Origin of the sequence: Parvimonas pharyngis (genome assembly GCF_046569675.1) — a bacterium.
Classification (GTDB): domain Bacteria; phylum Bacillota; class Clostridia; order Tissierellales; family Peptoniphilaceae; genus Parvimonas.
In genome coordinates this window covers 287,570-334,489 of record NZ_JBKICJ010000002.1, presented here as the reverse complement: position 1 = coordinate 334,489, position 46,920 = coordinate 287,570, and the positions used below count along the sequence as shown (strand labels likewise).

The 46,920-nt window shown below is 28.1% G+C and carries 50 protein-coding genes (1 of these 50 running past the window's edge); 27 read left to right on the top strand and 23 right to left on the bottom strand.

Annotation, left to right across the window (positions count from 1 at the left end):
* Positions 1-36: 36 nt before the first annotated feature.
* The 10 genes from ACLGL0_RS03960 to ACLGL0_RS03915 form a co-directional block, all read right to left on the bottom strand.
* Positions 37-906 carry an IS3 family transposase gene (locus ACLGL0_RS03960; RefSeq protein ID WP_411013467.1) on the bottom strand — a complete coding sequence of 290 codons (870 nt, stop codon included), beginning with the start codon at positions 904-906 and terminating at the stop codon, positions 37-39.
* A complete protein-coding gene (locus ACLGL0_RS03955; RefSeq protein WP_411013180.1) occupies positions 906-1,448 on the bottom strand; it encodes a helix-turn-helix domain-containing protein in 543 nt (180 codons plus the stop codon). The genes ACLGL0_RS03960 and ACLGL0_RS03955 overlap by 1 nt, the downstream gene beginning before the upstream one ends.
* Positions 1,449-1,519: 71 nt before the next feature.
* A complete protein-coding gene (locus ACLGL0_RS03950; protein WP_233055845.1) occupies positions 1,520-2,359 on the bottom strand; it encodes a class C sortase in 840 nt (279 codons plus the stop codon).
* Between the two features lie 16 nt (positions 2,360-2,375).
* Positions 2,376-3,284 carry a class C sortase gene (locus tag ACLGL0_RS03945; protein WP_411013706.1) on the bottom strand — a complete coding sequence of 303 codons (909 nt, stop codon included), beginning with the start codon at positions 3,282-3,284 and terminating at the stop codon, positions 2,376-2,378.
* A gap of 8 nt (positions 3,285-3,292) precedes the next feature.
* On the bottom strand, positions 3,293-4,210 hold the full coding sequence (locus ACLGL0_RS03940) for a class C sortase (protein WP_411013705.1): 918 nt from the start codon (positions 4,208-4,210) through the stop codon (positions 3,293-3,295).
* A 1,185-nt stretch (positions 4,211-5,395) separates the two neighbouring features.
* Positions 5,396-6,943, bottom strand: a complete 1,548-nt coding sequence (locus ACLGL0_RS03935; protein ID WP_411013704.1) for an ABC-F family ATP-binding cassette domain-containing protein — start codon at positions 6,941-6,943, stop codon at positions 5,396-5,398.
* A gap of 73 nt (positions 6,944-7,016) precedes the next feature.
* Positions 7,017-7,805 (bottom strand): peptidoglycan amidohydrolase family protein, encoded by a 789-nt coding sequence (locus ACLGL0_RS03930; RefSeq protein WP_411013703.1) that lies wholly within the window; start codon positions 7,803-7,805, stop codon positions 7,017-7,019.
* A 7-nt stretch (positions 7,806-7,812) separates the two neighbouring features.
* A complete protein-coding gene (locus ACLGL0_RS03925; protein ID WP_004832412.1) occupies positions 7,813-7,947 on the bottom strand; it encodes a YvrJ family protein in 135 nt (44 codons plus the stop codon).
* A 53-nt stretch (positions 7,948-8,000) separates the two neighbouring features.
* Entirely contained in the window at positions 8,001-8,216 is a 216-nt protein-coding gene (locus ACLGL0_RS03920) for a hypothetical protein (protein ID WP_233055850.1), read from the bottom strand.
* Positions 8,217-8,226: 10 nt separating this feature from the next.
* Complete coding sequence (locus tag ACLGL0_RS03915; RefSeq protein WP_411010410.1) at positions 8,227-8,412, bottom strand: hypothetical protein; 186 nt, start codon at positions 8,410-8,412, stop codon at positions 8,227-8,229.
* A gap of 159 nt (positions 8,413-8,571) precedes the next feature.
* Here ACLGL0_RS03915 and ACLGL0_RS03910 point away from each other — a divergent pair, with 159 nt between their 5' ends.
* Entirely contained in the window at positions 8,572-9,258 is a 687-nt protein-coding gene (locus ACLGL0_RS03910) for a lysoplasmalogenase family protein (RefSeq protein WP_411013702.1), read from the top strand.
* Between the two features lie 841 nt (positions 9,259-10,099).
* The gene (locus tag ACLGL0_RS03905) at positions 10,100-11,257 is read left to right on the top strand and encodes a CD0519/CD1768 family membrane protein (RefSeq protein ID WP_411013701.1); all 1,158 of its coding nucleotides are present in this window, start codon (positions 10,100-10,102) and stop codon (positions 11,255-11,257) included.
* 38 nt (positions 11,258-11,295) lie between these two features.
* On the opposite strand, the gene ACLGL0_RS03900 is transcribed toward ACLGL0_RS03905, so the two are convergent.
* From ACLGL0_RS03900 to rpiB, 3 genes are read right to left on the bottom strand one after another with little or no spacing between them, the layout of a single operon-like run.
* On the bottom strand, positions 11,296-11,724 hold the full coding sequence (locus ACLGL0_RS03900; protein WP_411013700.1) for a hypothetical protein: 429 nt from the start codon (positions 11,722-11,724) through the stop codon (positions 11,296-11,298).
* A gap of 9 nt (positions 11,725-11,733) precedes the next feature.
* Complete coding sequence (locus tag ACLGL0_RS03895; protein ID WP_411013699.1) at positions 11,734-12,693, bottom strand: NAD(P)H-dependent glycerol-3-phosphate dehydrogenase; 960 nt, start codon at positions 12,691-12,693, stop codon at positions 11,734-11,736.
* Positions 12,694-12,701: 8 nt separating this feature from the next.
* Complete coding sequence (rpiB, locus tag ACLGL0_RS03890; RefSeq protein ID WP_233055856.1) at positions 12,702-13,133, bottom strand: ribose 5-phosphate isomerase B; 432 nt, start codon at positions 13,131-13,133, stop codon at positions 12,702-12,704.
* A gap of 218 nt (positions 13,134-13,351) precedes the next feature.
* Here rpiB and ACLGL0_RS03885 point away from each other — a divergent pair, with 218 nt between their 5' ends.
* The 3 genes from ACLGL0_RS03885 to rsmG all read left to right on the top strand — a co-directional run bounded on the left by ACLGL0_RS03885 (position 13,352) and on the right by rsmG (position 17,046).
* Positions 13,352-13,903, top strand: a complete 552-nt coding sequence (locus ACLGL0_RS03885) for a sigma-70 family RNA polymerase sigma factor (protein ID WP_411013698.1) — start codon at positions 13,352-13,354, stop codon at positions 13,901-13,903.
* Positions 13,904-14,453: 550 nt separating this feature from the next.
* Complete coding sequence (mnmG, locus tag ACLGL0_RS03880; protein ID WP_411013697.1) at positions 14,454-16,340, top strand: tRNA uridine-5-carboxymethylaminomethyl(34) synthesis enzyme MnmG; 1,887 nt, start codon at positions 14,454-14,456, stop codon at positions 16,338-16,340.
* Complete coding sequence (gene rsmG, locus ACLGL0_RS03875; protein WP_411013696.1) at positions 16,333-17,046, top strand: 16S rRNA (guanine(527)-N(7))-methyltransferase RsmG; 714 nt, start codon at positions 16,333-16,335, stop codon at positions 17,044-17,046. The genes mnmG and rsmG overlap by 8 nt, the downstream gene beginning before the upstream one ends.
* Positions 17,047-17,174: 128 nt before the next feature.
* Here rsmG and ACLGL0_RS03870 read toward each other — a convergent pair whose 3' ends face one another.
* The gene (locus ACLGL0_RS03870; RefSeq protein WP_411013695.1) at positions 17,175-18,515 is read right to left on the bottom strand and encodes a C40 family peptidase; all 1,341 of its coding nucleotides are present in this window, start codon (positions 18,513-18,515) and stop codon (positions 17,175-17,177) included.
* A gap of 359 nt (positions 18,516-18,874) precedes the next feature.
* Between ACLGL0_RS03870 and ACLGL0_RS03865 the strand changes: the two genes are divergently transcribed.
* From ACLGL0_RS03865 to ACLGL0_RS03835, 7 genes are all read left to right on the top strand, one after another.
* Positions 18,875-19,669 (top strand): ParA family protein, encoded by a 795-nt coding sequence (locus ACLGL0_RS03865; protein WP_411013694.1) that lies wholly within the window; start codon positions 18,875-18,877, stop codon positions 19,667-19,669.
* Positions 19,669-20,502, top strand: coding sequence for a ParB/RepB/Spo0J family partition protein (locus tag ACLGL0_RS03860; RefSeq protein WP_411013693.1), 834 nt, complete (start codon positions 19,669-19,671; stop codon positions 20,500-20,502). Before ACLGL0_RS03865 ends, ACLGL0_RS03860 begins: the two co-directional genes overlap by 1 nt.
* 1 nt (position 20,503) lies before the next feature.
* Positions 20,504-21,652, top strand: coding sequence for an aminotransferase class V-fold PLP-dependent enzyme (locus tag ACLGL0_RS03855; protein WP_411013692.1), 1,149 nt, complete (start codon positions 20,504-20,506; stop codon positions 21,650-21,652).
* Positions 21,652-22,149 (top strand): DUF4446 family protein, encoded by a 498-nt coding sequence (locus tag ACLGL0_RS03850; protein WP_411013691.1) that lies wholly within the window; start codon positions 21,652-21,654, stop codon positions 22,147-22,149. The genes ACLGL0_RS03855 and ACLGL0_RS03850 overlap by 1 nt, the downstream gene beginning before the upstream one ends.
* Positions 22,149-23,027 (top strand): diacylglycerol/lipid kinase family protein, encoded by an 879-nt coding sequence (locus ACLGL0_RS03845; protein ID WP_411013690.1) that lies wholly within the window; start codon positions 22,149-22,151, stop codon positions 23,025-23,027. Before ACLGL0_RS03850 ends, ACLGL0_RS03845 begins: the two co-directional genes overlap by 1 nt.
* 8 nt (positions 23,028-23,035) lie before the next feature.
* Complete coding sequence (gene pta / locus ACLGL0_RS03840; RefSeq protein ID WP_411013689.1) at positions 23,036-24,010, top strand: phosphate acetyltransferase; 975 nt, start codon at positions 23,036-23,038, stop codon at positions 24,008-24,010.
* Between the two features lie 684 nt (positions 24,011-24,694).
* Positions 24,695-25,141, top strand: a complete 447-nt coding sequence (locus ACLGL0_RS03835; protein WP_411013688.1) for a GNAT family N-acetyltransferase — start codon at positions 24,695-24,697, stop codon at positions 25,139-25,141.
* A 3-nt stretch (positions 25,142-25,144) separates the two neighbouring features.
* Here the strand turns inward: ACLGL0_RS03835 and ACLGL0_RS03830 are convergent, their stop codons facing one another.
* The gene (locus ACLGL0_RS03830) at positions 25,145-25,615 is read right to left on the bottom strand and encodes a hypothetical protein (RefSeq protein WP_411013687.1); all 471 of its coding nucleotides are present in this window, start codon (positions 25,613-25,615) and stop codon (positions 25,145-25,147) included.
* Positions 25,616-25,757: 142 nt separating this feature from the next.
* Between ACLGL0_RS03830 and ACLGL0_RS03825 the strand changes: the two genes are divergently transcribed.
* The 7 genes from ACLGL0_RS03825 (at position 25,758) to ACLGL0_RS03795 (ending at position 32,331) form a co-directional block, all read left to right on the top strand.
* On the top strand, positions 25,758-26,438 hold the full coding sequence (locus ACLGL0_RS03825) for a response regulator transcription factor (protein ID WP_313962227.1): 681 nt from the start codon (positions 25,758-25,760) through the stop codon (positions 26,436-26,438).
* 2 nt (positions 26,439-26,440) lie between these two features.
* Positions 26,441-27,343: a sensor histidine kinase gene (locus ACLGL0_RS03820; protein ID WP_411013686.1), complete on the top strand. Its 903-nt coding sequence runs from the start codon at positions 26,441-26,443 to the stop codon at positions 27,341-27,343.
* A 9-nt stretch (positions 27,344-27,352) separates the two neighbouring features.
* The gene (locus tag ACLGL0_RS03815) at positions 27,353-28,159 is read left to right on the top strand and encodes a Fic family protein (protein ID WP_411013685.1); all 807 of its coding nucleotides are present in this window, start codon (positions 27,353-27,355) and stop codon (positions 28,157-28,159) included.
* Positions 28,160-28,168: 9 nt separating this feature from the next.
* On the top strand, positions 28,169-28,774 hold the full coding sequence (locus ACLGL0_RS03810; RefSeq protein ID WP_411013684.1) for a hypothetical protein: 606 nt from the start codon (positions 28,169-28,171) through the stop codon (positions 28,772-28,774).
* Between the two features lie 9 nt (positions 28,775-28,783).
* Positions 28,784-29,443: an MmcQ/YjbR family DNA-binding protein gene (locus ACLGL0_RS03805; protein WP_411013683.1), complete on the top strand. Its 660-nt coding sequence runs from the start codon at positions 28,784-28,786 to the stop codon at positions 29,441-29,443.
* Positions 29,444-29,585: 142 nt separating this feature from the next.
* On the top strand, positions 29,586-30,350 hold the full coding sequence (locus tag ACLGL0_RS03800) for an ABC transporter ATP-binding protein (RefSeq protein ID WP_411010391.1): 765 nt from the start codon (positions 29,586-29,588) through the stop codon (positions 30,348-30,350).
* Positions 30,340-32,331 (top strand): ABC transporter permease, encoded by a 1,992-nt coding sequence (locus tag ACLGL0_RS03795; RefSeq protein WP_411013682.1) that lies wholly within the window; start codon positions 30,340-30,342, stop codon positions 32,329-32,331. Before ACLGL0_RS03800 ends, ACLGL0_RS03795 begins: the two co-directional genes overlap by 11 nt.
* Before the next feature lie 162 nt (positions 32,332-32,493).
* On the opposite strand, the gene ACLGL0_RS03790 is transcribed toward ACLGL0_RS03795, so the two are convergent.
* Positions 32,494-33,432 carry a phosphotransferase gene (locus ACLGL0_RS03790; protein WP_411013681.1) on the bottom strand — a complete coding sequence of 313 codons (939 nt, stop codon included), beginning with the start codon at positions 33,430-33,432 and terminating at the stop codon, positions 32,494-32,496.
* A 498-nt stretch (positions 33,433-33,930) separates the two neighbouring features.
* Between ACLGL0_RS03790 and ACLGL0_RS03785 the strand changes: the two genes are divergently transcribed.
* Genes ACLGL0_RS03785 through fni form a run of 3 tightly spaced genes read left to right on the top strand, consistent with a single transcriptional unit; the run spans position 33,931 to position 36,559 of the window.
* Positions 33,931-34,473: an isochorismatase family protein gene (locus ACLGL0_RS03785; RefSeq protein ID WP_411013680.1), complete on the top strand. Its 543-nt coding sequence runs from the start codon at positions 33,931-33,933 to the stop codon at positions 34,471-34,473.
* Positions 34,474-34,484: 11 nt separating this feature from the next.
* On the top strand, positions 34,485-35,537 hold the full coding sequence (locus ACLGL0_RS03780; RefSeq protein WP_411013679.1) for an LCP family protein: 1,053 nt from the start codon (positions 34,485-34,487) through the stop codon (positions 35,535-35,537).
* An 11-nt stretch (positions 35,538-35,548) separates the two neighbouring features.
* On the top strand, positions 35,549-36,559 hold the full coding sequence (gene fni / locus ACLGL0_RS03775) for a type 2 isopentenyl-diphosphate Delta-isomerase (protein WP_411013678.1): 1,011 nt from the start codon (positions 35,549-35,551) through the stop codon (positions 36,557-36,559).
* Positions 36,560-36,622: 63 nt separating this feature from the next.
* Here fni and ACLGL0_RS03770 read toward each other — a convergent pair whose 3' ends face one another.
* The 7 genes from ACLGL0_RS03770 to rpmH form a co-directional block, all read right to left on the bottom strand.
* Positions 36,623-37,867 carry an MFS transporter gene (locus ACLGL0_RS03770; RefSeq protein ID WP_411013677.1) on the bottom strand — a complete coding sequence of 415 codons (1,245 nt, stop codon included), beginning with the start codon at positions 37,865-37,867 and terminating at the stop codon, positions 36,623-36,625.
* Positions 37,868-38,378: 511 nt separating this feature from the next.
* The gene (mnmE, locus tag ACLGL0_RS03765; protein ID WP_411013676.1) at positions 38,379-39,749 is read right to left on the bottom strand and encodes a tRNA uridine-5-carboxymethylaminomethyl(34) synthesis GTPase MnmE; all 1,371 of its coding nucleotides are present in this window, start codon (positions 39,747-39,749) and stop codon (positions 38,379-38,381) included.
* Positions 39,750-39,811: 62 nt separating this feature from the next.
* On the bottom strand, positions 39,812-40,510 hold the full coding sequence (jag, locus tag ACLGL0_RS03760) for an RNA-binding cell elongation regulator Jag/EloR (protein WP_314557896.1): 699 nt from the start codon (positions 40,508-40,510) through the stop codon (positions 39,812-39,814).
* A gap of 16 nt (positions 40,511-40,526) precedes the next feature.
* Positions 40,527-41,225 (bottom strand): YidC/Oxa1 family membrane protein insertase, encoded by a 699-nt coding sequence (locus ACLGL0_RS03755; protein ID WP_411013675.1) that lies wholly within the window; start codon positions 41,223-41,225, stop codon positions 40,527-40,529.
* Between the two features lie 9 nt (positions 41,226-41,234).
* Positions 41,235-41,435 carry a membrane protein insertion efficiency factor YidD gene (yidD, locus tag ACLGL0_RS03750; RefSeq protein WP_411013710.1) on the bottom strand — a complete coding sequence of 67 codons (201 nt, stop codon included), beginning with the start codon at positions 41,433-41,435 and terminating at the stop codon, positions 41,235-41,237.
* 8 nt (positions 41,436-41,443) lie between these two features.
* Positions 41,444-41,785: a ribonuclease P protein component gene (gene rnpA / locus ACLGL0_RS03745; RefSeq protein ID WP_233055884.1), complete on the bottom strand. Its 342-nt coding sequence runs from the start codon at positions 41,783-41,785 to the stop codon at positions 41,444-41,446.
* Positions 41,786-41,899: 114 nt separating this feature from the next.
* Complete coding sequence (gene rpmH, locus ACLGL0_RS03740; protein WP_004832453.1) at positions 41,900-42,034, bottom strand: 50S ribosomal protein L34; 135 nt, start codon at positions 42,032-42,034, stop codon at positions 41,900-41,902.
* Between the two features lie 264 nt (positions 42,035-42,298).
* On the opposite strand from rpmH, the gene ACLGL0_RS03735 reads away from it, so the two are divergent.
* From ACLGL0_RS03735 to recF, 5 genes are all read left to right on the top strand, one after another.
* The gene (locus tag ACLGL0_RS03735; RefSeq protein ID WP_411013674.1) at positions 42,299-42,493 is read left to right on the top strand and encodes a hypothetical protein; all 195 of its coding nucleotides are present in this window, start codon (positions 42,299-42,301) and stop codon (positions 42,491-42,493) included.
* Positions 42,494-42,968: 475 nt separating this feature from the next.
* Positions 42,969-44,384, top strand: coding sequence for a chromosomal replication initiator protein DnaA (gene dnaA / locus ACLGL0_RS03730; RefSeq protein ID WP_411010383.1), 1,416 nt, complete (start codon positions 42,969-42,971; stop codon positions 44,382-44,384).
* A gap of 275 nt (positions 44,385-44,659) precedes the next feature.
* A complete protein-coding gene (gene dnaN, locus ACLGL0_RS03725; RefSeq protein WP_411013673.1) occupies positions 44,660-45,766 on the top strand; it encodes a DNA polymerase III subunit beta in 1,107 nt (368 codons plus the stop codon).
* 9 nt (positions 45,767-45,775) lie between these two features.
* Entirely contained in the window at positions 45,776-46,000 is a 225-nt protein-coding gene (locus ACLGL0_RS03720) for an RNA-binding S4 domain-containing protein (protein WP_313962291.1), read from the top strand.
* Between the two features lie 2 nt (positions 46,001-46,002).
* Positions 46,003-46,920, top strand: the 5' portion of a protein-coding gene (gene recF, locus ACLGL0_RS03715; RefSeq protein WP_411013672.1) for a DNA replication/repair protein RecF. The gene runs 183 nt beyond the window's last position; only the first 918 of its 1,101 coding nucleotides appear in the window; the start codon lies at positions 46,003-46,005; its stop codon lies off the right edge, out of view.

Genomic DNA, 46,920 nt, shown 5'->3' with positions numbered 1-46,920 from the left:
TTGAGCTGAACCCAAAAATACGGACAGTTAAATAAATTATTCAAAGGAATGTAATCTATAATCAATAGGAGACATTCCTTTTAAATTCTCCTTAATTCTTTTCGTATTGTACCATTTAATATACTCTTTTATATCTTCTATTAATTTTTCATAAGAAGAATAATTTTCTCCATAAAACATTTCTTGTTTCAATATTCCAAAAAAATTCTCCATTGGTGCATTATCTAAGCAGTTTCCTTTCCTAGACATACTTTGTCTTATATTGTTATTTTCTAATATTCTTACAAAACTACTATGTTGATAATGAAAGCCTTGATCTGTATGAATTGTTAAATCTTCTTTGTTTTTTATTCTTTTTAAAGCTTTTTCTAATGACTTATTTGTTAAAGTTACTGTAGGACTAAAACCTATTGAATATGATATTATTTCTCCATTAAAAGTATCTAAAATCGGTGATAAATATATCTTCTTTTCACTATTTCTTATTTTAAATTCTGTTATATCTGTTAGCCATAATTTATTTGGTTTATCAGCTTTAAAATTTCTATTAACAATATTATTTGCTATCTTTCCTACTGTTCCTTTATATGAATTATACTTTCTAACTCTATTTTTAAACTTTATACATAAAAGTTCATTTTCTTTCATTATTCTTAAAACTTTCTTGTGGTTTACAATAAGTCCATATTCTAATCTTAATACCTTACTTACTCTTCTATATCCATATCTTCCTTTAGATTCTTTTACTATATCTTTTATTTTTTCAATAATATAAATCTCTTTTGACTTTATCTGTTTATATAGTTTTTCTTTCCACTCATAAAAGGAACTTTTATTTAATTTAGCCACTTTTAACCATTGTAATATTGTAATTGATTTATATTCTTTTGCCTTGCTTAATTCAATTATCGCTTTTGCTTTTTCTTTGTTTTTAAGTCCTTTTCCATAAGCAAGGCTTGAAGTTTTTTTTCATAAGCTATAGCTGCCTTTAATAGGAGATTTTCTTCTCTTAGTCTTAAAAGTTCTTCTCTTTCGCTTTCTTGTAAATTTTTTTTTCTTTTTTGTTCTATTGGTATAGATTTTTTCATTTTAGGCTTTCTTCCTTTTGTTTTACTATTTAAACCTTCTAATCCATATTCATCATATTTCCTTTGCCAATTAACTATGATTGAATCATTTGTTATATCAAATTTAACAGCAGTTTCTCTGAAAGTTAGATTATTAGTTTTTTTATATTGTAATACAAACAGCTTAAAATTACTAGTATAACTTTTATTTTTTACTTTTTTACTTACGCCTTTAATACCATTATCCATATACCATTTTATCCAATTTTTGATTGTTGATAGTGGTATTTTATATTTTTTTGATAATTTACATTGACTAATATTATTTTTCTCATATTCTTTAATTACTTTTATTTTTAATTTTTTATCATATTTTGACATTCAAAAACCCCCAAATCCTTTGTCCGGATTTAGGGGTTCACATCATTTCAAGGTCTTTTCTTTTTATCTTTTTAATTCTTTTTGCTTATAAATCTTATGAATTTATATCCTGTAAATAAAAATACAATCCACAATAATCCTGTTCCGCCGTAGATAAACATAGATATTTGTTTTACATTTTTATTTACTTCTTCTTTTGTTTCACTTGTATTTGTTTTTTCCGTTTTTTCTTCAAGTCTATCACAATTTACAAGTAATCTATATGGACTTGGTGGCGTTGCTGGGTCACAAGTAAGTAATGTAAGCATATCACGATTAGCTATTGGAAATAACTTTTCACCTTCGTAAGGTTTAATAATTTCAGTATCAGAAACTACATAAGTTAAAGTTTTTCCTGCTCTTTCGATATATACTTTATCTCCTTTTTTCAAATCTCCTAGATTTAAAAACATTACGTCTTTATACCAACCTCTATGTCCAGCTATTACACTTCTATTTCCTACTCCACCTGTTGGTAGTGCAGTTCCGTCAATATGAGCTACACCCTTATCTAAATGTTCATAAGAAGCATCTAATCTAATCGGCTTATATACATTTATAGCTGGAATTCTAATATATGCAAATACTCCATGAGGATCGTCTTTTTTAAATTCATAAACAGTTTTATATTCATTATTGCTAAAAGGGTCAACAATTGTTGTATTTTTTAAATTTTTATTATAATTTTTAATTTCCTCTTCTAATTTATTAAGCTCTTCTTCACTAATATTTGATTGACTCTTTTTAAAATCTTCATACATTGATTTTGATTTATAGTCATTATATACAAGATTTGTAAAAGTGTATAAAGGAAGTGAGATTCCAATAAGCATAAATAAGTATCCAATTAGTCTTAATTTTCTATTTTTCATCAATTCTACTCCCTTTCTAATTTAAATTTTGTAATTTTTTTCTAACATCTAAATATTTTTTGAAATTGTAAAGGAAAATAATCAAAACAAGTAAGAAGAATAGTAAAAGCCAATAGAAATATTTTCTAAAGAATGATCTTCTCTTGCTTACAGTTCTTGATTTTTCAAGGGGCGTATATTCTACTCTATGTCCTCTTACCAAAAGTCTATGTGAGTTAATCATATATGGTGTACAAGTAAGAAGTGTTACATAATCTTCACCTGGTTGTACTAAAATTGGAGTAAAATCTGTCGGTTCAACAACTAAAATCTGATCAACTTCATAAGCTAAAACAGTTTGAATATTATGAACGAAGAAAATATCTCCCTTTTCCAATTTATCAAGTTTTGTAAAAAGTGCTGCTGTTGGTAGTCCTCTATGCGCAGTGATTACAGCATGTGTGCTTATACCACCAACAGGTAGAGATGACCCTTCCAAGTGGCCTGCTCCTTTTTGTAAAATGTCTTCAGATGTTCCTGCATAAATCGGTAAATTCTCGTCAATTTTTGGTATCTCAATATGTCCTATAAGCTCCCCAATTTGTAACATTCTCGCATACTCTGCAATTCCTTTCTCCTTTTCTTCATTTGAATAAGGGTCGGATAATTTTGAAGCATCAAGAGTAGAGTTATAGGCTTTTGCAAGATTGATTCTCTCTTCAATTTCTTCAGGAGATAATCTTTTGATTTCATCCTCGAATTTTTCAATTTTCTTTCCACTCTCAACTCTATAATACCATTGAGTAATAAAAGGATACATCAGAATACTAAATCCAATAAAGAAAATGAACATAAGTAAAATATTGCTTTTTCTGCTATTGCCTTTTTTACTTTTATTTTTCTTTTTTATTTTAATATCATCAATTTTATTTTCATTATTTTGCATAAAAACCTCTATTTAATATTGTCTACATTTGCATTTTTCAACTTTTTACTGATTTTTCTTCTCTTTCTAATATAATATAAAGTTGAAATAATTAAAACTACAAGTAAGAATAAAACAATGTAGAATAAATACATATACCAAATATTCTTTTTGCCTTCCAATAATTCTTTGTCAATAAGGTCTTTTACATACTCTACTCTATGTCCTCTAACCAAAAGTCTATGAGTATTAATCATATATGGTGTACAAGTTAATAAAGTTGCATAATCTTTGCCCTTTACTACAAGCAAGTCATCAAACTCAGAAGGTTCAATTACTTTAATTTGATCTACTTGATAAGCTAATGTTTCAGCAAAGTTATGAATATAAAATTTATCTCCAATTTGTAGTTTTGAAAGATGTGTAAATAATGTTGCAGTAGGAAGTCCACTGTGAGCAGTAATTACAGTGTGAGTATCAAGCCCACCAATAGGAAGTGATGTACCTTCTAAGTGGCCTGCTCCTTTTTGAAGAACATCTTCAGATGTTCCAGCATAGATTGGTATATCAACGTCAATCGCTGGAATTTGAACGTGTCCAATATATTCATGAATTTCTATCATTCTTGCATATTCAGCTCTACCCTCTTGCTTTTTCTCATCAGAATAGGGATCTTCTGTTACCTCATTGTGTAAGCTACTATTGTATGCCTTTGCAAGTTCCATTCTTCTCTTAACTTCTTCTTTTGATAACTTTTCCTTTTCACTATCAAAAGTAGCTATAACATTTTTTGATTCAACCCTATAATACCATCTTGTAATTATAGGATACATAAGTACACCAAAACCAAGTAAAAAAATTAAAATAAAAGGCAAATTGCTTTTCTTTTTTTTCTTGGTATTAGCTTTTCTTTTTATGCTAATTTGATCTATATCATTATTACTCATATACTCTCCTTAAATACTTATTATTTAATACTAACTGACTTTAAGCTCTAAAAACTTTCTGTCATTTATTAAATAATCAAAAATTCCCAACTTAAATTATATTATTTTTTAGCTAAAAAATCAATAGTTTTTCATATTTTAACGTAAAAATATATGTCAAATAATTTTAAAGTTAAAAGGGAGAAACCACCTTTTCACGATACTTTGCATCGGGTAGGTGCCCGGGAACCTTGTTGTTTCACAATAAAAATAAAAATATAAAAAAGCAAAGACAAAAATTATACTTTGTCTTTGCTCCGAAAAAATTTTTCTTATATTATTTTTTGTTTTCTACTTATTTAATAAATCTATTTTGATATTTATTTACCTTTAACGTCTAGCTATCAAACGAAGCTACTTCCTTTATACGTCATCTCGACTGTAGTTGAGCAAAGCGAAACGAAACGGAGAGATCTCATACTTTTGCTTTAGCAAAAGTAAATGTATCGTAGATACATAACTTCTTTATTTCTTTCAGAAATATTATTGTTTGTAAACAAACAATAATTGAGATCTTTCGACTACACTACGTTTCGCTCAAGATGACGTGTTGGGAGCTTTTCTTTCCAAAGTATCGTGACGTGAAACATTTCAATTAATAAAATATATAAATAAAATTTTTCTTATATTATTTTTTGTTTTATACTTATTTAAAATTATATTCGAAGCTTATTTACTTTTAACGTCTAGCTATCAAACAAAGGTACTTCCTTTATACGTCATCTCGACTGTAACGAAGCAAAGCTGAGTGTAATGGAGAGATCTCATACTTATTCTTGTTTACAAGAATAAGTAAATGTATCGAAGATACATAATTTCTTTATTTCTTTCAGAAATACTATTGCCTACCAGCAATAGTTGAGATTTCCAGAGCTATTGTATATAAATATACAATTGACTCGTCAGACCTACTTTTGTTTACAAGTAATCAAAGTTAGGGCTAGATTCATTTTGCTAACGCTTCAGTCGAAATGACGTGTTAGGGGTACTTCATTTTTAGTTTCAATGACGTGAATAATTTTGTTTTCTGTGATACATAAAAAAACAAAATGAAAACCCCACCCTCCCACTATATTTTGCATCGGGTGGCTCCCGAGAACCTTGTTGTTTCACAATAAAAAAGGCGATTTCTCGCCTTTAAATTTCTTATAATAGTGAAAAGTCTTCCATATTCCAAATTTCTGTTGCTATATCTGTATAAAAGTCCTTTTCGTGTGAGATTAAAAATATTCCACCCTTATATTCTCTTAATGCTCTTTTTAATTCCTCTTTTGATTCTGGATCAAGATGGTTTGTAGGTTCGTCAAGCATTAAAATATTTGTCTTTTCATTTAAAATCTTACAAAGTCTTACCTTTGCTTGTTCTCCACCACTTAGAACCTTCATTTGTGATTCAATATGAACTGTTGTTAGTGAACATTTTGCAAGGGCAGCACGAATTTTAAATTGTTCCCAACTTGGGAATTTTTCCCACATTTCATCAATTGGAGTATTATTGTTATCATAATTCTCTTCTTGTTTAAAATAACCTATTGCTAAATTCTGGCCAAAAGAAACAGAACCTGAAATAGCTTTAATATTTCCAAGAATTGTATTAATTAGAGTTGTCTTACCTAAACCATTTGCTCCGACAATTGCAATTCTATCTCCTCTTTCCATACGAAGATTTAATGGTTTACTAATCGGTTTATCATAACCAATTACTAAATTCTCAGTTTCAAAAATCAATCTGCTTGTAGAAGGTGCAGTTTCAAAATAGAATTCTGGTTTTGGTTTTTCTCTTACAAGCTCAATTTTTTCCATCTTATCAAGTTTTTTCTGTCTTGACATTGCCATATTTCTTGTAGCAACTCTCGCCTTATTTCTTTGAACGAAGTCTTCAAGCTCTTGAATTTCTTGTTGTTGTTTCTTATAGGCTGCTTCAATTTGTCTTTGTTTCAACTCTTTAAGTCTTAAAAACTCATCATAGTCTCCAACATATCTATTAACTTCACAATTTTCAACATGATAAATCAAGTTAATTACAGAATTTAAAAATGAAATATCATGAGAGATTAAAATAAAGGCATTTTCATAATTTTGTAGATATCTTCTAAGCCAATTAATATGTTCTTCGTCTAAATAGTTTGTAGGCTCGTCAAGAAGCAAAATATCTGGCTTTTCTAAAAGCAATTTTGCAAGTAAAATCTTTGAACGTTGTCCACCTGAAAGGTCAAAAGCAGGTCTATCAAGCCAATCTTTTATTCCCATATTATGAGAAATTTCATCAATCTTTGAATCAATCATATAGAAGTCGTGAGTTTCAAGTAATTCTTGAAGCTCCGCTGCATCAAGCATTATATCATCAAGTTCTTGACCACTTAATTCTCCCATTTTCATATATACATCATTTAATTCAGCTTCAATATCAAAAAGATATGAAAAAGCTGACTTTAAAACGTCACGAACAGTCATTTCCTTTCCGATTACAGCATGTTGATCAAGATAACCTATTCTAACACGTTTTGCCCATTCAATAGTTCCCTCTTCAGCCTCAAGTTTACCAGTAACTAAATTTAAAAAGGTACTCTTTCCTTCTCCGTTTGGACCAACAAGTCCTATATGTTCACCTTTTAAAAGTCTAAAATTTACATCTTTAAGTATTTGACGACCACCAAAACTATGGCTCAAATTTTTTACAGTTAAAATACTCATTTCTTCTCCTTCGTATGTTTTACCTCTACATATTTTACCATATTTTTTGATTTAAGTAAAAAAAAAAGCAGTTCTAACTGCTTTTTAATAATCTATTAACCTCTTTTTGTACTTCATAATAATTATATCCTGCATTTTCGAGTTTTGCCCTTCTTAATTCTCCATTGCCCCAATTTCCTTGAATTACTTCTTTAGCGACTTCTTTTATTGCCTTTTCATTTATAAAAGCTCTATAATCAACCCAACCTTTTAATTCTTTTACATAATAGTAACTTCCCCATTTTCGAGTTAAAGTTACCTCTTGTCCTTGATAATTTTGAGTTGTACCAATCATAGTTTTATCTTCGCAAAACCAAGGCAAACTATCGATTGAATAGTAGCCATCAACTTTACTTTTTATATTCAAAAGTTCCATATATTCTCCCTCATCTTGTGATACTTTTAATCTATATACAAAATAATGTGGCCTACCTGCATAAACCCACAATCTATCGTGATTATCAACAGAAATTCCATTGGCTGAATAATTACAGTGAATAATGTTGTTTTCATCAATAAAAATTCCTGTATGTCCATAACTTGAGGGAACACCCTCTTTTCTTCCCCAGATAAAAATATCTCCTCTTTTAGCATTCCAAGGAATATTATCAGTTATTTTTTCAAAGCCGTTCTTTGTAAGCCAATAATGTTCATGCAAGGTGTCAATCGTCCAGCCATTGCTCTTTGCTCCTGATGACATTAATGCATAGTATATGGAAGATGAACAGTCATAACTATTTGGACCATTTCTATTTTCCATAGAATATGAAACTTTTTCCTTTCTGTTTTCAAACCACTTTATAGCTTTTTCAATATCTATCATAAATCTCCTATTTAAGTTTAACAACCAATTCATTTATAGCCTTTGTAAGTTCGTCTATCTTTTTTTCAAATCTAAGTAATAAAAATACGGAAAGAACTACAGGAAATCCTACATTTGAGATACTTGAAATTATATTTTCCATTATTTCCTCCTAATTTTATATTTAGTAAAAAAAGACCAAAAGGTCTTTTTTCACTAGATTACTGTTACTTCTTCGTAGTTTGTTGAAATAATATTAGCCTTTTTAACTCCAGTAACTTTTAAGTCGTTTTTTGCTAAAACTGACTTATAATCAAAAGTTTTAATTATATCAGATGCCTCATCAGCTGTTATATTTTTAATATTTGAAATTGTAAATGCCATATTTTTTCCATCCTCTAATAATAGAGTTATACTTAATGATTTCTTCATACTTTTCCTCCTATTCTAATGTTGTTTCTACAACTTTAACTGTTTCTTTTCTTGTACCGTCAATAAATTTTTCAACGAATTCTCCTAATTTCTTTAAATTTTCATCAGTTGATTCACTTTGAACATTTTTTACAGTTACACTTCTCTTTTTAGAGTTAGCAAGGTCAAAACTAACCTTTAAATACTTTTTAGCCATATCTTTTCTCCTTTTTATATTTTTTTGTAAGCCTTACACTTATATAATAAAAATTTCTTAAAAAAAGGGGGGGATTAGGCTATTTTTATTAATCCTTTAACTTGTTTGAAGCGCTAATTTATGTTAAAATAATTGATACTAAGAGATTTTGGAGGAAATATGAATAACAATTTACTCAATATTTTTTCGTACATAGTTTTATTAATTTATGCAATATTTACCGTTGGTAATTTATATATGATTTTACAAAAAAAAGATCCAGAAAGAAGTTTTTTCAATATATTTTTAATGCCAATACTAGCATTATTCTATTTTTTAAGATTTAAACACCATAATGTTTTCGTGTATTTAGCAATACTTGCATTCTGGATTGGAGATGTTTTATGTACAAAAAGAAATAAAAAGAATATTTTAATGGGAATACCTCTATTTATATTAGGAATTGCCTTTTATGTAATAAAACTTTTAACATTAATAAAAATTTCAAATTTAAACTATTTGCTTGCCCTATTTATTATGGTAGCATATTTCGGATTAGTATTTTTCGAAGTAATCATATCCTATGAATACGCCAGTGAATACTTTAAAAGAGATATTATTTTCCTATATGCTTTTGCATTTTTAAACGCTTTGCTTTGTATCTTAGCAATCTTAAATGCAATTTCAACATACAAAACTGGAGTATGGTATTTGATTTTTGGAAGTAATTTATTCTTAATTTCAAGTTCACTTTTCCTATTTGTAGCATTTATAAAGAATAATAGATTTTTCAATATATTATTAACAATTACCTATTCAATAGCAAAACTGCTTATTATAATAGGTTTTGGATTATTTTTATCATAACGACTGGATTCAGTCGTTTTTTTATTTGTTTTATTAATAAAAATGTTTTACGTCACGATACTTTGCAAAGAAAAGCTCCTGACACGTCATCTCGACCGAAACGAAGCAAAGCTGAGTGTAGTGGAGAGATCTCAATTATTGTTTGGTTACAAACAATAATATTTCTGAAAGAAATAAAAAAATGATTTCTATATGTATCTTCGATACATTTACTTATTCTTGTAAACAAGAATAAGTATGAGATCTCTCCATTCCGCTTACGCTACAGTCGAGATGACGTATAAGTAAATAGCTTCGTTTAGTAGCCAGACGTTAAAAGTAAATAAACATCAAATTATTTTTATAAATGTAGTAGAAAAAATATAATAAAAAATTATATAATTTTATTTAAAAAGATAGGCAATAGAATAAAATAATTCACGTCATTGTACTTTGCAAAGAAAAGCTCTCAGCACGTCATCTCGACCGAAACGAAGCAAAGCTGAGTGTAGTGGAGAGATCTCATACATTTGCTTGTATTCAAGCAAATGTAAATGTATCGAAGATACATCAATTAAGGAAATATAAACAAGCAAAGTTAGTACTATATTCACTCCATTTACTTTTTTCGTTCTGGTCTAAATGACGTATAAGGAAAGTTCTCTCGTTTAGTAGCTTAACGTTAAAGGTAAATAAGCTATCAAAAAGTTTACTAATGACCTATATATAAATAAAAATAATAGATAAAAATATTTTTAATTAATTTTACTAATAAACTTATAAAAAACTGTTTTTTTCCATTGTTTTTTTATATCTTTTGTGATAAAATAAGCTCAGTATTATTGATCGGAGGTATATTGAATTGGAAGAAAAGAATATTGGAAGATTCAAAAAAGATATTGGATTGGAAAACTTCCTATGTATTGGTTTATTCTTAGCATTTTTCATCTCAATTGGTAGCAAAATGGGTGGAATAAACATGATTAAAACTATGATGAATACAGGTTTTGATCTACTTTTAAATGTATGTCTTTATTTAATGGCGATTGCCGTTTTAGCAGGAGCAATTTCAGGTTTATTCTCTGAATTCGGAGTAATAGCACTTGTAAATAAACTTTTATCAAAAGTTATGCATCCTATTTATGACTTACCAGGAGCATCTTCATTAGGTATGCTTAACTGCTACCTATCTGATAACCCAGCTATTTTAACATTAGCACATGATGATAACTTTAGACGTTATTTCAAAAAATATCAAATGCCAGCTCTTACAAACTTAGGAACTGCTTTTGGTATGGGACTTATTACTACAACTTCTATGATGGGACTTAATGTAGAAGGCGCTGTTACAAGTGCTTTAATTGGTAACTTAGGAGCTATTATTGGTAGTATCGTATCTGTTAGACTTATGATTCATGCAACTAAAAAAATGTATGGAACAACTGAATTTGTTGAAGTTAGATCAAAAGTTGAAATTCCAGAAAATTCTAGACCAGTTAGAGAAGGAAGCGCTGGAGGAAGATTTATTCAATCAATTCTTGACGGAGGAAAAGTTGGGGTTGATATGGGTCTTTCAATCATCCCAGGTGTTGTAATCATCTGTACATTAGTTATTATCCTTACAAATGGACCTGGAGCAAATGGATATACAGGAGCAGCTAACGAAGGTGTTGGCGTTCTTCCTTGGATAGGCGGAAAATTATCTTTCATCCTTAGCCCATTATTTGGTTTCAGCTCACCAGAAGCAATTGCAGTTCCTATAACAGCATTAGGTTCAACAGGAGCAGCAATCGGTACAGTTGCAAAAATGGCAGCAGCAGGAAAAGTTTCTGGAAATGACATAGCAGTATTTACTGCAATTTGTATGTGTTGGAGTGGATATATCTCAACTCATATCGCAATGATGGATGCACTTGGAACAAAAGAAGCAACTGGAAAAGCATTAATCAGCCACACAATTGGTGGATTAGTAGCAGGTGTTGCAGCTCACCTTTTATATATGTTATTCCATTTATTCTAATTAAAGAAAAAATTAAAGGAGTGAAATTCACTCCTTTTTTATTTTATCAATTTATTCTTTTTAGCAATTTTTTTGATTTGTTCTAAATCGCTTTTGTCGTATTCTTGTCTTAAATCTCTAAATATCTTAAAATTTATCATTACGGTATTTCCTTTATTTTCTATTGAGAAACTTCTTATTCTATCCCATTTGTAGAGTTTTCCAACTAATTGCCATGGATGAACTATTCCCATTTCACTTATTCCAGCACTCATAATACTTGTAAAGAATGCAAGCCACCAAGAAAGTGCTAAAAGGTAACCCGCAATATCATTTTTATATCTATATGCTACAAATAGCATAAATACTAATGCAAAAATTAGAGATATGAATGTGTATTTTGTAAACTTTACTTTTATTAAGCATGTAAGTCTTCTGTATATATTAAAGACACAAAAAAATAAAGGTAATAATATCAAAGGTAACATAGTCTCTCCTTAAAATTCCATTTTTATACTTCTTTTGAAAAGATTGTCCAAAATTTCTTTTGGATCTTTTTTATTATATGTTATTTCGTAAACTGCATTTGTGATCGGTAATTCTACATCGTATTTTTCGGATAAGTCCATTAATGCTTTTGTTGTATAATAACCCTCTGCTAGTTTTTCAAATTTTTCACCTTTTACGAATTTTTCTCCAAATTTCCTATTATTGCTAAATTCAGAAAATACTGTTGCTTCATAATCTCCAAGATGACAAAGTCCGTAAGCACAGCTTTTGTCTCCCCCCATTTTTTCAATAAGTCTTGCAATTTCTCTAGTTCCTCTTGACATCAAAGCTCCTTTTAATGAGCTTAAATTAAAGCCATCAAGCATACCAGCAGCAATTCCTATTACATTTTTTGAAGCTGCTCCAATTTCATTTCCTAAAAGATCTGTTCCATAGTAAAATCTAATTAAATTACTTGAAAAAGCATCAACTAATCTTTTTACTAATTCCCTATCATCAGAATCTATTACCATACAATTTGGTATTCCATTTGTAAAGTCTTGAACATGTCCTGGTCCAATCCAAGCACCACAAGAATAGCTTTCTCCTAGTATGTCTTTTACTATTTTCGTAGGTGTAAAGCCCGTCTTTATTTCTATTCCCTTCATACAAAGTATGATTGGAATATTTTTCTCTTTAAAAATTTCTTTATTTTCATTTAGTAATTCTCTTAAACTTTGAGTTCCAACTGAAATAATTATTAAATCTTTATTAAAAACATCATTTATATCAGTTGTTAAAGTAATGGACATAGGAAGTTCAAGAAAATCATTTTTTCTATTTGCTAAAAAACTTTTCATTTTTTCTGAAGCTTCTCTACCATATAAGGAAACTTCATTTCCTATCTTATCTAAATACCAAGCTATGAAACTACCCCATCTTCCACAACCTATAACAGCTATTTTCATAAAATCTCCTAATTTTCTTCCAACATATCAATTCTTTTTTGATGACGACCTCCTTCAAAGTCCTCTTCAATAAAAGTTTTTACAATATCTTTTGCAAGTTCAATTCCAGTAACTCTTGCTCCTAAACAAAGAACATTTGCATTATTATGTTTTCTTGTCATTCTAGCAGAAAAACTTTCGCTACATAGTCCTGCACGAATTCCTTTAACCTTATTACAAGCTATTGAAATTCCGATTCCAGTTCCACAGATTGCTATTCCCAAAGAGTTTTCGTTTTCTAAAACTTTTTTGCAAACAGCTTTTCCAAAAACTGGATAATCTACACTTGTAGTTTCATCTGTTCCTACATTTATAACTTCATGTCCCATTTCTTCTAAAAATTTTACAAGTTCATTTTTCATCTCAACAGCTGAGTGGTCATTCCCAATTATAATTTTCATAATAGTCTCCTTATTTGCTATTCAATATAACTAATAATAATATATTTCCAAAGTATAGTCAAGTAGTAACTTATAAAGATACTATATAAAAATTATATTAATTTATGTAACTTATTAATTGACTTGAAGTTAAAAAAGTAGTATAATGATATCACTAAATAAAAAACTTAACCCAACAACGCAAAATACCGTCATGTCTAGTCATATCAGGAGGAAAGATGTACGATAAGGAGAAAATCATAAAAAACTTTAGCCCTTTGATAAAATCGAGTATAAAAAAGTATTTCGCAAATTACATAAGCTATGAAGATGCGTATCAAGACGGAGTTGTTAAAATTTTAGAACTTTTAGAAAGCTATAAGGGTGGCGGAAAAGTTTCACTTGAATGTTATTTAAAATATCAACTAAAATATTTTTATATGCAAAAATTTTTTAAAAGAAAATTGGAGAACGAAAAAACATATACTAAAATTTATCAAACAAAAGATGATGAAACAATTGAAGTTTTAGAATTAATTGTTGATGAAAATACTGATATTCAAAAAGATATTGAAACAAATGAAATAAATAAAAAGGTAAGAGAAATTGTGTCCACTCTCCCCCAAAAGCAAAAAGAGGTTATAGAGTATAAATTTTATGAGAACTTAAAGAATAAAGAAATTGCAGAAAGAATGAAAATTAAGGAAGATACAGTTAAGGAGTATTATAAAATAGCGAAGAAAAAATTAAAAGATAAGTTTATAGAAAACGGGATAGATATTAAGGAGTAGTGTTTAGATTTATGTATCTTAGATACATATAGAAATTATATTTTTTATTTCTTTCAGAAATACTATTGCTTGTACCCAAGCAATAGTTGAGATCTTTCGACTACGCTCAAGATGACGTGTTGGGGGCTTTACACTTCTTGGTGCTATGACGTGAAGTATTTTTTTGAAAATACTTTTTTATTAATTATTGAAGTCTATCTCCTTTTAACGTTAAGCAATAAAACAAAGTATTAAACCTTATACGTCATTTCGACTGTAGCGTAAGCCTAGTGAATCTAGCCCTAACTTTGTTTACTTGTAAACAAAAGTAGGTCTGACGCAAAGGTTGTTCAAATCTTTGATTTGAGTACAATCGACTGCGGAAATCTCATACTTTTGCTTTAGCAAAAGTAAATGTATCGTAGATACATCAAATACTCCCCATATTTCATAAATACAAATTCAAAAAGGACTCTTTGAGTTCTTTTTTTGTATATTTTTATGGATTTTTTATAATTTTGTGGTAAAATATAATATGTATATTTGTGTAGATTTTTAATAAGGAGAAAAAATGACTAATTTTATAGATGAAAAATATGATGTTGTAGTAATTGGTGCAGGTCATGCCGGTTGTGAAGCAGGTCTTGCAAGCGCTAGACTTGGACTTAAAACTGCAATTCTTACTATCAGTATGGATTCTGTTGCAGATATGCCATGTAATCCAAATATTGGTGGTACTGGTAAAGGCCATTTAGTTCGTGAGATTGATGCTCTTGGTGGCGAAATGGCGATAAATATTGATAAAACCTTTATTCAATCAAGAATGTTGAATACTTCAAAAGGTCCTGCTGTTCATAGTTTACGTGTTCAGGCTGATAAAAAGATGTATCATACTGAAATGAAAAAAGTTTTAGAAAATGAAAAAAATTTAGATTTAATTCAAACTGAAGTTAAAGAAATTTTAACTGAAAATAATATTGTAACAGGTGTTTTGACTACTTCAAATGAAGTATTTCCTTCAAAAGCAGTAATAATCTGTACTGGAACTTATCTTAAATCCATGATTTTAATGGGAGAAAATTGTTATGAAAGTGGTCCTAACAATTGGAAATGCTCAACTTATTTAAGTGAGAGTTTAAAAAACTTAGGTATTCCTCTTAGACGTTTTAAGACAGGAACTCCTGCAAGAGTTCATAGAAATTCCATTGATTTTTCAAAAATGGAAGTTCAAAAAGGTGATGATAATATAATTCCTTTCTCTTTTATGAATGAAGGTAAAGATATTGGAAATCACAAGGAGGATTGTTTCTTAACCTATACAACTTTAGAAACAAAACAAATTATTGAAAAAAATCTTCATAGAAGTCCAATGTATGCTGGAATTGTAAATGGTGTAGGTCCTAGATATTGCCCTTCTATCGAGGATAAAATTGTTCGTTTCAATGAAAAAGATGAACATCAAGTTTTTATAGAACCTGAAGGCCTAGATACTTTGGAAATGTATGTTCAAGGTGTTAGTTCTACCCTACCTCTCGAAGTTCAAAAAGAAATGTATAAGAGTATTTTAGGTCTTGAAAATGTTAAAATTATGCGTCCTGCTTATGGTATTGAGTATGACTGTATTGATCCAACTATTTTAAGAGCAACTTTGGAGCATAAGGATATTAAAAATCTATTCTTTGCCGGTCAAATCAATGGTAGCTCAGGATATGAAGAAGCAGGAAGTCAAGGCATTATCGCGGGTATAAATGCATCAATGAATATCTTAGGAAAAGAGCCATTTGTTCTTACAAGAAGTGATGCATATATTGGAGTTTTAATTGATGATTTAATTACAAAAGGTACTGATGAACCTTATAGAATGATGACTTCAAGAACTGAATATAGACTATCACTAAGACAAGATAATGCTGATTTAAGACTTACAGAAAAGAGCTATAATGTAGGTTTAGCAACAAAAGAACGTTATGAAAAATGTTTAAATAAAAAGACTTTGATAGAAAATGAAATTGAAAGATTAAAGTCCACTATCCTAACACCAAAGGAAAATACAAATAATGCTTTGGAAGAACTAGGTAGTATGAAGTTAAAAACAGCAGTTAGTCTTTATGATTTAATCAAAAGACCTGAGCTTGACTACGAAATGCTTAAAGACTTAGATGAAACTCGTGAGCCTTTGGATAGAGAGATTAAATTACAAGTTCAAACAATGATTAAATATGAAGGATATATAGAAAAACAAAGCCAACAAATCGAAGCATTTAAAAAGCTTGAAAATAAGAAACTTGAAAATATTGACTATAATTCCCTATCAGGTCTTAGAATTGAAGCAGTACAAAAACTTTCAAAATTTAGACCTGAAACAGTTGGTCAAGCTAGTAGAATTTCTGGTGTAAGCCCTGCAGATATAAATGTTTTGCTAATCCACCTTGAAACTCAAAGGAGAAAAAATGGATAATTTAAAAAATTTAACACAAAAAGAAAGTATCAATTTAAGTGATATTGCTATAGAAAAGTTTGAAATTTACAGAAAATTAATCCTAGAATGGAATGAAAAAATAAATTTAACAGCAATTACTGATGAAGATGCTATGAATACAAAACATTTTTTAGATTGTCTATTACTTACAAAAACGGGATTTTTTGATGATGATAAAACTGTATTAGATGTTGGAACTGGTGCAGGTTTCCCTGCTATTCCACTTAAACTATATAATGAAAATCTTAAAGTTACAATGCTAGATAGTTTAAATAAGAGAATAAAGTTTTTAAATATAGTAATTGATGATTTGAAATTAAAAGATATAAAGGCAATTCATGGACGTGCAGAAGAAGTCGGAAGAAAAGAAGGCTTTAGAGAAAGCTTTGATATAGTTAGCTCAAGAGCAGTAGCTTCCCTATCTTTACTTTTGGAATTTACAATTCCATTTTTAAAGGTTAATGGATTATTTCTAGCAATGAAAGGCCCATCATATCTTGAAGAAGTAGAAGATTCAAAAAACGCTTTTAAAAGATTAAATTGCAAATTAGAAAAAGTTGTAAATTTCAAGATTGAACAAAATGGTGAAATCTCAGAAAGAAATATTTTAATAATCAAAAAGACAGGAAAAACACCTGATAATTTCCCAAGAAATATGGGACAAATAAAGAAAAAACCATTATAAAAAGTAAAGAAGGCTAAAAGCCTTCTTTTTTTGTTTCAATCCCCTATGTTTTATGTGAAATATTATTAATTATTTTGTTTCACAATAAAAAAAAGACGGTTGTTATAACCGTCTTAAATTTTAATGAACTATTTAACTATTCTTCTTGCTCCTACATAAGTATTTCCAAAATAACTTCCGAAAAGTTTACTTACGATAACACCTGTTCCTGGGCTTGATGCGTGTACGAACTGGTTGTTTCCGATGTAGATACCAACGTGGCTGATTCTTCCTCCACCGTTGTTAAAGAATACTAAGTCACCTTTTCTTAAGTCTTTTGAATCTACACTTATACCGTTATTAATTTGAGTATATGATGTTCTATTTAAGCTGATTCCAACTTGTTTATACACATAATATACTAAACCTGAACAGTCAAATCCGATATTTGGATTAGCAGATGCCCAAATGTATGGTTTACCAACTTGAGCTAATGCTAAATCAATAACTTTATCTATATCAGAACTATATGATTGTTTTTCAGTCTTAGCAGGAGTTGAATTTCCTGAATTATTATTAGCTTTTGGTTGTTCAGCAGCTGGTTTAGTTGCTGAAAGGTATGATTTAATTACATATCCAGTCTTTCCATTAAATGTAAATTCTACCCATTCACCTTTATCAATACCAGTAACTTTTTCACCTTTTGATAAAATACCAAGTTTAGATGATGTAGCTGATTGGTCAGATCTAACATTTAAGTTTTCTGTTGCATAAAGTGTAACTTTCTTTGCAGCAGCAGCTTTCTTTTGTTCTGCAGCTTTCTTTTCAGCAGCTACTCTTTCTTCTTCCGCTTTCTTTTCAGCAGCTTTTCTTTCTTCAGCAGCTTTCTTTTCAGCAGCTACTCTTTCTTCTTCTGCTTTCTTTTGTTCTGCAGCTTTCTTTTCTTCTTCAGCCTTTTTATCTTCAGCGGCTTTATTTTCTGATGCTACTTTTTCTTCTTCTGCTTTAATTTCTTTTTCTGTCTTTTCTGGTTCAACTACTTCTTTAGTTAATAATGCAACATCAACAGATAAAACTTTACCATCAACTGTGACAGTTGCCATCTTATCTCCAGTCATTTCAACTTTAACGATTGAACCTTTTTGAAGTTTAACAGTTTCTCCCTCAGAATCAGTTAATGCAAGTTTAGCTTCTACAGATTCTTTAATATAGAAAGCATTTTCTTCTAATTCTGGCATTAATGTATCTTCTTCTGTAACTAGTGAATATATATCTTGATCATCTGATAATTTTTTTAATTCAACAACGGAAGGAGTTTCTACTACTAGAGTTGAACTGCTAACTAAAAAATTATTTATTTCCTCAATATTTGTACTATGAATTTTTACTTCTACTTTTTCAGTCTCATCGGCATATGTACTTGCTACTGGCAATGCAGTACAAACTAACGCGCATAACATAGAAGTTGTCAAAACTTTTTTAATTTTCATAACTACCTCCTAACTTATAGACATATTTTACACTACCTATTGAAAAAAGTCAACAAAAAGTTACAAAAAAATTACAAAAGTTTACAAAAATATTACAAAAAGTTACAAATAGGTTACAAGAAGAATTTTTTTATTAAATGTTTCACGTGAAACAAAAAAATTTTAAAGCTATGTTTCACGTGAAACATAAAATTTATATTTATGTATTGTTTCACGTGAAACATTTTATATAAAAAAAGAAATATAATGAATTTGTAAAAAAAATAATTATATGTTTTTAAAATTTTTAACTAATTTTATGTTATAATTATATATATTATATATAAATAGAAGAAAAATATAAAAACAAAGGAAATATTATGAAGATTTTTGATGCTTTTAAAAAGAAAAAGGAAATGAGAGTAATCTCTGTGTTTAACCAAAAGGGTGGCGTAGGCAAAACAACAACAGTTGTAAATCTTGCTTCTGCTTTAGGTTTTAATAAAAAGAAGGTATTAGTTATAGATATGGATCCTCAAGGTAATTCTACTTCAGGTTTAGGAGTAGAAGAGCCAGAGGTAACTATTTATGATGTTTTAACTCACGAGAAAGAAATAAAAGACACTATTATTCAGACTAAATCAAAGAATGTTGATTTAATTCCAGCTAATGCTGATTTGTGTGGTCTAGAAATTGAACTTTTAAGTGTAGATAAAAAAGAATATCTATTAAAGGAAGAATTGTCTAAAATTCCTGAGAATTATGATTTCATAATTATAGACTGTCCGCCATCATTAAGTGTGCTTAGTATAAACTCTCTAGTATCATCACATAGTGTGTTGATTCCTATACAATGTGAGTACTATGCCTTAGAGGGCGTTAGTCAACTTATGAATACGGTTAATATAATAAGGAAGGGTTTAAATCCAGAATTAGAAATAGAAGGGGTATTACTAACAATGTATGATTCTAGAAATAATTTATCTGAGGACGTAAAGAACGAAACAGAGAATTATTTTAAGGATAAACTATTTGATACAGTTATCCCTAGAAATATAAGACTTGCAGAAGCGCCAAGTTTCGGAGAAAGTATAATATATTATGATAAAAATTCAAAAGGAGCTATTGCTTATTTATCTTTAGCTAAAGAATTAATAAAGAATAGGAGAAAATAATGAAGAAAAAAGGACTAGGCAGAGGTCTAGGATCTCTTTTAAGAGATGAAGACTTTATTACTGATGAAAATTTATTAACTGTTGATTTAGATAAGTTAATGGCTAGAGAAGATCAACCGAGAAAGAGTTTTGATGATGATAGTTTAAAGGAATTAGCTAATTCCATTAAAGCAGACGGAGTAATTCAACCAATTGTTGTTAGAAAGGTTGATGATAAATACGAAATTATTGCAGGTGAAAGAAGATTTAGAGCTTCAAAGCTTGCAGGACTTGAAAAAGTTCCAGTTGTTGTTAAAAATGTTACTGATAGAAAGGCGAGAGAACTTGCATTAGTTGAAAATATTCAAAGAGAGGACTTAAATCCTATTGAAGAAGCTATTTCGCTTAAAACTCTAATGGAAGAATATAAACTTACTCAACAAGAGCTTTCTGATATAATTGGAAAGAGTAGATCATATATTGCTAATAATCTAAGACTTTTAAATCTTTCTGACCATATTAAAGAGTATTTGATTCGTGGAGAATTAAGTCCAAGTCAGGGAAGAACATTACTTTCTTTAGAAACTGATGAAGAAAGAAATAAATATCTTGATAAGCTATTAGTAAAAGAAGTAAATATAAGAGATGTTGAAAAAAAAGCAAAACAAAGCAAAAATAAGACAGAAGATATCTTTATAAAGGATATTTGTGAGAGATTAACTGAAGTTTTAGATGCTAAGGTTAAGATTAACGAAAAGAAAAAAGGTGGACAAATAGAGATTAGCTACTTAAATGAAGCTGATTTACAAAGAATAATAGATTCTTTAATGAACATTTATAATTTGGAGAATTAATATGATTTATCTAGATAATGGCGCAACAACTTTTCCTAAACCTAAGGTAGTAACAGACAAAATAATGGAATGTTCTTTAGGTTATGCTGGTAATCCTGGACGTAGTGGACATAAACTTGCTATGAAAATGGATTTAGAAATTTACGAAACTAGAGAAAAGATATGTAAATTAATAAATGGAACAGAAGTTCTTAATGTAATATTTACTTTTAATGCAACTGATAGCTTAAATTTGGCGATTAAAGGTGTATTAGAAGAAGGAGACCATGTAATTACTACTTCAATGGAGCATAATTCTGTTTTAAGACCACTTAATAAATTAAGAAAAGACGGTAAGATAGAATTAAGTATTGTATATGCTGATGATAAGGGATATATAGACCCACAAAAGATTTTCGAAGCCTTAACTCCTAATACTAAGATGATTGTAACAACACATATGTCTAATGTATTTGGAACTATAGTTGATATTAAGGCAATAGGGGATTTCTGTAAGGAAAATAATATACTTTATCTTGTAGATGCTTCTCAATCAATCGGAGTATTAGATATTGATGTTCAAGAAATGAATATTGATTTACTAGCTTTTCCAGGACATAAAGCTCTTTTTGGTCCAATGGGAACAGGTGCTCTATATATAAAGGAAGGAATTATAGTTAAGCCATTAAAAGAAGGAGGAACTGGTAGTTATTCACATAGTATTGATCAACCAGATTTATATCCTGACAGTTTAGAAAGTGGTACTCCTAATGGTGTTGGTATTATAGCTTTAGGTAAAGGAATAGACTTTATTAATGAAGTTGGACTTGAGAATATAAGAAATCACGAAATGAGTTTAAAAAATCATTTTATAGAACTTTTAAAAGACAATGAAGATGTAATTCTTTATGGTACTCTTGACGATAGACAAGGTGCTGTTGTGAGTTTAAATGTAAAAGATATGGATAGCTCTGAAATTTCTTATATATTAAGTGATGAGTTTGATATTTATACAAGACCTGGTTTTCACTGTGCTCCTCTTGCTCATAAGACAATGGGTACTGAGGAACTAGGCGCTATTAGATTTAGTTTTGGATATTACAATACATTAGAAGAAATAGACAAAACTGTCGAAGCTTTATTAAATATAATAGAAAGGAATAAAAAATAGTGAGTGCAATATTTGAATTTTTAAATTCTCATTCAGGAATATTTTTAATATTAGTGTTATTTGTCTTATTATTTATCTCTTATCAATTCAGTCAAATAAATAGAAAGCTAAGTCTTCAAAAGAAAAAATACGATATGCTTTTAAGAGGTAGGGGAGAATTGAATATGGGAGAGCTTATACAAGCTCATTCAACAGATATTTTTGAGATGGAAAAAAAGGTAAATGAACTTGAATCTGAAATTAAAACTACAAAAAGTAAGTTTGCTTTTACATTTCAAAAAATTGGTTTTGTAAAGTATGATGCTTTCCACGACCTTAAAAATAAATTATCTTATACAATAGCAATATTAGATGGTTTTAATAACGGTCTATTATTAACTACTATTTATGGTAGAGAAAGTTGTATAACTTATGCAAAAGAAGTAAATGCTGGTATTGTAAACCAAGAATTATCTAAAGAAGAGTATGAAGCTCTAAGGATGGCTCTAGAAAAATAATGAGAAAATTAATGTTTATTTTAAATCCAAATGCTTCTGGATTTAAAAAATTTGACTATAAAGAAGGTATTGAAGAATACCTTAAAGGTATTAATCTAAATTTTGAGTATGATATAAAATGTACTTCTATAGAGGGAGAAGCCATTTTAATTGCAGAGAAAGCCGTTAGAGATGGATTTACTGAATTAATTGCAGTTGGTGGAGATGGAACAATTGCTGAAGTTGGAGATGTAGCTGTAAGAAATAACTTAAAACTTGGTGTAATTCCTGCTGGTACTGCAAATGACTATTTTAACAGTCTCGGCGAAACTACTAACTTTGTAATCTGTATGGAAAAGATTATAAAAGGAAATACAACATTAATTGACTATGGAACATTTTTGGATAAATCATTTTTCAATATTGCATCCGTAGGCTTTGATGCGGAAGTTAATGAATATGCTATAAAAGTCAAAAAGATTATTAAAAGTGGTCTTGCCTACAAAATTGGAATAGCTTTAGCTTTAATTCATCATAAAAGAAAGAGATACAAAATTATAGTTGATGATGTTGAATATGAAGACGACTATTTCTTAATCGCAGTAGGAATCGGAAGTAAATATGGCGGTAAAATTAATATATTGCCATCTGCTGATATGAAAGACGGACTATTAGATATTTGTGCGATTAAGTATAAATCAAAATTTGATATAATAAAAAAGATAAAAACTATTATAAATGCAACTCATGTTAAAGAAGATATAACGTCATATTTCAAAGCAAAGAAAATTAAAATAATTTCAAAGAATATTGAAATTAACTTTGACGGAGAATATATGTCTGGAATTGATGAAGTTGAATTTAAAATTAGTGATAAACAAGTTAAATTAATAATGTAGGGGGTATTATGAATATTTTTGAAGAATTAACAGGAAAAATCAAAGGAACAAATAAAAGAATTGTATTTCCTGAAGGTGAAGACAAGAGAGTTTTAGGAGCTTGTGTTAGATTAAAAAAAGATGGATTAGTTACTCCTATTGTTTTGGGAAACATAGAAGAAATCAAAAAAACTGCAAAGGAATTAAATGTTTGTATTGATGATTTAGAAATAATTGATCCTTTAAAAGCAGAAGATTTTGATGAATTAGTTGAAAAATTTGTAGAACGTAGAAAAGGTAAAAACACAAAAGAAGAAGCTGAAATATTCTTAAAAGATGTAAACTACTATGGAACAATGATGGTACAAGTTGGAAAAGCTGACGGAATGGTAAGTGGAGCTGTACACTCAACAGGAGATACAGTAAGACCAGCTCTACAAATCGTAAAAACTAAACCAAATGTTTCAAGAACAAGTGGGGCAATGGTAATGCTAGGTAAAAATGGCGAAAGATATGTTTTTGCCGACATAGCGATAAATATTACTTTAGAAGCAAAGGAATTAGCAGAAATAGCTGTTGAAACAGCAAAAACTGCTGAAATATTTGGAATAGATCCAAAAGTTGCTATGCTAAGCTTCTCAACAAAAGGCTCTGCAAAACATGAATTGTCTCAAAAAGTTGTTGATGCTACACAAATCGCTAAGGAATTAGCTCCAGATTTAGCATTAGATGGAGAATTACAATTTGATGCTGCAATAGTTCCATCAGTCGGAGAACAAAAGGCAAAAGGCTCAAAAGTTGCAGGACATGCAAATGTATTTATCTTCCCAGATTTACAATCAGGAAATATCGGATATAAAATAGCACAAAGACTTGGAGGTTTTGAAGCAATAGGCCCAATCCTACAAGGACTTAATAAACCTATTTCAGACCTTTCAAGAGGATGTAACGAAGAAGATGTTTACAAATTAGCAGTAATTACCGCTGCACAAAGTCTTCAATAAAATTAAATATAAAATAGAAAAACAAAACCGAAATGGTTTTGTTTTTTTGTGGGGGAATTAGGGAAGAAATGTATAGCTAGATTGACTACGGTCGAGATGATGTGTTGGGAGTGTTTCTCCTCAAAGTACTATGACGTGAATTAGTTTATTTGATATAACATGTATTTATATAATTATGTATAAAGTATTTTTGATGTTTATTTACTTTTAACGTCTGGCTAAAAATCGAAGATTGTTCTCTATACGTCATTTCGACCGGAGTGTAACGTAGTGGAGAAATCTCACACTTATGCTTGTATACAAGCATAAGTGAATGTATCGTAGATACATATAGAAATTTTTTATTTCTTTCAGAAATACTATTGCTTGTAAACAAGCAATAGTTGAGATCTCTCGACTACGCTCGAGATGACGTGCTGAGAAGTTTTGCTTTTCAAAGTGCTATGACGTAAAACATTTTTTACTCTCTATAAACTTGAAAAACAATACTAGGTCTGACGGGGTAATTGTATCATCAGATACAATTGCTCTGGAGATCTCATACTTTTGCTTTAGCAAAAGTAAATGTATCACAGATACATCAAAATCAAATTCCAATCAACATAAAGTAAATACTTATTTTAAAAAGTTGAGTTTTTATTTAAAATTTGGTAAAATATCTTAAATTATTTTGGAGGTGAGTTTATGGAATGCTTGGATACTTCTTTTTTACAAAATGATGAAATACAATTAGTTTTAGATAAATTTTATCCTGGAAATTTAGCTATTAATCGGGTTCCTACATATAGCTTTTATATATGCGACTTAAAAGGGAATAAAATGGGGAAATGTGATTTGAGAATTGGAAATAATGAAGGACTTTTCTATGGCGGAAATATAGGATATACAATTGAGGAAAAACACAGAGGTCATCACTATTCAGCAAAAGCCTGTAAACTCCTTTTTGAACTAGCAAAAAAGCATGATATGGATTATTTATATATAACAGCTAATCCTGATAATCATGCTTCTAATAAAATATGTGAATATTTAAATGGTGAGTTTTTAGGCATCTTTGAGTTACCCGATGATAATGATATGAGAATAGACGACAATGAAACTCATAAATGTATCTATAAATTTGTATTGTAAAATTTATTTTATTTCATAATCAATATGACGTTTTTTTAATTCCTTTAAAAAATAGTCATATTTTTTTTGCTCTTTATCCTTTGAAACATGTCCAATAACGAAAGTATATCTAAAAAATCTAGCTTTTAATTTAATAGACACCTTATAAGCACGATTACTTCTATAATTAGAAGTAGATATAATTTTTACACCTACAATTTTATCTGTATCAATTGGAAACAAATGATTTGAAGTGTATAATTTATCTCTATCAAAATAACAAATAATTTCATCAGGAAATTTTATTTTAAAAATAATTCTAGTAAAAATCATATATGCTAGAATAATGTAAGATATAATTAAAATAGCTACAATTAAATATTTAAAAATTCCGTAATATTCAGCAGATAAAGCAGTATATAAGCTAAATATTCCTAAACATAAAAAAAGCATTAAACTAAAAATTGCTAAATATATTCTAGATTTATTTTTCATTTTTTTCTCCTTATAATTCAATCTTTTACTATATTAATTCTACCATATTTACTTTTAGTTGACTATATTTTAAATTATAATTATGCTATACTTATTTAAAGAAATTTAATTTTACGATAAAATACTCAAGGGAGTGATATTTTTGAAAATTTTAATTGTCGAAGATGATGAAAATATATTTGAAATGTTGAAAAAGGAGCTTTTACTTTGGAATTATGAAGTAAAGGGGATTTCAAATTTCAATCAAATAGTCGAAGAATTTGTAGAATACCAACCACATTTAGTTTTAATGGATATTATGTTGCCATATAATAATGGTTATTTTTGGTGTGAGGAAATTCGTAAACATTCAAATGTTCCAATTATTTTCATTTCTTCAAAGAGTGAAAATATCGATATTGTAATGGGTATTCAATTCGGAGCTGACGACTATATAACTAAGCCGATAGATTTGAATGTAACTTTGGCAAAAATTAAAGCAATATTAAGAAGAAGCTATGATTTTACAAAGGACTTTGAATTTTTAAGTTTTGCAAATGTATTTTTATATATGGATAAGAATAAAGTGAAATATAATGGCAACGAGATTTCACTTACAAATACGGAAACGACGATTTTAGAAACTCTTTTTAAAGCTAAAGGCGGAGTTGCTTCAAGGGAGTCAATTATGGAAAAATGTTGGCATGGAGATGATTATATTGACGATAATACTTTGGCGGTCAATATAACAAGACTTAGAAAGAAATTTGCAGATATTAAACTTAATGATTTTATCCAAACCAAAAAGGGAAGTGGATATTATCTAAATTCTAAAACGGAGTAAAAATGGATAAATTTAAAAATTATATTTCAAAAATTTTGCCTGTAACGGTAACAACAATTTTTATATTATCAGTATTTTTGATTGTTTTTTTACTTATGAATTTAAGCTTTGAAAGTTACTTCTTAGCCTTTGAAATAGTGGCTTTTTTTTATATGGTATATCTTGTATTTATGACTTTTCTAAATAAAAAAGAGGAAAAACTAAAAAATCAGATACTAGAGCTTGAAGAAACTAATTTGAAATTAAGAAATGACTTTTTAGAAAAAGAAAAAGAATTACAAGAGTATTTTTTAATTTGGATTCATCAGATAAAGACACCAATAACCGCAGGTAAATTAATCTGCGATGGCGATATTGAAAATGAAAATATAAAAAATATAAAAAAAGAATTGATTTATATTGAAGACTATACAAATATGGCTCTAAGCTATCTTAAAATGTCAAAACACAATACGGATATGGACATTTCACTTGTGAATTTAGACGATATTATTAACCCTTTAATCAAAAAATATGCAATTCTCTTTATTTCAAACAATATAAAACTTGAATACAAAAAGCTAAATGTAAAAGTAATTACAGACAGCAAATGGTGTATGGTAGTAATTGAACAGCTATTATCAAATGCAATAAAATATACAAAAAATGGCATTGTTTCAATAACTTTTAATGAAAAAGAAAATTTTCTAGAAATAAAAGACAACGGTATCGGGATTAAAGAATCAGATTTGCCGAAAATTTTTGATAAGGGATATTCAGGCTTTAATGGAAGACAAAATCAAAAATCAACGGGAATAGGGCTATTTTTAGTTAAACAAATTTTGGATAAACTCGGACAAAAAGTTAAATTGGAATCAAAATTAGACGAAGGAACAAGTGTAAAAGTCTATTTTAATATAGATTAGGAGAAAATTATGGAAAAAGATATTTTTGAAGAATATATTAAACATACAGAACCTGAAAAAAAAGAAAAAGCTTATGCTTGGAGTATCGGTATCGGACTCCAAGATGTTGACGGAATTAAGCCTTCAAAATATTTAATTGAAACTGCGAAACAAAATATTGAGGGAGAAATATCCTTGGAGCAAGCTGAAAAAATGATTACTGCTTATTATGAGGAAAAACCTAGCAGAAACGAAGATAGAAACAAGGAAGCTGATGAAGTAGCTTTACGAATTACAAGAATTATTACAGAACCTGCTTTTTCTTTTACACCAAATGAATATTTATCCATTCACTACAGACTATTTAAAGGGATTTACTCTCATGCAGGGCAAATAAGAGATTATAATATCACGAAAAAAGAATGGATTTTAAATGAAAAAAGTGTAACTTATGGAAGTTTTAGCGAACTTTTTAAAACTCTAGAATATGATTTATCTCAAGAAAAAAACTTTAATTACAAAAATTTGAATATGGATGAGATAATAAAACATTTAGCTATTTTTGTTTCAAGACTATGGCAAATTCATCCTTTTGCAGAGGGAAATACAAGAACAACTGCTGTTTTCTTTATAAAATATCTTAAAACTCTTGGCTTTGAAGTTGGAAATGAATTATTTTCAGAATACTCTTGGTATTTTAGAAATGCATTGGTCAGAGCAAATTACAATGATTTAAAAAATGGTGTTTTTGAGACTACAGAATTTTTAGAAAAATTTTTAAGAAATTTATTACTTGGTGAAAAAAATATATTAAAAAATAGAGATTTGCATATATAGGAAAAACAAATGGAAATTAAAAGAGTTACAGAATACAATAATCCCTTATTTTCACAAATTGTTTTAAAACAAAGAGGAGCATTTTTAATTGACGAAGAACCTTATGAAATTGAAATAATTTCTAGTGACAGTGCCTTAGTTAGAGGAAAAAATAGAGAAAATTTTAAAAAACTTATTGAGTATTTTAGATATTATTCTCCACATATATTAAATTTTTTTGATGAGAATAATAAAAAAATTATTTCTTTTGAAAAGAAGCCGGTTTTAACTTTAGAAGTTGATAAAATTCAACCATCTCAATTTTATATTGATGAAGATAAAGTAAATGCACTAGAAAATTTTATTAAAAATTCTAAGGATATTGTAATTCAAGTTGTAAAATCAGATGACGGATATATCTGCGTTGATGGACATACAAGGCTATTTATTGCTTTTTTAAAAAATTTTAAAAATGTACTTGCCATAGAAACTGAATTTGACAACGACACCAACTACTTTGTTTCTCAGGCAAAGAAAAGAAATATCTTTACTATAAAAGACTTAGAACTTGTATCTCATAGTGATTATAAAAATTTGTGGATTGATTTTTGTGATAGCTATTTTAATATAGATTAGGAGAAAATTATGTTTTATAATGAAATATTTGATAAAAATATTTTTAATTCTAAACTGGCAATTAAATACGGTTTTTCGAAGATTGGGGATTTTTATATTTTACAGTCAAATATTGATGTGGAAAATTTTAATGCGATTATTAAAATAGGAAAAGAGTCCTTTGAAGTACAAGTTATTGAATTACCTTTTAATGAGGAATATATTTTATTCAATGTTTCAGACAGCAAAGGTAAATTCGTTTCAAAAATTAGAAAAAAAGTTAATGAACTTATTGAGGATATTGTAAATAGCTGTTTTACATCTTTGGATTATAGAAAATTATTACTAGACTATGTCAAGGAAAAATACGAAACAATTCCTGAAGAACCTTGGGAAGATAATAACCATGCGACAATAAAAACACCAAATACTAAAAAATGGTATGGGATTTTTATGTATATTCCTTATAAGACTTTGGGATTAGATAAAAATGGAAAGATAGATGTTTTAAATGTAAAACTTAATCCTGAACTTATAGAAAGTCTGATTGATAAAAAGCATTTTTTCCCTGCCTACCATATGAATAAAAAATACTGGATTTCAATTGTTTTGGATTCAGATGTGGATTTGAATTTGGTTAAGAGCTTAATTGATGAGAGTTTTAAATTAGTTGAAAAAGCGAAAGACTAATGGAAATTTCATACCTAACATTTCAATAACCTTACAAAATTGTAAGGTTATTTTTGTTTTTGTAATATTAGATAAATGTTTGTCTTAAAAATTTTTGCTAAAATATTATTGTAAACGAAAATAATATTTTTTGGAGGTAATTATGAATATATTAGATGTTAGAAATTTAAAAAAGATTTATGGAGGAATGGGACGTGTAAAGACTGAAGCTCTTAAAGATGTAAATTTTTCTGTTGAAAAAGGAGAATTTATTGCAGTTATGGGAGAATCAGGAAGTGGTAAAACTACTCTTTTAAATATAATAGCAACATTGGATAAGGCAACTGAAGGATCAGTTTTTATTGGAGGCAAGGATGTAAATTCATTAAGCAATTCAGAGGTTGCAAGTTTTAGACGTGAAAAATTGGGATTTGTTTTCCAAGATTTTAATTTATTGGACTCTTTTTCAAACAGAGACAATATTTATCTTCCACTTGTTTTATCGGATATTAAACCGGCAGTAATGAATGAAAAAGTAGGGGAGATTGCTCCTATTTTGAAGATAAGTGATATTTTGGATAAATATCCTTACCAAGTTTCAGGTGGACAAAAACAAAGAGTTGCAATCGCTAGAGCAATTATAACTAAACCTGATTTACTTCTTGCAGATGAACCTACAGGAGCATTGGACTCAAAATCTGCTGATATAGTTATGAAAACTTTCTGCGATATAAATAACAGCGGACAAACAGTTTTAATGGTTACTCACTCTGTAAAATGCGCTGCTTTTGCAAAAAGGGTAATTTTCATAAAAGACGGTAGAGTTTATCACGAAATATACAAAGGTAGTGATGACAACTTAACTTTTGCAGAAAAAATAAATCAAGCTCAAATCATGTTAAACGGGGTGAATAACTATGAAAAGTAAAATGGCTTCTAAATTTGCTTTTAAAAATATGAAGGCAAATGCTTTGCTTTTAACTCCATTTTTAATAGCAAGTAGTATTATGGGAACTCTATTTTTTGTAATGGCTTCCCTTGGACAAAATCATTATATCGAAAAAAATCACGAATATATAGCAATGCTTATACAGTTTGGAATTTTTATAGTTGGAATATTCACATTTATATTTATCATATATGCCAATAGCTTTTTGGCTAAGAGGAGAAATAAGGAATTTGCTCTATATGGAATTCTAGGTTTAGAGAAAAAGCATATTGCTAAAATTATTTCAATAGAATATATCCTAAACTTTTTGACAGTTAGTTTCTTTTCAATAACAGGAGGATTTGTTCTTGGAAAATTGGCTTTTATTCTACTTAATAGAATAACTAAAAATATGACTGCAAAGATAATGGACTATAATTTTTCAAGTTCTTCTGCAATATTAACTTTAATTTTCTTAGGTATCATATTTGTATTAATATATTTAACAATGGTATTTAAGATTGGAAAATCAACTCCTATAGAACTCCTTTCAAAACAAAAAAAGGCGGAGGGAGAACCTAAAAGTAAGTTTATCCTTGGAACTTTAGGATTTATAATTCTTTGTGTAGGGTACTATCTTTCGATTACATCAAAAGGAAGTATTAAAAGTTTTGGTAGATTTTTTCCTGCAGTTTTTGCTGTAATAATTGGAACTTATCTTATATTTATAGCTTTTAGTATTTTAGTTTTAAAATTATTAAAAAGAAATAGAAATTTATATTACAAAGCAAAACATTTCCTTTCTATATCAGGAATGTTATACAGAATGAAATCAAATGCTGTTTCTCTTGCAAGCATTACACTTCTTTCAACTTCAATTATAGTTACTCTAGCTACAACATTAACTATAAATTCTAGTATAAAAGATTTTACAAATTCTATTCATCCAAAAGACTTCTATTTATCATTCTCAGTAACGGGAAATAATAAAGATATACTTGAAAATGGTGAAGAAAGAAAAAATGAGATTTTAAAACTTTTAAATAAAATATTAAAAGAAGATGAAAAAATTAAAAATTTAACAGTCAAAAAGACTAAGATGAATCCTGTAATAAATGAAAATGGAAAAATTACTCCTTTAGGTAAAAGAAGTGAATTAGCATCATTTTTAATCATTGAAACATTGGAAGATTTTAATAAAAACAACAATACAAATTACACCCTTAATGATGATGAGGTGTTATATTCCACTAACTCAAAAAATCTTAAAAATTATGACTCTATGGAATTTGCTGGGAAAAATTACAAATTAGTCAAAGTAAAAGACTTATATCCTAGAAATATAGCTGCTGATGGGATGATAATTATTGTAAAAGATAACGAAATTTTTATTAAAATGTTAGAAGAATATACTCCAGATATAGAAGACAATCTGATAGAATATTTTCTAGAATTTAATTTTGATTTAGATTCTACTGATAAAGAAACTTTTTATACAAGATTACAAAAAGATTATAACTTATTTGCTGAAACAAATAAAATATCTAGTGGTTCATATAGTTCAAAAGCTGAAGTTGATGCTTTCGCTTATGAATTAAATGGTGGTCTATTGTTTTTTGGAATGGTAGTTGCATTTATTTTCATAACGGGAACTGTACTAATCACATATTATAAGCAAATTTCCGAGGGCTTTGAAGATAAACAAAATTATCAGATAATGAAAAATGTAGGACTTCCTGACTCGATTATCAAAAAGAGTTTAAGAGTACAGATACTGTGGATATTTTTCCTACCACTTGTTGTAGCAACAATTCACTCATTATTCGCCTTTCCAATCCTATACAATATACTTGGAGGACTTGGATTCCAAAGTATAAGAGTTTTTGCAATGAGTTTTGCGACAATTGTACTGGGCTTTTCAGTAATTTACTTTATAATCTACTCAATAACTTCAAGAGTTTACTATAAGATTATTAAATAAGAACCCCACCCTTCCACGATGCTTTGCATCGGGTGGGTACCCGGGAACCTTGTTGTTCCACAATAAGAACCCCACCCTTCCACGATGCTTTGCATCGGGTGGGTGCCCGGGAACCTTGTTGTTTCACAATAAAAAAAAATCACTGTTTTTACAGTGATTTTTTTATCTATTTTTATCTAGCCATTCTTTAACTATTTTATAATAATCTCTTGCGTATTCATATTGTTTTGTGGCATATTCGCCAAAATGAATGCCAAAGTCTAATTTGTATTCACACCAGTTGCTCCAAAGTAGTCCACAAGATGCTACATAAGCATAAATTTTATATTTTGTAACTTCATCAACTTGTCCGTTGAAATAAATACCAATTAAATTGTCAATTTGTTCTTTATCATAAAGTGAATATATACAGAACATTGCAATATCAATATCTGGATCTTGCATTGACGCATATTCCCAGTCGATTAAACGAAGAGATCCGTCTGGTGAGATTAAGAAGTTATCACAGTTTGCATCAATATGTGTTAAGCATTTTGGCTTTCTGTTTTTTTCTATGAAATCTCTTAAGGAAAAAATATTTGCTTTTACTTCTTTATAATCTGGATAAATTGAGTTTTTGTTTTTCCATAATGATTCATAAAAATCAATTTTTTCAAATACGTCAAATTCATGTCCTACTTCTAAACCTAATGAATGTAACTCTTTAATTTTTTCCATACAAATTCTTAGGTCATCATTGTTTTTATCATCACAATTTCTTGAATTTTCAATAAATTTTGTAATTTTATATCCATTTTCAGCATTAATATATATTAAATCATCACAAATATTTTTATCTTTTATAAGAGAATAAACTTCTGCTTCTTGAACTCTATCAATAAGTTCAGATGTTCCTTCGCCTGGAATTCTCAAAATATATCTAACATTATTTACTGTAAAAATAAATGAATTATTTGTCATTCCCTTTTTTAAAATTTCAATTTTTTCAATTTTATCTTCTGAAACATTGAGTGCTTCACAAATGATTGAGATTGCTTCTAAATGTGAATTTTCTATATCCTTGTATATACTTTTTAAAACTTCTAAATCTACTTTATTCATAACTACTCCTTTTAAAATCTATCTTTAACATTATATATTAATATTTTTATAAAATCAAATTTTTTACGAAAATAGACTAAAAAATTAAAAAAGTTGAAAAAAATGTATATAGAGTGTATAATATAAAATAGTTTTACGATAGAATGTAAAATTACTTATGTTATATCATACTTTTCTATTTAGATAATTTTTAAAATGTAAAGTATGATGAAATTAGGTTTTCTTTTCTAATATTTTTATGGTAAACCTAATTATAATAATCCTAGTTTTACGGTAGAGTGTATATCATACTTTTCTATTTAGATTTATTTTTAAATGTAAAGTATGATGAAATTAGGTTTTCTTTTTTAATATTTTTATGGTAAACCTAATTATAATATAAAATAGTTTTACGGTAGAGCATTCTATTTCTAGTTGTAAAACTAAATTATTGCCATAAATTCTATAAAAATTATCAAACTAAATTATGGTAATTAAATCTTAAATTTGGAGATTTCTATGAAAATTGAAAATACATTTTTACTGGTATTAGATATTCAAGAAAAATTAATGCCAGTTATTCAAAATAACGAAAAAATTATCAAATATACAAATATATTGATTAATGCTTGTAAAGAGCTTAATATTCCAGTAATTTATACTGAGCAATATCCAAAAGGACTTGGTGAAACAATTCCTGAGATTAAAGCTTCTCTAAACGAAGTGAATGCGAAGTATTTTTCAAAGAACAGTTTTTCAGCCTATCCAGTTATTAAGGATGAGATTTTAAAACTTAAAGAAGATGGAAGATCATCTGTAATTGTTGCTGGCGTTGAAACTCATATTTGTATATATCAAACAATCAAGGATTTAAAGGACGAGTTTAAGGTTTATCTTCCTTTTGAATCAGTTGGTTCAAGAAATCCAGAAAACTATAAAAATGGTTTGGATTTAATTAAACAAATGGGAGCGAGTGTTACTAATGTTGAAACTATTTTGTTTGATTTAATCAAATCATCAGAACATCCAAGTTTCAAAGTAATTAGTAAATTAATAAAGTAAGGGAGTTTTATATGAAAAAGAAATTTATAATAACCTTCATTATATCTTTAGTTCTTTTTGGTGGAATATTTTGGGTTGCCAATAGAATTTTAGATGTTATGGAGTTAACATCAAAAGTAGAATTTGTAGGAAATGATTTGGGTGAAGGTAATAATATAGAGCAACGTGTTGAAAATGAACTTTTATTTTTAGTTTTAGGTTTGGACAGTGATGACTTCAGTGGAGCAACAACTGAACAAAATAGAACTGATACTATGATTTTAGCAAAAGTTAATTTTGAAACAGGAAAAATTGATATTTTATCAATCCCTCGTGATTCAAGAGTAATGGTAAATGGAAAACTAGATAAAATAAACCATGCACACCATTATGGCGGTCTTAAAATGGCTATGAAAACTACAAGAGATTTCTTAAATTTAGATATAGACTATTATGTAAGAGTTAACTTCTTCTCAGTTAAGGACATTGTTGATGTTCTTGGTGGTATTGAAGTTGACGTTCCAGTTCAAGTTGACGTTGCCGAAGATAATGTTCACTTAAAACCTGGAAAACAAATATTAAATGGAAAACAAGCTCTACAATTCGCAAGATTTAGAGCAGGATATACAGAAGGTGATGTTGGCCGTGTTAAATCTCAACAATTAATTATTAAGGCTTTAATAAAAGAATTAACAAAGGCTAAAAATATCGCTAAACTTCCAGAAATTTTAGAAGTTGTTAAAAAGACTGTAAATACAAACATTCCTTTCTCAACAATTGCTAAATTATCTTTAAAGGTTAAAAATTTATCTGAAGATAAGATGCATACTGAAATAGTTCCTGGAGAAGCTGAATATATTCATAATACAAGTTATTATATTCCAAATCGTACAAAGTTAAATGCTCTTGTTAAAGAAATGTTTGGTGACTATTTGATTAATAATCAAAATGGAAATTCTCAAGTAGATACTGAAAAAAATAATAATAACAAGAACAATAATAATAACAAGAACAATAATAACAATAGTAATACTAATACTAACAAAAATAACAACAATAATAACAACAATAATAACAATAGATAATTCAGGTGAATATGGAAAACGAGAGAAAAAAAGAACATTTGGAAAATTTTTTAAAGAGCAACTTTAAATCTAGCAATTTACTTGAAAATGTGTATATAGAACATTTTGCATTGACTGATTTGAATTTTGATGAAATAGATACATCTGTTGAATTTTTAGGAAAAAAACTATCCTTTCCTCTTTTGATTAATGCAATGACTGGGGGAGCAGAGACTTCCTATGATATTAACGAAGATTTAGCAAGACTTTGCAAACATTTCAATATTGCTTTTGAAAGTGGAAGCCAAAAAGTTGCACTACAAGATGAAGAACTTGTAGAATCTTTTACAGTAATTAATGATATTTTAGATAACAAAAATGTTATTATTTCAAATCTTTCTGCACTATCAAGTCTTGAAGATGCAAAAAGAGCTGTTGAAATGTTAAAATCTGACGCTATTTCTCTCCATCTAAATCCCGCTCAAGAGATTGTTCAGTTTGAAGGAGATAGAAATTTTTCAGGTATTTTAAAAAATATTGAAAATATTGTAAAAAACTTAGATGTTCCAGTTATAATTAAAGAAACAGGTTGTGGAATTTCAAAGAAAACTTGTGAAAAGTTGTTGAACATTGGTGTTAAATACATTGATATCAGTGGATTTGGTGGAACAAATTTTATAGAAATTGAAAATTTAAGAAGAACAGATTTAGATTTTACAAATATTTATGGTTGGGGAATTCCAACTGCAAAATGTATTATAGATTGTAGAAAAGTTTCAAATGACTTTACTCTAATCGGATCTGGCGGATTAAAAACTGGGGAAGATGTCGCAAAGGCGATTATACTTGGAAGTGATATGACTGCTATTGCAGGAGAAGTTTTAAGATTTTTAGTTCATGGTGGATATAAAGTAGCTGAAGATTATTTAAAATCTTTAATCTATCAAACAAAAATGACTATGTTACTTCTTGGTGTAAAAAATATTAAAGAACTTAAAAAAGTTAAGTACAAAACATTTGGAAAATTAAAAGATATATTGTAAATTATTAAAAAATGAGAGTTAAAAACTCTCATTTTTTTATTATATTATTCTAATAGTAGCTTATTAAATTTCTTTTGTCTTTAAATCTATTTTTAAAATATATGGTAAAAATATAAATACCAATAAAACTATTCCAGAAAATAAAAAAATATATGAACTTTTGAATTTATCAAATAAAATAGAATAGAACAATATTCCAAGAGGCATTAGAAGTTGACATCCTGTTTCAATAATACTAAAAACTCTTCCTTGATATTCATTAGGAATGGCCTTTGTAAACCATACAAGCATTGGTGTATTAGCAAAATTAGCGACAAAGTCAAATCCAAAAGCAAATATAATAAATACTATAAAATATGAAGAAGTACTAAGTTTAAATAATAGGGCAATTCCTAAAAATAATAAAAATCCAGTAATTCCACGAAGCCATTTAAAAGAAAACTCTAAAGGATATTCAATATCTTTCATAATTGACAATATTATTGAAGAAACTATCATCGCTACAGGGAATGACGCATTTACAATGCCATAAAGGTAATCGGAAAGCTTAATTTCATTAATTAAAACATAGGGCAGTCCAACTGAAACTGACGCCATTAAGAAATTTATAAACATTGCAAAGAAGATAATAAAAACTAAAACCTTTTTATCTTTCATATACTTAATTCCTTCAACAAAAAGATGTAAAACTTTCTTTTCTTCATTATTCTCTGTTCCTTCAGTCTTAATAAGATTAAAATTAATAAAAAGTACAATTAAAATAGTTATAAACTCAATAACAGCTTCTAAAAGGACAAAATGGATTAATTCTAATTTTGTAAGTAAAAAAACTGCTAAAATTGGAGATATAATATAAACCCCTGAAGATGCAATCTGTTGAAAGGATTTTACCTTTTGAATATACTCTTCACATACAACTTTTTTTACTGAAGATGAAAAAGCATTATTTAAAAATTGATCCGCAACCTTTAAACAAATTAATAACATATAGGTATTGATTAAATTAGTTTCAGCATTGGAATTTAAACTTAAAGCATATAAAAGTAAACTTACAATACTAAAAGTCTGAGCAATTACTATTACAATTTTTTTATTATACTTATCAACAATTGCCCCAACAAAAGGAACTAAAACAAGAGCAACTAAAGGTCCTATTATTTGAGAAATACCAAAGTTTAAAGCTGATTCCGTCTTTTTTAAAATAAGTAGTCCAATAATAAAAGATAAAATAGAACTACCGAAATTTCCCGTTATAGTTGTCATAATTAATTTTATCAGCTGTTTTCTTGATTCTTTTACAATATCCATAACTTTTTCCTCTTAACACTTTATTTTGGCTATATTATACATCATTTTTTAAAAAATCTCAACTAGTTGGGAGATTGAAAACTGTTATTTAAGTCCTTTACAGGACTTACTATTGCTTGTAAACAAGCAATAGTTGAGATTTCCAGAGCAATTGTATCTAACGATACATTTACCCCGTCAGACCTACTTTTGTTTACAAGTAAACAAAGTTAGGGCTAGATTAACTACACTCAGCTTAGCTTCGTTTCGGTCGAAATGACGTGTTTGGGGAGATTTGTTTTGCTAGGTGCTACGACGTGTATTATTTTGCTTTATTTGCGATTTTTAAAAATTTTTGAAGTTTATTTACTATTCACGTTAAGCTATCAATCAAAGCTATTTCCTTAAACGTCATTTCGACTGTAGCGTAAGCGAAACGGAGAGATCTCATACTTTTGCTTTAGCAAAAGTAATGTATCGTAGATACATAAATTAATTAAAAACCCCACAAAAAAGACGGTTTGCACCGTCTTTATTTTCCAATACAGAAGTTTGAAAAGATATTGTCCAAAATATTTTCAGAAATATTTTCACCGATTATTTCTCCAAGCACTTCGTAGGATTTTCTCAAATCAACTTCGCAACAGTCAATAGGAACCATGTTTTTTAAATCTCCATAGAAAGATTTTAAATATTCTAATGAACTCTTTAAGCTGTTTTCATGTCTTACATTTGTAATTAAAGCCTTATCCTTAATCTCAATTTTACCATCGAAAAACATGTCTATAATTGCCTGTTCAAGTTTTGAAATTCCTTCGTTTTTAAGTGCTGATATTTCTATTATTTCAAAATTTATCTTTTCTTTTAATTTTTCAACGTCTAATTTTTTATCCAAATCTACCTTATTTAAAATTCCGATAGATTTAGTTGTATTTGCAAGTTCAATTATTTTTTCATCTTCCTCATCAAGTTCTCTTGAAATGTCAAATAATACTAAGTTTAAGTCGGAAGTTTCACTTGCTTCGATAGATTTTTGAACTCCGATTTTTTCAACAACATCAGCAGTTTCTCTAATTCCTGCAGTATCATTTATATTTAATTTAATTCCTGAAAGCTCGATATCCTCCTTGATTAAATCTCTTGTAGTTCCAGCAATATCAGTTACAATCGCTCTTTCCTGTCTTAAAATTCTATTTAGTAAGGAAGACTTTCCAACATTTGGCTTACCGATTATTGAAACATTAATACCATCTTTTAAAATTTTTCCTTTATTTGACTCTCCAAGCAATTCTTCCATTTCAGCCATTAATTTTTCAGTCTTTAAAATTACATTATCAAAAGGTAATTCCTCTTGCATATCTTCTGTAAAATTAATAGAATACTCAACAAAGCTCAAAATATCTAAAAGTTTTTCTCTAAACTCTTTAATCTTTTTACTCAAATGCCCTTCAAGTTGATTAATCGCACTCTTATGTGAAAATTCTGTTTTTGCCTTTATTAAGTCAATAACTCCTTCAGCTTGGGATAAATCAAGACGTCCATTTAAAAAGGCTCTTTTTGTAAATTCACCTTTTTCAGCAAGATCAGCTCCGTTTTCAAGACAAACATTTAAAACTCTTTTAAGACATACAATTCCGCCATGAGTAAAGATTTCAACAACATTCTCTCTAGTATAAGTATGAGGAGCGTACATAAAGCAAACCATAACTTCGTCAATAAGTTCATCTTTATCGTAAACATGACCATATTTCATTATTCTATTGGATTTTTCATCTATTTCTTTCTTATCATAAGGTTTAAAAAAACTCTTTACAATATCTATTGACTTTTCACCACTAAGTCTTACAATTCCAATTCCTGATTCTCCAGTGGCAGTAGCAATAGCAACAATAGTATTTTCCATATTTTCTCCTTGTTGTTCCACAATAAAGCAAAAGAACGCCTAGACGTTCTTTTAATTGCATATTAAAATTTAGGTTTGATAACAACCTTTCTATGTGGCTCTTCACCTTCACTCACTGTAAATACACCTTTCATATTGTGTAAAGTTGAATGAACGATTCTTCTTTCATAAGCATTCATAGGTCTAAGTCTCATAACTTTTTTATATCTAATAGCTTTTTTAGCAAAAGTCATGGCTGTTTCTCTGATTGTTTCTTCTTTTCTCTTCTTATATCCATTTATATCTAAATAAATTCTTTTTTCTAAAGAAGTATTTCTTCTAGCAAAAATACTTAAAATATATTGGATACTTTCTAAAGTTTCTCCAGATTTTCCGATTAAAACTTTGAAATCATCAGATTCATTAATATACAAATTAATAGCTTCTTCATCTTCATCATAACTGATTTCGCCATTAACTCCCATATTTGAAATTAATCCTTTTAAGAATTCTTCAATCTTTTCTATATCATCACTCTTAGCACTAAGAGCTTCTTTACAACAAGAAACTTCAACGCTAGGTTGACTATCTTCTTCTTTTTCAAATTCTTTTTCATTTTTTAATGAAACTTCAACTAAAGCATCTCTTGAACCAAAGCCCAAGAAACCACTCTTAGGTTTTTCTATTACTTTAACATCAACATCTGCAATATCAGCTGAAAGCTCTCCTAAAGCAAGTTTTACAGCTTCATCAACAGTTTTTGCTGATTTAATAATACTCATTCTTTGCTCCTTTCTACTACTTACTCATTTTTTTATTTTCGTAAGCAGTTAAAGCCAATCTTAATAAAATTTCTACAACATTAGTCATTGCCCAATAAAGTGCAAGACCAGCTGAGAAGCTCTTTGCAGAAATAAATATTATTAATGGGAATATATATTTCATAGTTTCCATAGATTTTGCAGCAGGATTATCTTGTTGATCTCTGTTACTCAAATCTAAATAGATATATTGAGTAACTGCATTTATCAAAGGAAGACCATATAAAAGTGGGTCTGGTGTTGATAAATCCTTAATCCAAAGGAAATTTTTCATAACATTTGCATTTGCATCCCCAAAAATGTATAACAATGGCTCTCTCATTACAGCGAACATCGCTAAAACTAAAATTAAGTTAAAAATCATTGGTAAACAACCACCAAGTTGTTTAATTCCATGTTCTTTATTAAATTCCATCAGCTTAAGATTCATAGCTTGAGGATCATGTTTATATTTTTCTCTAATTTTTTGTTGCTCTTTTGCAAACTTTGCTTGAATTTTTTGATTTTTTATACTACTTAAAAATATTGGGAACATTACAACTTTAAAAATTATTGAAATTATAATAATACTAATAGCTAAATATGAAATACTTGAAGGCTCGTTTGGTAATATAGTAGCGACTCCTTCGTAAATAAATTTCAATACAGATCCCATTAAATTTCTTAAAAATGCCATTTATTCCTCCTATTTTAGTGGATCATATCCACCTTTTCCAAAAGGATTACATCTTAAAATTCTCCAAATAACTAAATAACTCGCCTTAAAAAAGTTGTATTTTTGATATGCTAAAATAGCATATTCCGAACAAGTCGGTGTAAACTTACATTTTCCATGTCCTAAAAGACCTGAAATATATTTTCTATAAAATTTAATTAATAAAATCATTAATCTTCTCAATTTAAAACCTTCTTTAAAGCAAAATTAATAAGTCTTAACAAAGACCTCTCAAGTTCAATGTAATCAATTTCTAAAGTGTTTTTTTTCGGTAAAATTACCATTTCATAACCTAATCCTAAATCACAAACATTAAGTCTTATTATCTCTTTTATTCTTCTTTTAATCAAATTACGTTTATTTGCTTTTCCAAACTTTTTAGTAATAGAAACGCCGAACTTAACTTTTTTCCTATTAGTAGGTCGAATAAAAATAGTAAAATCTTTATTCCAAAAATTCTTTCCACGTCTATAAACAGTTTGAAACTCTCTATTTTTTCTTAATCTAATTTCCTTATTCATATATCATCTTTCTATTCATCATACTTACAACAAAATATTTTAGATTCGTAAGTATAATCACTTCAACAAAAAAATAAAAAGCTGAATTTTAGAAAAGGCCACACTAACGTTGGCCTATGCTGATAAAACTTTTCTATTTTTAAGTCTTCTTCTCTTTAATACAGCTCTACCTGCTTTTGTACTCATTCTCTTTCTAAAACCATGAATTTTACTTCTTTTTCTTCTATTTGGTTGATAAGTTCTTTTCATAATATAGATGACACCTCCTTATTATAATCACCTTTAGGTTATTTAATAAAACACTACCATAGATTATAAGCTATTTTAAGTATAATTGTCAAGTAAAAATATAAAAAAAATGTAAATTTTTTACAACAAAACTAGCCAAATCAAAATAATTTTGTTTTTGTATTTAACTATTTACTTTTAATATAAAAGATGATATCATTAAGTTAAAGTAGTAGAAAAGAGATTTGGTAAATTTTAGTTGATAGAATGTTAAAGGAGGTTTCTATGAAAAATTCTCAAAATATTTCAACTTCCGAAAAAATATTTTTTTATGTTGCGATAGGTTGTTTGATTTTTCTTCCATTTAGAATTATCTTTACTAAAAATTTTGTACCATATGAAAAACTATCAATTATTGTTACAGCTGTAGCTATGATTTTATGTATAGTTGAATATTTAAAAAAAAGAAAAAAGAAATAGTTTTTTAATCCATTTGCATTTTGCAAGTGGATTTTTTTGTGCAAAAAATTTTTAAACATACAGTATTTTTGCCACTATATTTAATATTTTTTCCTTTTGTGTTTTAAGTGCAATAAATTTGAGTTTTTTTTGGATTTTTGGTATAATTTAACTGTGAAAAAATGTTTAAAATTTTGAAGATTTTATGAAATTTTTCTATAATTTATCATATTACAAAAATGTAATATGTGGATAACTAGAATAAAATTGTGGATAATTTGTTTGTTATTTAGAGATAATTTTTAAATATTTTTTAAAAATTTTGAAAAATACGAATTTTTTTATAAACAGTATAACTTTTTAAATAATGTGGATAACTTTTTAATTTATTTGAAATTTTTTTATAAATCACTTAATAAATGTTGGAATTTCAATATTTTTAAAATTTTATTCAATGTGGATAAATATGTTAATAACTTTGTATAGGGAGTAGTTTATGTTTGAAAATGAGATTATTGTTGATAGCTTATGGCTTGAAGTTTGCAATGAGTTGAAAGACAAGCTCGGAGAGAGCCGTTTTGCAACTTGGATTGAGGTTTTAAAGCCAATTTGTTATGAGAATCATAAGTTAATGGTGCTTTGCCAATCAAATTATATAAAAACTTTTATAAATGGAAATTTTAAGGATTATATTGAAGATGCTATTAATAATCAGCTTTTTCCTCTAATTCAGGAAAAAACTGAGCTTTTACCTGTTGTAGCAACTGATGATGCATATTTGGAAGCGATTAAAAATGCAGGTGGTCAAACTTCTTTCTTTTCAAAATCTTCTGATAAGGCTACAAAAAAAGGAAAATTAAAGAAAATTTCAGCTTCAAGCAATTCCTTGGATTTTACAGAGAAATTTACTTTTGACAATTTTATAAAGGGTAAGAATAATGAATTTGCTATGGCTGCAGCAGAAGCTGTTGCCAAAAATCCAGCTGGTACTTACAATCCGCTTTTCATTTATGGTAATTCTGGTCTTGGAAAAACTCATCTTATGAAGGCAATTGGTTATGAAATACATAAGAATTTCGATTGTAAAGTTTTGTATTTGAGTAGTGAAAAATTTACTATTGATCTTATTGATTCTATTAGAGATAAAAATCAAAATTCAGAGTCTGAGTTTAGAAAAAAATATAGAAATGTTGATGTTTTGCTTATAGACGATATTCAGTTTATCGCAGGAAAAACTGCAACTCAAGAGGAGTTTTTCCATACTTTTAATGAATTATACAGTAGAAATAAGCAAATTATTATTTCATCAGATAGACCACCAAAGGAAATTAAAAATCTTGAAGACAGACTAAAAAGTAGATTTAATATGGGTCTAACTGTTGATATTCAACCACCTGATTTTGAAACTAGAATGGCTATTTTACAAGATAAGGTAAAGTATGAACCGATAACTCTTTCAAATGAGGTTCTTGAATTTATTGCAATGAATATTAAGACAAACATTAGAGAGCTGGAAGGAGCTTTAATCAATGTTTTGGCTCATTATAAATTGAAGCAAGATGCTCCGATGACTGTTGATTATGTTAAGGGAATTTTATCTCAAAAGCTTAATGAACTAAATAGGAGAGAGTTGGATATAGATTTAATTAAAGAAACTGTAAGTCAATATTTTAAGATTGAAGTTTCTGATTTAAGTTCAAAAAATAGAGCTAATTCAATAGCTTATCCAAGACAGGTTGCAATGTATCTTTGCAGAAATATGTTAGATTGTGCATTAGGAAATATAGGTTCTGCTTTTGAAAAGGATCATACAACTATTATGCATGGTGTTAAAAAGATTGACGAAAAGATAAAGACGACAGAATCTGTAAAGCAAGATATTGAGAATATAAAGAAAATGTTAGAGGATTAATATTACAAAAAAGTAATATTATTTTTAAGGGATTTTTTAGTTATTCAACTTATACTGTTTACAAGTATGTTGATAAGTTGTTGATAACTTTTAAATGTTTTTTATGTTGTTAATATGTTTATAAGTATATGATTATTTAGTTAAATTATACAGTAGTTATACAGTTGTTAAATGTTGAAATTCAAATATTAAATTGGGTTGTTTGAGTTATCCACAGCCCCTACTACTATTACTACTAAATTATATTTTTTTATATGTGAAAAGAGGAGAAAATTATGGAAATAAAGATAATGCAAAATAATCTTTTGAATTTAATAAATATATCTTTAAGAGCTATAAGTTTAAAAAATAATACTTCAATTTTAGAAGGTATTTTATTTATTGCCAAAGATAATAGATTAACTTTGAAGTCAACTGATTTGGAATTGGCTATTGAAACTTCAACTGAATGTAAGGTAGAAAAAGAGGGTGAAGTTTTACTTAATGCTTCAATGATTTCAAATATAGTAAGAAAATTACCTAATGATGAAGTTCTTATTAAAGTTGATAGAGAAAAAGTGTTTATTCAAAGTGAAAATGCAAAATTTAATATTATTGCAATGGATATTTATTCATATCCAGAATTTCCAACTTTTGAAAATAAAGTGGACTTTACTGTTCAAGATAATTTACTTAAAGTTGCAACAAAACAAACTATTTTTGCAACAGCAGTTGATGATTATAGAATAGTTTTAAATGGTGTTGATGTAGAGATAGAAAATCATAATGTTGATTTTGTTGCGCTTGATGGACATAGAATTGCAAAGAGAAGTTTTAAAATTTCAGAAGATATAGAGAAAAAAGTTATTATTCCACCAAGAGCTTTAAATGAAATTTCAAAAATTGTTCCTGAGGGATCAGTTGTAGGAATTTCTCTTGTTAGTGGTAGTGCTATTTTCACTTTTGAAAATACTATCTTTTCAACTAGAGTAATTGACGGAGATTATTTGAATTACAAGGCTCTATTTTCTTATGAATACAAGACAAAAGTTATTGTTTCAAGACGTGATTTGATAAATGCAATTGAAAGAGCAAATATTATCTACAAGGCTGAAAAAGGAGATTTAGTTACTTTTACAATAGATGATAATAGTATTTTAGTTGAAGGTTCATCTGAAATTGGAGATTTAAAAGATGTTATAGACATCAAAAAAGAGGGAGATAATCTTAAAATTGCCTTTAATTCAAAATATGTTTTAGAAGGATTAAAGACAATAGAACAAGATTTTGTTGAAATTACATTTAACGGTAGAGCTGGTGCTTGTATCATAAGACCAGAAGATGAAAATATAGATTATACTTATTTAGTTTTACCAGTTTTATTACAAGATTCTCAATATTAGGAGTTAAAAATGGAAGAAATTATTATTGATACTGAATTTATAAAATTAGATTCGCTATTAAAATATGCAGCAGTTGTTCAAACTGGAGCTGATGCTAAATTCTTTATATCAGAAGGATTAGTTTTAGTTGACGGAGAAGTTGAAACAAGACGTGGTAGAAAAATTTATGATGGAATGACTGTTAAAGTATTAGCTGATGACGAAGAAGTAAATTTAATTATTAAAAAGAGGTAGAGTTGATAGTTGAAAAAATATATTTGACCAACTTTAGAAATTTAAAAGATATTTCTTTTGATTTTAAGGAGAATATAAATGTTTTTGTCGGGAAAAATGGTATTGGAAAGACAAATGTTCTCGAAGCGATTTATATTTCTCTTGTTGCGTCAAGTTTTAGACAGGTAAAACAAGAAGATTTTATAAATTTTGATGAGAGTTTTGCAAAAGTTGATACTTTTGTAAATGAAAAAGGATTTGAAAATAAAATTTCCTTTTTGTATACGGAAGATAAGAAAAAAGTTTTTAAAATTGATGATATCAAAATTAAAAGTGTAAATGAACTTTATGATTTTTCAAATGTTATTGGATTTTTTCCAGATGAGCTTAAAATCATAACTGAAAGTCCAAATTTTAGAAGAAATTTTTTTGATAGCTTCATTATGAAGATGACAAAGGGATATAAACAAAAATTGAATTTATACAGAAATGTTATTTTTAGAAGAAATATGCTTTTAAAAGGAATGAATTTATCTAGCTATTACAAGCAAGAGATGAATGCACTTACAAAAAAACTTGCACTTTTATGTTATGAAATCAGTATGGAGAGAAAAAAACTTATTGACCTTATAAATATGGAAATAAATTCAATTCATCAAAAATTATCAGGTGAAACACTTAGTATTGAATATGAATCAATTTTAAGTAATCATAGTAAAAGTGAAACTGAGTGTTTAAAGGAAATTTTAGAGAATTTTACAAAGACATATAGATTGGATTGTGAAAGCAAGACAACAAGTTTTGGAATTCACAAAGAGAATTTTAAATTTGTTTTAAATGGAAATGATGCGAAAAGTTTTTCTTCACAAGGTCAAAAGAGAAATATTATAATTACTGTTAAAATGTGTCAAAAAAATATTTTTGAAGAATATAAGGGTGTT

Bases quoted from the DNA above. Each gene is read 5' to 3' on its own strand.
- pta (WP_411013689.1), top strand. From the start codon at position 23,036: ATGAATATTTTTGAAGAATTAACAGGAAAAATCAAAGGAACAAATAAA.
- ACLGL0_RS03930 (WP_411013703.1), bottom strand. From the start codon at position 7,805: ATGATAGATATTGAAAAAGCTATAAAGTGGTTTGAAAACAGAAAGGAA.
- ACLGL0_RS03720 (WP_313962291.1), top strand. From the start codon at position 45,776: ATGGAAGAAATTATTATTGATACTGAATTTATAAAATTAGATTCGCTA.
- ACLGL0_RS03845 (WP_411013690.1), top strand. From the start codon at position 22,149: ATGAGAAAATTAATGTTTATTTTAAATCCAAATGCTTCTGGATTTAAA.
- ACLGL0_RS03865 (WP_411013694.1), top strand. From the start codon at position 18,875: ATGAAGATTTTTGATGCTTTTAAAAAGAAAAAGGAAATGAGAGTAATC.
- ACLGL0_RS03925 (WP_004832412.1), bottom strand. From the start codon at position 7,947: ATGGAAAATATAATTTCAAGTATCTCAAATGTAGGATTTCCTGTAGTT.
- ACLGL0_RS03935 (WP_411013704.1), bottom strand. From the start codon at position 6,943: ATGAGTATTTTAACTGTAAAAAATTTGAGCCATAGTTTTGGTGGTCGT.
- ACLGL0_RS03785 (WP_411013680.1), top strand. From the start codon at position 33,931: ATGAAAATTGAAAATACATTTTTACTGGTATTAGATATTCAAGAAAAA.
- ACLGL0_RS03920 (WP_233055850.1), bottom strand. From the start codon at position 8,216: ATGAAGAAATCATTAAGTATAACTCTATTATTAGAGGATGGAAAAAAT.
- mnmE (WP_411013676.1), bottom strand. From the start codon at position 39,749: ATGGAAAATACTATTGTTGCTATTGCTACTGCCACTGGAGAATCAGGA.
- ACLGL0_RS03735 (WP_411013674.1), top strand. From the start codon at position 42,299: ATGAAAAATTCTCAAAATATTTCAACTTCCGAAAAAATATTTTTTTAT.
- ACLGL0_RS03815 (WP_411013685.1), top strand. From the start codon at position 27,353: ATGGAAAAAGATATTTTTGAAGAATATATTAAACATACAGAACCTGAA.
- ACLGL0_RS03780 (WP_411013679.1), top strand. From the start codon at position 34,485: ATGAAAAAGAAATTTATAATAACCTTCATTATATCTTTAGTTCTTTTT.
- ACLGL0_RS03795 (WP_411013682.1), top strand. From the start codon at position 30,340: ATGAAAAGTAAAATGGCTTCTAAATTTGCTTTTAAAAATATGAAGGCA.
- ACLGL0_RS03860 (WP_411013693.1), top strand. From the start codon at position 19,669: ATGAAGAAAAAAGGACTAGGCAGAGGTCTAGGATCTCTTTTAAGAGAT.
- ACLGL0_RS03910 (WP_411013702.1), top strand. From the start codon at position 8,572: ATGAATAACAATTTACTCAATATTTTTTCGTACATAGTTTTATTAATT.
- ACLGL0_RS03810 (WP_411013684.1), top strand. From the start codon at position 28,169: ATGGAAATTAAAAGAGTTACAGAATACAATAATCCCTTATTTTCACAA.
- ACLGL0_RS03800 (WP_411010391.1), top strand. From the start codon at position 29,586: ATGAATATATTAGATGTTAGAAATTTAAAAAAGATTTATGGAGGAATG.
- ACLGL0_RS03755 (WP_411013675.1), bottom strand. From the start codon at position 41,225: ATGGCATTTTTAAGAAATTTAATGGGATCTGTATTGAAATTTATTTAC.
- rpmH (WP_004832453.1), bottom strand. From the start codon at position 42,034: ATGAAAAGAACTTATCAACCAAATAGAAGAAAAAGAAGTAAAATTCAT.
- rpiB (WP_233055856.1), bottom strand. From the start codon at position 13,133: ATGAAAATTATAATTGGGAATGACCACTCAGCTGTTGAGATGAAAAAT.
- ACLGL0_RS03955 (WP_411013180.1), bottom strand. From the start codon at position 1,448: ATGTCAAAATATGATAAAAAATTAAAAATAAAAGTAATTAAAGAATAT.
- ACLGL0_RS03770 (WP_411013677.1), bottom strand. From the start codon at position 37,867: ATGGATATTGTAAAAGAATCAAGAAAACAGCTGATAAAATTAATTATG.
- dnaA (WP_411010383.1), top strand. From the start codon at position 42,969: ATGTTTGAAAATGAGATTATTGTTGATAGCTTATGGCTTGAAGTTTGC.
- dnaN (WP_411013673.1), top strand. From the start codon at position 44,660: ATGGAAATAAAGATAATGCAAAATAATCTTTTGAATTTAATAAATATA.
- ACLGL0_RS03940 (WP_411013705.1), bottom strand. From the start codon at position 4,210: ATGAGTAATAATGATATAGATCAAATTAGCATAAAAAGAAAAGCTAAT.
- ACLGL0_RS03895 (WP_411013699.1), bottom strand. From the start codon at position 12,693: ATGAAAATAGCTGTTATAGGTTGTGGAAGATGGGGTAGTTTCATAGCT.
- ACLGL0_RS03900 (WP_411013700.1), bottom strand. From the start codon at position 11,724: ATGTTACCTTTGATATTATTACCTTTATTTTTTTGTGTCTTTAATATA.
- ACLGL0_RS03790 (WP_411013681.1), bottom strand. From the start codon at position 33,432: ATGAATAAAGTAGATTTAGAAGTTTTAAAAAGTATATACAAGGATATA.
- ACLGL0_RS03820 (WP_411013686.1), top strand. From the start codon at position 26,441: ATGGATAAATTTAAAAATTATATTTCAAAAATTTTGCCTGTAACGGTA.
- ACLGL0_RS03805 (WP_411013683.1), top strand. From the start codon at position 28,784: ATGTTTTATAATGAAATATTTGATAAAAATATTTTTAATTCTAAACTG.
- ACLGL0_RS03870 (WP_411013695.1), bottom strand. From the start codon at position 18,515: ATGAAAATTAAAAAAGTTTTGACAACTTCTATGTTATGCGCGTTAGTT.
- mnmG (WP_411013697.1), top strand. From the start codon at position 14,454: ATGACTAATTTTATAGATGAAAAATATGATGTTGTAGTAATTGGTGCA.
- ACLGL0_RS03835 (WP_411013688.1), top strand. From the start codon at position 24,695: ATGGAATGCTTGGATACTTCTTTTTTACAAAATGATGAAATACAATTA.
- yidD (WP_411013710.1), bottom strand. From the start codon at position 41,435: ATGATTTTATTAATTAAATTTTATAGAAAATATATTTCAGGTCTTTTA.
- ACLGL0_RS03915 (WP_411010410.1), bottom strand. From the start codon at position 8,412: ATGGCTAAAAAGTATTTAAAGGTTAGTTTTGACCTTGCTAACTCTAAA.
- ACLGL0_RS03950 (WP_233055845.1), bottom strand. From the start codon at position 2,359: ATGAAAAATAGAAAATTAAGACTAATTGGATACTTATTTATGCTTATT.
- ACLGL0_RS03945 (WP_411013706.1), bottom strand. From the start codon at position 3,284: ATGCAAAATAATGAAAATAAAATTGATGATATTAAAATAAAAAAGAAA.
- fni (WP_411013678.1), top strand. From the start codon at position 35,549: ATGGAAAACGAGAGAAAAAAAGAACATTTGGAAAATTTTTTAAAGAGC.
- ACLGL0_RS03855 (WP_411013692.1), top strand. From the start codon at position 20,504: ATGATTTATCTAGATAATGGCGCAACAACTTTTCCTAAACCTAAGGTA.
- rsmG (WP_411013696.1), top strand. From the start codon at position 16,333: ATGGATAATTTAAAAAATTTAACACAAAAAGAAAGTATCAATTTAAGT.
- ACLGL0_RS03885 (WP_411013698.1), top strand. From the start codon at position 13,352: ATGTACGATAAGGAGAAAATCATAAAAAACTTTAGCCCTTTGATAAAA.
- rnpA (WP_233055884.1), bottom strand. From the start codon at position 41,785: ATGAATAAGGAAATTAGATTAAGAAAAAATAGAGAGTTTCAAACTGTT.
- ACLGL0_RS03830 (WP_411013687.1), bottom strand. From the start codon at position 25,615: ATGAAAAATAAATCTAGAATATATTTAGCAATTTTTAGTTTAATGCTT.
- jag (WP_314557896.1), bottom strand. From the start codon at position 40,510: ATGAGTATTATTAAATCAGCAAAAACTGTTGATGAAGCTGTAAAACTT.